General features: G+C 66.4%; 55 protein-coding genes, 1 pseudogene and 1 CRISPR repeat array (1 of these 57 cut by a window edge). Of the genes and pseudogenes, 22 read left to right on the top strand and 34 right to left on the bottom strand.

The features are described from left to right. Positions 1–1,379, top strand: the 3' portion of a protein-coding gene (locus NHN26_RS11720; RefSeq protein ID WP_253089621.1) for a type IV secretory system conjugative DNA transfer family protein. 604 nt of this gene lie to the left of the window's left edge; 1,379 of the gene's 1,983 nt are visible here — the last part of the coding sequence; its start codon lies off the left edge, out of view; the stop codon is at positions 1,377–1,379. Positions 1,380–1,699: 320 nt separating this feature from the next. Here NHN26_RS11720 and NHN26_RS11715 read toward each other — a convergent pair whose 3' ends face one another. Beyond that, complete coding sequence (locus tag NHN26_RS11715; protein ID WP_243641989.1) at positions 1,700–2,143, bottom strand: thermonuclease family protein; 444 nt, start codon at positions 2,141–2,143, stop codon at positions 1,700–1,702. Between the two features lie 362 nt (positions 2,144–2,505). Between NHN26_RS11715 and NHN26_RS11710 the strand changes: the two genes are divergently transcribed. The 8 genes from NHN26_RS11710 (at position 2,506) to NHN26_RS11675 (ending at position 12,205) form a co-directional block, all read left to right on the top strand. Beyond that, positions 2,506–3,138, top strand: a complete 633-nt coding sequence (locus NHN26_RS11710) for a hypothetical protein (RefSeq protein ID WP_243641990.1) — start codon at positions 2,506–2,508, stop codon at positions 3,136–3,138. Then, entirely contained in the window at positions 3,023–4,474 is a 1,452-nt protein-coding gene (locus tag NHN26_RS11705; protein ID WP_253089625.1) for a Y-family DNA polymerase, read from the top strand. Before NHN26_RS11710 ends, NHN26_RS11705 begins: the two co-directional genes overlap by 116 nt. After that, positions 4,471–7,773 (top strand): error-prone DNA polymerase, encoded by a 3,303-nt coding sequence (locus NHN26_RS11700; RefSeq protein ID WP_253089620.1) that lies wholly within the window; start codon positions 4,471–4,473, stop codon positions 7,771–7,773. Before NHN26_RS11705 ends, NHN26_RS11700 begins: the two co-directional genes overlap by 4 nt. A gap of 180 nt (positions 7,774–7,953) precedes the next feature. Continuing rightward, entirely contained in the window at positions 7,954–8,382 is a 429-nt protein-coding gene (gene tnpA / locus NHN26_RS11695) for an IS66-like element accessory protein TnpA (protein WP_207893976.1), read from the top strand. After that, positions 8,379–8,726 (top strand): IS66 family insertion sequence element accessory protein TnpB, encoded by a 348-nt coding sequence (gene tnpB / locus NHN26_RS11690; RefSeq protein WP_132694173.1) that lies wholly within the window; start codon positions 8,379–8,381, stop codon positions 8,724–8,726. Before tnpA (NHN26_RS11695) ends, tnpB (NHN26_RS11690) begins: the two co-directional genes overlap by 4 nt. 62 nt (positions 8,727–8,788) lie before the next feature. Next, positions 8,789–10,417, top strand: a complete 1,629-nt coding sequence (gene tnpC / locus NHN26_RS11685) for an IS66 family transposase (protein WP_132694174.1) — start codon at positions 8,789–8,791, stop codon at positions 10,415–10,417. After that, positions 10,417–10,713 carry a hypothetical protein gene (locus NHN26_RS11680; RefSeq protein ID WP_132694175.1) on the top strand — a complete coding sequence of 99 codons (297 nt, stop codon included), beginning with the start codon at positions 10,417–10,419 and terminating at the stop codon, positions 10,711–10,713. The genes tnpC (NHN26_RS11685) and NHN26_RS11680 overlap by 1 nt, the downstream gene beginning before the upstream one ends. A gap of 229 nt (positions 10,714–10,942) precedes the next feature. Beyond that, positions 10,943–12,205, top strand: coding sequence for an aminotransferase-like domain-containing protein (locus tag NHN26_RS11675; protein WP_253089619.1), 1,263 nt, complete (start codon positions 10,943–10,945; stop codon positions 12,203–12,205). Between the two features lie 97 nt (positions 12,206–12,302). Here the strand turns inward: NHN26_RS11675 and NHN26_RS11670 are convergent, their stop codons facing one another. Together NHN26_RS11670 and NHN26_RS11665 are read right to left on the bottom strand one after the other, a co-directional pair. Beyond that, on the bottom strand, positions 12,303–13,121 hold the full coding sequence (locus tag NHN26_RS11670) for a COG3904 family protein (protein ID WP_132694177.1): 819 nt from the start codon (positions 13,119–13,121) through the stop codon (positions 12,303–12,305). After that, a complete protein-coding gene (locus NHN26_RS11665) occupies positions 13,111–14,418 on the bottom strand; it encodes a hypothetical protein (RefSeq protein WP_132694178.1) in 1,308 nt (435 codons plus the stop codon). Before NHN26_RS11665 ends, NHN26_RS11670 begins: the two co-directional genes overlap by 11 nt. Before the next feature lie 399 nt (positions 14,419–14,817). Here NHN26_RS11665 and NHN26_RS11660 point away from each other — a divergent pair, with 399 nt between their 5' ends. Continuing rightward, the gene (locus NHN26_RS11660; protein WP_243641991.1) at positions 14,818–15,000 is read left to right on the top strand and encodes an AbrB/MazE/SpoVT family DNA-binding domain-containing protein; all 183 of its coding nucleotides are present in this window, start codon (positions 14,818–14,820) and stop codon (positions 14,998–15,000) included. After that, positions 14,997–15,383, top strand: coding sequence for a type II toxin-antitoxin system death-on-curing family toxin (locus NHN26_RS11655; protein WP_132694180.1), 387 nt, complete (start codon positions 14,997–14,999; stop codon positions 15,381–15,383). Before NHN26_RS11660 ends, NHN26_RS11655 begins: the two co-directional genes overlap by 4 nt. Positions 15,384–15,828: 445 nt before the next feature. On the opposite strand, the gene NHN26_RS11650 is transcribed toward NHN26_RS11655, so the two are convergent. Next, positions 15,829–16,533, bottom strand: a complete 705-nt coding sequence (locus NHN26_RS11650) for an RES family NAD+ phosphorylase (protein ID WP_165899175.1) — start codon at positions 16,531–16,533, stop codon at positions 15,829–15,831. Positions 16,534–16,535: 2 nt separating this feature from the next. Then, positions 16,536–16,946 (bottom strand): MbcA/ParS/Xre antitoxin family protein, encoded by a 411-nt coding sequence (locus tag NHN26_RS11645; protein WP_243641992.1) that lies wholly within the window; start codon positions 16,944–16,946, stop codon positions 16,536–16,538. A gap of 176 nt (positions 16,947–17,122) precedes the next feature. Next, positions 17,123–17,882: direct repeats of the CRISPR family, unit length 36 nt; unit sequence GGTGTAGTCGCCCTTCATATGGGCGTGGTCTTCGAC. A 296-nt stretch (positions 17,883–18,178) separates the two neighbouring features. Here NHN26_RS11645 and cas13a point away from each other — a divergent pair. Beyond that, positions 18,179–22,009, top strand: a complete 3,831-nt coding sequence (gene cas13a / locus NHN26_RS11640; protein WP_132694182.1) for a type VI-A CRISPR-associated RNA-guided ribonuclease Cas13a — start codon at positions 18,179–18,181, stop codon at positions 22,007–22,009. Between the two features lie 295 nt (positions 22,010–22,304). Here cas13a and NHN26_RS11635 read toward each other — a convergent pair whose 3' ends face one another. The 14 genes from NHN26_RS11635 to NHN26_RS11570 form a co-directional block, all read right to left on the bottom strand. Beyond that, on the bottom strand, positions 22,305–23,330 hold the full coding sequence (locus NHN26_RS11635) for a TrbL/VirB6 family protein (protein ID WP_132694183.1): 1,026 nt from the start codon (positions 23,328–23,330) through the stop codon (positions 22,305–22,307). Beyond that, positions 23,330–23,749: a hypothetical protein gene (locus tag NHN26_RS11630; protein ID WP_132694184.1), complete on the bottom strand. Its 420-nt coding sequence runs from the start codon at positions 23,747–23,749 to the stop codon at positions 23,330–23,332. The genes NHN26_RS11635 and NHN26_RS11630 overlap by 1 nt, the downstream gene beginning before the upstream one ends. 17 nt (positions 23,750–23,766) lie before the next feature. Next, the gene (locus NHN26_RS11625) at positions 23,767–24,801 is read right to left on the bottom strand and encodes an ATPase, T2SS/T4P/T4SS family (protein WP_132694185.1); all 1,035 of its coding nucleotides are present in this window, start codon (positions 24,799–24,801) and stop codon (positions 23,767–23,769) included. Between the two features lies 1 nt (position 24,802). After that, on the bottom strand, positions 24,803–26,125 hold the full coding sequence (locus NHN26_RS11620) for a TraB/TrbI/VirB10 family type IV secretion system protein (protein ID WP_132694186.1): 1,323 nt from the start codon (positions 26,123–26,125) through the stop codon (positions 24,803–24,805). Beyond that, on the bottom strand, positions 26,122–26,838 hold the full coding sequence (locus tag NHN26_RS11615; protein WP_435594202.1) for a TrbG/VirB9 family P-type conjugative transfer protein: 717 nt from the start codon (positions 26,836–26,838) through the stop codon (positions 26,122–26,124). The genes NHN26_RS11620 and NHN26_RS11615 overlap by 4 nt, the downstream gene beginning before the upstream one ends. Then, positions 26,835–27,482 carry a VirB8 family type IV secretion system protein gene (locus tag NHN26_RS11610; RefSeq protein ID WP_253089618.1) on the bottom strand — a complete coding sequence of 216 codons (648 nt, stop codon included), beginning with the start codon at positions 27,480–27,482 and terminating at the stop codon, positions 26,835–26,837. The genes NHN26_RS11615 and NHN26_RS11610 overlap by 4 nt, the downstream gene beginning before the upstream one ends. Positions 27,483–27,496: 14 nt before the next feature. Continuing rightward, positions 27,497–28,294, bottom strand: coding sequence for a type IV secretion system protein (locus tag NHN26_RS11605; RefSeq protein WP_253089617.1), 798 nt, complete (start codon positions 28,292–28,294; stop codon positions 27,497–27,499). Next, on the bottom strand, positions 28,291–29,364 hold the full coding sequence (locus NHN26_RS11600) for a lytic transglycosylase domain-containing protein (protein WP_207893981.1): 1,074 nt from the start codon (positions 29,362–29,364) through the stop codon (positions 28,291–28,293). Before NHN26_RS11600 ends, NHN26_RS11605 begins: the two co-directional genes overlap by 4 nt. 124 nt (positions 29,365–29,488) lie before the next feature. Continuing rightward, complete coding sequence (locus NHN26_RS11595) at positions 29,489–29,701, bottom strand: hypothetical protein (protein ID WP_132694189.1); 213 nt, start codon at positions 29,699–29,701, stop codon at positions 29,489–29,491. Then, positions 29,698–32,094, bottom strand: coding sequence for a VirB4 family type IV secretion/conjugal transfer ATPase (locus tag NHN26_RS11590; RefSeq protein WP_253089616.1), 2,397 nt, complete (start codon positions 32,092–32,094; stop codon positions 29,698–29,700). The genes NHN26_RS11595 and NHN26_RS11590 overlap by 4 nt, the downstream gene beginning before the upstream one ends. Further along, the gene (locus NHN26_RS11585) at positions 32,084–32,362 is read right to left on the bottom strand and encodes a VirB3 family type IV secretion system protein (RefSeq protein WP_132694191.1); all 279 of its coding nucleotides are present in this window, start codon (positions 32,360–32,362) and stop codon (positions 32,084–32,086) included. Before NHN26_RS11585 ends, NHN26_RS11590 begins: the two co-directional genes overlap by 11 nt. 22 nt (positions 32,363–32,384) lie before the next feature. Next, positions 32,385–32,675: a TrbC/VirB2 family protein gene (locus NHN26_RS11580; protein ID WP_132694272.1), complete on the bottom strand. Its 291-nt coding sequence runs from the start codon at positions 32,673–32,675 to the stop codon at positions 32,385–32,387. Between the two features lie 20 nt (positions 32,676–32,695). Next, a complete protein-coding gene (locus NHN26_RS11575; protein WP_435594201.1) occupies positions 32,696–33,319 on the bottom strand; it encodes a lytic transglycosylase domain-containing protein in 624 nt (207 codons plus the stop codon). Positions 33,320–33,386: 67 nt separating this feature from the next. Then, a complete protein-coding gene (locus NHN26_RS11570; protein WP_243641994.1) occupies positions 33,387–33,707 on the bottom strand; it encodes a hypothetical protein in 321 nt (106 codons plus the stop codon). An 826-nt stretch (positions 33,708–34,533) separates the two neighbouring features. Between NHN26_RS11570 and NHN26_RS11560 the strand changes: the two genes are divergently transcribed. The 5 genes from NHN26_RS11560 to NHN26_RS11540 all read left to right on the top strand — a co-directional run bounded on the left by NHN26_RS11560 (position 34,534) and on the right by NHN26_RS11540 (position 37,305). Then, positions 34,534–35,187 (top strand): hypothetical protein, encoded by a 654-nt coding sequence (locus NHN26_RS11560; RefSeq protein ID WP_253089614.1) that lies wholly within the window; start codon positions 34,534–34,536, stop codon positions 35,185–35,187. A 238-nt stretch (positions 35,188–35,425) separates the two neighbouring features. Beyond that, entirely contained in the window at positions 35,426–36,268 is an 843-nt protein-coding gene (locus tag NHN26_RS11555; RefSeq protein WP_253089613.1) for a hypothetical protein, read from the top strand. 97 nt (positions 36,269–36,365) lie between these two features. After that, positions 36,366–36,674, top strand: coding sequence for a HipA domain-containing protein (locus tag NHN26_RS11550; protein WP_290442943.1), 309 nt, complete (start codon positions 36,366–36,368; stop codon positions 36,672–36,674). 118 nt (positions 36,675–36,792) lie between these two features. Next, positions 36,793–37,032: a hypothetical protein gene (locus NHN26_RS11545; RefSeq protein WP_253089611.1), complete on the top strand. Its 240-nt coding sequence runs from the start codon at positions 36,793–36,795 to the stop codon at positions 37,030–37,032. 12 nt (positions 37,033–37,044) lie between these two features. Then, positions 37,045–37,305 (top strand): hypothetical protein, encoded by a 261-nt coding sequence (locus tag NHN26_RS11540; RefSeq protein WP_253089610.1) that lies wholly within the window; start codon positions 37,045–37,047, stop codon positions 37,303–37,305. A 16-nt stretch (positions 37,306–37,321) separates the two neighbouring features. On the opposite strand, the gene NHN26_RS11535 is transcribed toward NHN26_RS11540, so the two are convergent. From NHN26_RS11535 to NHN26_RS11525, 3 genes are all read right to left on the bottom strand, one after another. Beyond that, positions 37,322–37,654, bottom strand: a complete 333-nt coding sequence (locus NHN26_RS11535; protein ID WP_253089609.1) for a type II toxin-antitoxin system HicB family antitoxin — start codon at positions 37,652–37,654, stop codon at positions 37,322–37,324. Continuing rightward, on the bottom strand, positions 37,651–37,905 hold the full coding sequence (locus NHN26_RS11530) for a type II toxin-antitoxin system HicA family toxin (RefSeq protein ID WP_253089608.1): 255 nt from the start codon (positions 37,903–37,905) through the stop codon (positions 37,651–37,653). The genes NHN26_RS11535 and NHN26_RS11530 overlap by 4 nt, the downstream gene beginning before the upstream one ends. A 261-nt stretch (positions 37,906–38,166) precedes the next feature. Beyond that, the gene (locus NHN26_RS11525) at positions 38,167–38,583 is read right to left on the bottom strand and encodes a hypothetical protein (protein WP_253089607.1); all 417 of its coding nucleotides are present in this window, start codon (positions 38,581–38,583) and stop codon (positions 38,167–38,169) included. Between the two features lie 31 nt (positions 38,584–38,614). On the opposite strand from NHN26_RS11525, the gene tnpA (NHN26_RS11520) reads away from it, so the two are divergent. The 3 genes from tnpA (NHN26_RS11520) to tnpC (NHN26_RS11510) are packed head-to-tail and all read left to right on the top strand — an operon-like array spanning position 38,615 to position 41,041. Beyond that, positions 38,615–39,019 (top strand): IS66-like element accessory protein TnpA, encoded by a 405-nt coding sequence (tnpA, locus tag NHN26_RS11520; protein ID WP_153749478.1) that lies wholly within the window; start codon positions 38,615–38,617, stop codon positions 39,017–39,019. Beyond that, positions 39,016–39,369, top strand: a complete 354-nt coding sequence (gene tnpB, locus NHN26_RS11515; RefSeq protein WP_153749477.1) for an IS66 family insertion sequence element accessory protein TnpB — start codon at positions 39,016–39,018, stop codon at positions 39,367–39,369. Before tnpA (NHN26_RS11520) ends, tnpB (NHN26_RS11515) begins: the two co-directional genes overlap by 4 nt. Before the next feature lie 55 nt (positions 39,370–39,424). Continuing rightward, on the top strand, positions 39,425–41,041 hold the full coding sequence (tnpC, locus tag NHN26_RS11510; RefSeq protein WP_153749476.1) for an IS66 family transposase: 1,617 nt from the start codon (positions 39,425–39,427) through the stop codon (positions 41,039–41,041). A gap of 75 nt (positions 41,042–41,116) precedes the next feature. On the opposite strand, the gene NHN26_RS11505 is transcribed toward tnpC (NHN26_RS11510), so the two are convergent. Continuing rightward, the gene (locus tag NHN26_RS11505) at positions 41,117–41,455 is read right to left on the bottom strand and encodes a hypothetical protein (RefSeq protein WP_253089606.1); all 339 of its coding nucleotides are present in this window, start codon (positions 41,453–41,455) and stop codon (positions 41,117–41,119) included. A 31-nt stretch (positions 41,456–41,486) separates the two neighbouring features. Beyond that, the gene (locus NHN26_RS11500) at positions 41,487–44,810 is read right to left on the bottom strand and encodes a sensor domain-containing protein (protein WP_253089605.1); all 3,324 of its coding nucleotides are present in this window, start codon (positions 44,808–44,810) and stop codon (positions 41,487–41,489) included. Positions 44,811–45,046: 236 nt separating this feature from the next. On the opposite strand from NHN26_RS11500, the gene NHN26_RS11495 reads away from it, so the two are divergent. Together NHN26_RS11495 and gltA are read left to right on the top strand one after the other, a co-directional pair. Next, entirely contained in the window at positions 45,047–45,262 is a 216-nt protein-coding gene (locus NHN26_RS11495; RefSeq protein ID WP_253089604.1) for a hypothetical protein, read from the top strand. Between the two features lie 113 nt (positions 45,263–45,375). Continuing rightward, positions 45,376–45,516: pseudogene (gltA, locus tag NHN26_RS11490) on the top strand (citrate (Si)-synthase); the annotation flags it as partial. A 13-nt stretch (positions 45,517–45,529) separates the two neighbouring features. Here the strand turns inward: gltA and NHN26_RS11485 are convergent. The 10 genes from NHN26_RS11485 to NHN26_RS17735 form a co-directional block, all read right to left on the bottom strand. After that, entirely contained in the window at positions 45,530–47,191 is a 1,662-nt protein-coding gene (locus tag NHN26_RS11485; protein ID WP_253089603.1) for a methyl-accepting chemotaxis protein, read from the bottom strand. Then, positions 47,188–48,315 carry a protein-glutamate methylesterase/protein-glutamine glutaminase gene (locus tag NHN26_RS11480; protein ID WP_132694197.1) on the bottom strand — a complete coding sequence of 376 codons (1,128 nt, stop codon included), beginning with the start codon at positions 48,313–48,315 and terminating at the stop codon, positions 47,188–47,190. The genes NHN26_RS11485 and NHN26_RS11480 overlap by 4 nt, the downstream gene beginning before the upstream one ends. A 1-nt stretch (position 48,316) precedes the next feature. Next, a complete protein-coding gene (locus tag NHN26_RS11475; RefSeq protein ID WP_243641995.1) occupies positions 48,317–49,207 on the bottom strand; it encodes a CheR family methyltransferase in 891 nt (296 codons plus the stop codon). 17 nt (positions 49,208–49,224) lie between these two features. Continuing rightward, entirely contained in the window at positions 49,225–49,701 is a 477-nt protein-coding gene (locus NHN26_RS11470) for a chemotaxis protein CheW (RefSeq protein ID WP_132694198.1), read from the bottom strand. Next, positions 49,698–51,338, bottom strand: coding sequence for a methyl-accepting chemotaxis protein (locus NHN26_RS11465; protein ID WP_132694199.1), 1,641 nt, complete (start codon positions 51,336–51,338; stop codon positions 49,698–49,700). The genes NHN26_RS11470 and NHN26_RS11465 overlap by 4 nt, the downstream gene beginning before the upstream one ends. Before the next feature lie 2 nt (positions 51,339–51,340). Beyond that, entirely contained in the window at positions 51,341–51,811 is a 471-nt protein-coding gene (locus tag NHN26_RS11460) for a chemotaxis protein CheW (protein WP_132694200.1), read from the bottom strand. Then, positions 51,811–53,745: a chemotaxis protein CheA gene (locus tag NHN26_RS11455; RefSeq protein WP_132694201.1), complete on the bottom strand. Its 1,935-nt coding sequence runs from the start codon at positions 53,743–53,745 to the stop codon at positions 51,811–51,813. Before NHN26_RS11455 ends, NHN26_RS11460 begins: the two co-directional genes overlap by 1 nt. Continuing rightward, positions 53,742–54,110, bottom strand: coding sequence for a response regulator (locus NHN26_RS11450; protein WP_132694202.1), 369 nt, complete (start codon positions 54,108–54,110; stop codon positions 53,742–53,744). Before NHN26_RS11450 ends, NHN26_RS11455 begins: the two co-directional genes overlap by 4 nt. After that, on the bottom strand, positions 54,107–54,442 hold the full coding sequence (locus tag NHN26_RS11445; protein WP_132694203.1) for an STAS domain-containing protein: 336 nt from the start codon (positions 54,440–54,442) through the stop codon (positions 54,107–54,109). The genes NHN26_RS11450 and NHN26_RS11445 overlap by 4 nt, the downstream gene beginning before the upstream one ends. Positions 54,443–54,719: 277 nt before the next feature. Further along, positions 54,720–55,292 (bottom strand): enoyl-CoA hydratase-related protein, encoded by a 573-nt coding sequence (locus NHN26_RS17735; RefSeq protein WP_132694204.1) that lies wholly within the window; start codon positions 55,290–55,292, stop codon positions 54,720–54,722. Between the last annotated feature and the right edge of the window lie 590 nt (positions 55,293–55,882).

Genomic DNA, 55,882 nt, shown 5'->3' with positions numbered 1-55,882 from the left:
ACCCGCTGGCGCGCATCGCGGCCATGACCAATCCCGACCGGCAGCAGATGGAGCTGAAGCTCACCGCCAAGCTCTTCCTGCAAACCGACAACGAGAAGCTGAGCGGGCTCCTGGCAGGCGGTATCGATCTCTTCGTCGCGGCAGGCCTTCTGGCCTTCGAGCGCGGGGTGCCCACCATCGGCGAGATCTACCGCATCACCGCCTCCGGCGGCGACAAGCAGAAGGAATACCTCAAGCGCTCCCAGGAGGTGAGGAACAAGTCCGCCAAGCTGATCTTCGAGCGCATGGCGTCGACCAACAACGACACCCTGACCTCTTACCTGTCGCTCCTGATGACCTCGGGTCTCGACACCTGGGACAACCGCGCGATCGACGCTGCGACCGCGACCTCCGACTTCTCCTTCCGGGACATCCGGCGCCGCCCGCATGCGATCTATCTCGTGGTCGAGTCCGAGATGATCCGGCCCCTGGCCCCGCTGATCCGGCTGTTCTTCTCCGACCTGATCGCTTCGCTGCAGGCGCAGGAGCCCGGCGAGGATGAGCCCTGGCCCGTGATGATCATGCTCGACGAGTTCGACCGGCTCGGGAAAATGCCGATCGTGGCCGAGAGCATCAAGACGCTGCGGTCATTCGGCGGCAACCTCGCCATTGTCACCCAGACCATCCCGGCGCTCGACGAGATCTATGGCGAGAATACCCGCCGCTCGCTTCAGGGCGGTGCTGGCGTGAAGCTCTACCTCACCCCGTCCGAGCAGAAGACCATCGAGGAGCTGAGCCAGGCTGTCGGCAAGACCACCAAGCGCGTGGTGACCCGATCCCGGGCCGTCGGGCGCAACCCGTTCGAAGGGCGCAGCGTTTCCGAGCGGACCGAGGACACACCGCTGCTGACCGAGGACCAGGCTCGCCGCATGGATCTGGACGAGGTGATCCTCGTGATCGACGCGCAGATGCCGATCCGGGCACGGCGGATCAAGTATTTCGAGGACCCGGCGCTGAAGATACTGCATGCCGGTCAAGCCGGGACTTTCCCGTATCCGGATGAAGACGGGCTGCGGCGAGATCGGCAGATTGCGGAAACCCGTGGGACCGTGGAGCGGCTGATGCGGGAGCTGATGGCCGTGAAAGCGTCGGGTTCAGTGATGCCGAAGGCGGGGGCCACCGCGGGATCGGACATGGCGACGGCTGGTGACGCACGACTCGAACCGACGAGGTCCTCGCGTGCCCGTGGGCGGGCGGCCCGCGCGCTGGCGGGCGCGGTGAATTCGGAGCCGGCGCCACTGACGATCGATCTGGACCGGTTGGGCATAGCTGGCGCGGACCAGGCAGGGCTCGTCGCCGCCGTTCAAACCACGCGCTCGATCATTGCGGAATATGCTTGAACTGGTCAGCACGCATCCGGGACGTCGGCACGCTTGCGCCGAAGGTGCCCTGATCGGTCATGCCGGTTGGGAACCGCACGGCCGTCAGAACGCGTCCCGGGGTGGCGCGGGAGCTCAGGCTTGCATCGTGAGCGCAAACGCGGCCCGGAGCACGTGATTGTGCCGATGGTCCCGGCGAATTCTTCCACGCCAGGCGATTGCCGTGGGCCGCCCAATCGCTGTGTCCCGCCTGTCCGGTCCGGTTGTCGTTCGTCGCCTGACATGCCTGCCATACCGAGTCCGCGGTTCGATACTGGCGCGTATCCGGTCTGGTCGAGTTTTCAACGCGCGCGACAATAGGGCTTCAGGGGAATGTCGCGTGACTTCTTCGTCTCGAACTTGCGGTAGCGTCCGCCCGAGTAGCGCGGGCAATCCCGCCCATGACCCGCTGCGATTATCGCCGCGCCAATGTCATTTCCATTCGGATCATGGCAGATCCCCACCCAGCGATCATAGCTGCGCTGCCCGTTGAGAACACAGCTCATCATCTTGCCCCGATAGGTGCGCTCCACCCATTCCTTTCCAGCGCGACCGCCAAGCTCTTTGAGTTCGGGGCTGTCCACACCGTTCAAGCGCACCGCGATGCGTCCACGTGACGAGGCAATCTCGATGGTGTCCGCGTCTCGCACATGAACCAGCCGCCCCTCGATTCTCTGCGCTTCGGCAGTTGTCACGAGGAGGACCAATGCAAGCATTGCCGAGGTGGCACGAATAACCAGGTACACTGAGCACTCCTCAACATGTCTGCAAGGATCAGGAACCGACCGGCGGCTCTCATAGGATATCGGGGGCCAGCGCTCAAGATCGATGATCTATCTGCCATGACAGAGCAATCCGATCATGCGGCAGAGTCGGCATCTGTTCGCGAGCACAAAGCTCTACCCTGCCTTCATCACGATGCACCGGTGGCGAATCCCTTGTCCGTGCGCCAGTGTTCTTCTATTGTTCTTCCTTGCCCCCACCCCGGTCCGCCGCCGCGTCATGCCCGGCCGCTTGTCGGCCATCGGCGTCGAAGGGGCCGGGCAGCAAAGGGGGAAACCGCTGCCGGAGGGCGAGCGGTCATCACGGGCCAGGAATGCGAACACCGATGCCGGATCCGCTTGCCCTTCGTCCCGCCCGCATGCACGAGGCCGAGGGGTCGGGCCGCCGGGCCTTTGCGGTGTTCCAGGCCGCGCGCCATCCCGGGCCGCTGGTCTGGATCCTGCCCGCCCATGCCCCCGAGATGCCGATGCCGCCCGGCCTGCCGCCGGGGATCGCCTCGCGCCTTCATCTGCTGCAGCCGCAGGGCGAGACCGACCTGCTGTGGGCGACCGAGGAATCGCTGCGCGCGGCCCCTGTCGGCCTGGTGATCGCCGAGCCGGAAAAGCCCCTGTCGCTGACCGCGGGCCGCCGGTTTCAACTGGCGGCCGAAGCCGGGCAGACCACGGGCCTGATCCTGATCCGCGAGGGCGCGGGCAGCAATGCCGCCGAGACGCGCTGGCACTGTGTGCCCCGTGCGGGCGATGCGGCGGACTCGACTCTGCAGTGCTGGTCGCGTATCAAGAACAAAAGAGGAACAGTAGGACGCTGGATTGTGAACTGGGATGGCACGTCGGCTGCTTTCGATCTGGTTTCCGCGACTGGCGAGCGACACGAGCCTGCGCCGCCGCCCCGTCCCGGGGCCGTTCGCGCTGACCCTGCGCTCGGGCAATGCCGACCATCTGCACTGCCTGACGCCTGAGGCCGAGGCGCGCGGGCTTGCCCGCGGCATGGCGCTGGCCGATGCCCGCGCGATCTGCCCCGACCTGGCCACCCGCCCCGCCGATCTGGCGCGCGAGGCGGCGGCGCTTGCCAGCCTGCGCCGCTGGGCGGGGCGCTATGCGCCGATGGTGGCCAGCGACGGGCCGGACGGGCTGATCGCCGACATCACCGGCGTTGCGCATCTTTTCGGCAGCGAGGAGGAGTTGCGCGCCGACCTGCATGCCCGGCTGGACCGTGCGGGGCTGACGGCGGCCAGCGCCATCGCCGGCAGCCGTGGGGCGGCCCATGCGCTGGCGCGGCATGGCGGCGGGATCGTGACCGAGGGCGCGCTGGCCGAGGGGGTCGGGCGGCTGCCGGTCTCGGCGCTGCGCATCGACCATGCGACGGCCGAGGCGCTGGCGCGCGTGGGGCTGACCCGCATCGCCGATCTGACCGCGCTGCCGCGGGCGCCGCTCGCCCGGCGCTTCGGGCCGGGGCTGGTGCTGCGGCTGGACCAGGTCCTGGGCCATCAGCCCGAACCAGTGGCCGCGGACCCCGATCCGCCGCATTTCGGGGTGCGGATGACCCTGCCCGAGCCGATCGGGTTGCAGGCCGATGTGATGGCGGGGCTGGCCCGCCTGCTCGACCGGCTTTGCCGGATGCTGTCCCTGCATCACCGCGGTGCGCGGCGGCTGCGGCTGGAGTTGCGCCGGGTGGATCGCGGCACCGCCCATATCGAGATCGGCCTTGCCCGCCCGCTGCGCGACCCCGACCGGATCGCGGCGCTGTTCGTCAAGGGGGTGCAGGAGATCGACGCCGGTTTCGGCATCGACGCGCTGCGGCTGAGCGCGACGGTCACCGAACCGCTGGCGCCCGAACAGATCGGCGGTGGCGTTGCGGTGCGGGGCGAGGATGCGCTGGCCGATCTGGTCTCGCGGCTGGGCAACCGGATCGGCTTTGACCGGGTGCTGCGCCTGCTGCCCGCCGACAGCCGCATCCCCGAGCGCAGTTTCCTGATCGCCCCCGCCGCCTACAGCGCCCCCGCTCCGGAACCGCCGCACCGCGGCCCCGCGCGGCCGATCACGCTCTTTCCGCCCGAGCCGGTCAGTGCCGTTTCCGGCCACCCGCCCGCGCGGTTTCGCTGGCGGCGGATGGACTTCGCCACGCTACGTGCCATCGGCCCGGAACGCATCGCGCCGGAATGGTGGCTGGACGATCCGGCCTGGCGCACGGGGCTGCGCGATTACTGGCGGATCGAGACGAAACAGGGCCCGCGGCTGTGGCTTTTTCACACGCCGCAGGCGCCCGGCTGGCAGGTGCAGGGGGAATTCGCATGACCCGCTATGCCGAGCTGTGCGTGACCACCAATTTCACCTTCCTCACCGGCGCCTCGCATCCCGAGGAACTGGTGGTGCGCGCCGCCGAACTGGGGCTGGACGCCATCGCGATCACCGACCGCAATTCGGTCGCGGGGGTGGTGCGGGCGTTCTCGGCGCTGAAGGAACTGGCGCGGCTGGCGGATGAAGGCCCCGCGATCCGTTCGCAGCGGATGATGGACCATTCCAGCCGGCAGAGCGTCACGGCGGACACCGTACCCCTTGCCCGGCCCGCGATGCTGCCGAAGCTTGTCGTGGGGGCCCGGCTCGTGCTGGCCGACAGCCCGGTCGAGTGGCTGGCGCTGCCCGCCGATGCCGCCGCCTGGTCGCGGCTGACGCGGATGCTGTCACTCGGCAAGCGGCGGGCGGCAAAGGGGCAATGCCACCTTACCCGCGCCGATCTTGAGGCGTGGGGCGAGGGCCTGATCCTGATCGCGCTGCCCCCCGACCCGATGGAACATGACACCCCCCCGGACCTGCGCCGCCTTGCCCGCCGCTTTCCGGGGCGCTGCTTTCTGGGGGCGGCGCCGCAATATGACGGGCGCGACAAGGTCCGGCTCGACCGGCTGGCCGGGATGGCGCAGGCGACCGGCCTGCCGATGGTCGCGGTGGGCGAGGTGCTGATGCACCGCGCCCACCGCCGCCCGCTGGCCGATGTGCTGACCTGCCTGCGCCAGGGCTGCACCATCGATACGATCGGCACCCGGCGCCTTGCCAATGGCGAACGACGGCTGAAATCGGGGGCCGAGATGGCGCGACTGTTCCACCGCTACCCCGCCGCGATCCGCCGCACGATCGAGATCGCCGATGCCTGCGCCTTCCGGCTGGATGACCTGCGCTATCAGTACCCGGACGAGGCCCGAGACGGCGAACCCGCGCAGGACCGGCTGGAGCGGCTGACGCGCGAGGGGCTGGCCTGGCGCTATCCCGAAGGTCCGCCGCCCAGGATCGTGGCCCGCGTCGACAAGGAACTGACCCTGATCCGCGAGGTGGGCTACGCGCCCTATTTCCTGACCGTCCACGACATCGTGCAGTTCGCGCGATCCCGCGGCATCCTCTGCCAGGGGCGTGGCTCGGCGGCCAATTCGGTGGTCTGCTACCTGCTGGGCATCACCGAGGTGCCGCCCGAATCCATCACCCTGATCTTCGAGCGGTTCATCTCGAAGGAACGCGGCGAGCCGCCCGATATCGACGTCGATTTCGAACACGAACGGCGCGAGGAGGTGATCCAGTGGATCTATGACCGCTACAGCCGCGAACGCGCCGGGCTGACGGCCACCGTGATCCATTTCCGAAGCCGCGCCGCGATCCGCGAGGTGGGCAAGGTCATGGGGCTGAGCCAGGACGTGATCGCGCGGCTGTCGGGCCAGATCTGGGGCTGGTCCGCGACCGCGCCGGGCGAGGACCGGCTGCGCGAGGCCGGGCTCGATCCCGCCGACCATCGCGTGATGCTGGCCACCCGCCTGATCGCCGAGATCATCGGCTTTCCCCGCCACCTTTCCCAGCATGTCGGCGGCTTCGTCATCACCCAGGGTCGGCTGGACGAGTTGTGCCCGATCGAGAACGCCGCGATGGAGGATCGCACCATCATCGAATGGGACAAGGACGATATCGACGCGCTGGGGCTGATGAAGGTGGACATCCTTGCGCTGGGGATGCTGACCGCGATCCGCAAGGCGTTCGGGCTTCTGGAAATCCACCGCAAGCGCCGCCTGACGCTGGCCAATGTCCCGCCCGAGGACCGGGCGGTCTATGACATGCTCTGCCGGGCCGATGCCGTGGGTGTGTTCCAGGTCGAAAGCCGGGCGCAGTTGAACTTCCTGCCCCGGATGCGGCCGCGCAAGTTCTACGACCTGGTCTGCGAGGTCGCCATCGTCCGCCCCGGCCCGATCCAGGGCGGCATGGTGCATCCCTTCCTCAACCGCCGCATGGGCCGCGAGCCGGTCGAGGATCTGGGCCCCGCGATGATGGAGGTGCTGGGCCGCACCTATGGCGTGCCGCTGTTCCAGGAACAGGCGATGCAGATCGCCGTGGTCGCCGCGGGCTTCACACCGGCCGAGGCCGACCGGCTGCGCCGCAGCCTTGCCACCTTCAAGCGGATGGGCACCATCGGCGGTTTCCGCGACCGGTTCGTGTCGGGGATGCTGGAGCGCGGCTATGACGCGGGCTTCGCCGAACGCTGCTTTGCCCAGATCGAGGGCTTCGGCTCCTACGGGTTCCCCGAAAGCCACGCGGCCAGCTTTGCGCGCCTTGTCTATGTCTCGGCCTGGCTGAAATGCCACCACCCGGCGATCTTCACCTGCGCCCTGCTGAACAGCCAGCCGATGGGTTTCTACGCCCCCGCCCAGCTTGTCCGCGACGCGCGCGAGCACGGGGTCGAGGTACGGCCCGTCTCTGTCAACCATTCCGACTGGGACTGCACGCTGGAACCGCGGGCCGATGGCGGGCTGGCATTGCGGCTGGGGTTCCGCCAGATCAAGGGCCTGCGTGCCGAGGATGCCGCCTGGATCGCCGCCGCCCGCGGCAATGGCTACCCGGATGTCGAAAGCCTGTGGCGCCGGGCGGGGGTCGGGCCGGAGGCGCTGGAACGGCTGGCCGAGGGCGACGCCTTCGCCGCCCTGGGCCTTGCCCGCCGCGATGCGCTCTGGGCCGCGCGCGCGTTGCGGGCGCCTGCGCCGCTGCCGCTGTTCGGCGCGGATGGCGAGGGCGGCGCGGAGCCCGCGCTCGTGCTGCCGGCGATGACGCTGGGGCAGGAGGTGATCGAGGATTACCTGTCGCTGCGGCTCTCGTTGCGCGCCCATCCGCTGGAACTGCTGCGCCCGCGGCTTGTCGGCAGCCTGCCCCATGACCGGCTGGCCGGGGCGAGCGGCCGCGTCACCGTCACCGGCCTTGTCATCACCCGCCAGCGGCCCGGCACCGCCTCGGGCGTGATCTTCCTCACGCTCGAGGACGAAACCGGCGTGGCGAATGTGGTGGTCTGGACGCGGGTCTACGAACGCTTCCGCCAGGCCGTGATCGCCGGGCGGCTCTTGCGCGTCACCGGCCGGATCGAACGCGACGGCCCGGTGGTGCATGTCATCGCCGAACGGGTCGAGGATCTGTCGCCGCGGCTTGCCACCCTCGGCCACCCGGTGCCGATCCCCGCCAATGACGGCCGCGCGGATGAGACCCGCCGCCCCGCAGGCGGCAGCCTGCGCCCCTCGGCCCGCCACCCGCGCGACCAGGCCAGGCGCCTCTTTCCCAGCCGGGATTTTCACTAGGGCCTGTCGGGCCCCCGGCCTTCGGTCGACCGATGCGCCGGGAATCGGCCGCTGGCTTCTCAGAGCGAGGCCCTCAGACAGGGACAGCCGCGGTCACGAAAGCTCTGGTCCGATCAAGAGTCGAGTGTAACGGCCCGGTTGGCGCTGCCTGCCAGAGCTTGGCCTGATCGATTAAGGCACGTGCATAACGACGTCGTTAACAACGTATCTTATGTGGGGCTGGTGATGCGGGGCGATATTCTTGGGCTGGAGCGGCGGCGACGGTTGAGCGACGATGAGAAGCTCGAGATCGTTTTATCGGTAGGCATGGGCGACGCGACGGTGACGCAGGTTGCGCAGCGGCACGATGTGTCGCGGCATCAGATCTATGCCTGGCGGCATGAGTTGAAGAAGCAGGGTCTGCTTTCGGCATGTCCGGAGGCGCTGTTCCTGCCGGTGGAGTTGGAAAGGCCCCTGGAACGGGCGGTTCCGACGACGGTCACCACATCAGAAGCACCGCGGCCTCCGCAGATCGAGCTGAAGCTGGGGAATGGCCGCTGCCTACGCTTCGCCCCGTCCCTGGACGCGGCCATGCTGACGCAAGTTACCCGGGCGGTGGAAGCGGCATGATCGGACCGGGAACCGGCGTCCGCGTCTATCTGGCTTGTGGTGTGACGGACATGAGGAAAGGCATCGAGGGGTTGGCCGCGCTCGCGCAGGATCATCTGCGCCAGAAGCCCACCGGTGGCGCCGTCTTCGCGTTCCGTGGTCGCCGCGGCGACAGGTTGAAGCTTTTGCACTGGGATGGGCAAGGCTTCTGCCTTTACTACAAGGTTCTGGAGAAGGGGCGCTTCCCTTGGCCTGCGCGCGGTGACGGGGCGGCGCGTCTGACCTCGGCGCAGCTCGCCATGCTCTGGGAAGAGATTGACTGGCGCAGGCCGGACTGGGGTGCGCCGCCCGCTCGCGTAGGCTAAGGAATGGCGATGGAGCGCCTTGTTTCTATGGCGTTTCTTGCGGATTTGCGGTATCCGGGCGCATGTCGAATGTGGCCCAAGCTCTTCCTGATGACCCGGCGCTTCTGAAGGCGCTGATCGCCGCCTTGCAGGCTGAGAACGCGAATATCTCGGCCACGTTGCGCGCGCATGACCAGTTGATCCAGACCCTGCGGCTGCGCATCGCCAAGCTGAAGAAGCAGGTGTTCGGCCAGTCCTCGGAAAAGATCGAACGTGAGATCGAGCAGCTGGAACTGGCGCTGGAGGATCTGCTGATCGCCTCGGCCGAGTGCGAGACTGCGGTCGTGGATGACGGTCAGGGCGATGATGCCCTGGAAACGACTGTCGCCGGCGAGGTCGCCGATCGCCCATCCCGCCGTCGTCTCCGGGTTTCGGACAGCACGCCGCGCGAGCGGCAGGAACCCGACCCCGGCAGCTGCTGCCCCGATTGCGGCGGCGATCTGCGCGTGGTGGGCGAGGACGTCAGCGATATGCTGGATCTGATCGCGGCGCAGCTGAAGGTCGTCCAGATCACCCGGCCCAAGAAATCCTGCCGCCGCTGCGAGCGCATGGTGCAGGCGCCCGCCCCCAGTCGGCCGATCCCGGGCAGCATGGCCGGGGCGGGCCTTCTGGCCCAAATCCTCGTCGCCAAATTCGACGATCACCTTCCTCTCTATCGCCAGCACGAGATCTTCGCCCGCATGGGGGCGGACATCCCCGACAGCACCTTGGTCGACTGGTGCGGCCGCGCCATGAAGGTGCTGCAGCCGCTGATCGAGAGGATCGAGGCCGATGTCATGGCCAGCGATCTGCTTCATGCCGATGACACGCCGATCCGGGTGCTGGACCGGTCTCAGCGTGACAAGGGGCTGGGCAAGGGCGTGAAGAAGGGCCGGATCTGGACCTATGTCCGCGATCAGCGCCCCTGGGCAGGCGCGTCGCCACCCGGGGCGGTCTATGCCTTCGCGCCGGACTGGCGGGAAGAACACGTCCATCGCCATCTGGCCCAGACCCGCGGCATTCTCCAAGCCGACGGCTACAAGGGCTATGCGAAGCTTTATGGTCCTGACCCAGACGGGAGGCCCCGCCTTCGTGAGGCTGCCTGCTGGGCTCACCTGCGACGTGACTTCCATGATGAATGGGACAAGACGAAATCCGCGATCGCCCGCGAGGCGCTCGACCGCATCGGCGCGCTCTATGACATCGAGCGGGAGCTCACCGGGCGTTCCGCAGACATCCGCCTTGCCGCGCGCCAGAAGCACAGCGCCCCGAAGGTTGCGGCTTTCTTCGCATGGGCCGACCAGCAGCTCGCGCTGATCCCCGGCAAGGGCGATCTGGCCAATGCCTTCCGCTATGGCCTCAGCCGAGGAGGCGCCTTCAGCCTGTTCCTCGAAGACGGCCGGGTGGCCATCGATAACAATCCCGCCGAGCGCGCCCTGCGCCCGATCGGCATCGGACGCCGCAACTGGCTCTTCGCCGGGGCCGACACCGGCGCCGAAACGCTGGCCCGCGCGATGACCGTCATCGAGACCGCCAAGATGAACGGCCTCGATCCGCAGGCCTACCTCGCCGACATCCTGACCCGCATCCATGATCACAAGATCAATCGGCTCGACGAGTTGTTGCCCTGGAACTGGTCGCCGCTGACCAATGCGTTGCCCGAGGCCGCCTGATGGCAACCGTCAGCCATGTCTGCACCCTCGACTACGTCGCCAGGATGCTGGGCGAAGACCCCGAGCTTCTCGAAGCCATCGTCTACAACGACGACAATCTGACCTACGGCGCAATCATCAGCGTCTATACCGGCGCGGAAGAGACCATCACCGCCCTGACCGATGATGGCATTGACGACCTGAAAGACATGCTCAGGGACGCCCGCATCACCACCGAAACCTGGCATGCGTTCCTCGACGACTTTGTCGACGACGAAGACCTCGTCGCCCGCATCAAGGCCCAGTCACCGCAGTAACAACCGGCTGGTTACGGTGTAGGTGTCAATCGCCTTGTTGCCTGCCACTCGGATCAGAGCATCAGCGGCAAGGCGGCTTGGCTTCTCGTTGATGGAATCGAGGCGGAGATACTCGTCTAGGCAGGATGCAAGGTCCCAAGTGTGGGGCTTCACGCGCTCTAGGAGCTTGTTCACATCGACAGGCCGCACAGAGGGTGAGGACCATATGCCGTCAAGGGCGGATGAATCGGTGCTACACTTCCTGGTCGGCGGAGCCGAGGACGTGGTGGGCGTGGCGGAGGGGAGTACCGTCATGACCATAGAAACCTTGCCCGCTCTTTGCCCGGCCCGCGCGCCTTGGAACAAGGGTCGCATCATGGGCCAAAAGCTTCCGCTGCAGCCAAAGCATGTCTGGTCCACGCCCCCAGCGCCGGGCAAGCTGGGTGGCGGCACGGCCGACGACAAGACACTGCGCGATCTGCGCGGCCTCTTCCGCGAGGCGCTGATGCGCCCCCCGCCGGAGTTCCTACACTACGGCGATCCCTTCGGTGACGTGTCCTTGCGCCGTGAAATCGTGGATTACCTGCGAGCCACGCGCGGCATCCGGGCCGGAGTCGATCAGGTGATGATCACGTCGGGCACGCAATCGGCCCTGTCGCTGATCGGTCGGGCGCTTATGCAGCCCAAAAGTCGGATCTGGGTCGAAGACCCATGCTATCCGCAGGCGCTGAACCTGTTTCGAAGCCTTGGGCTGACAATCATCCCGGTGCCGGTGGACCAAGATGGCCTTGACCCCGCCGCAGGTATGCTCGCCGCGCCCGAGGCCGAGGCGGTCTATCTGACACCGTCCCACCAGTTCCCGCTTGGCGCGACGCTCTCGATGCCGCGCCGTCTGGCGCTGCTGGACTGGGCACAGGGAGCTGGCGCGTGGATCATCGAGGATGATTACGACAGCGAATACCGCTTCACCGGCCCACCTCTTGCTGCACTTCACGGTATCGACCGGGCGGGCCGCGTCATCTATCTCGGCACCTTCTCCAAGGCGCTGGCACCCGGGTTGCGGCTGGGCTACGCGGTGCTACCGGTCGAGGTTGTCGAAACAGTCCGCAGGCTGCGCGACCTGACTGACCGTTATCCCAACCCGCTGATCGAGACGGTGCTGGCCAGGTTCATGTCCGAGGGGCAATACGCCGCGCACCTGCGTCGCGCACGCAAGCGCTGCCGGATGGCGCGGGACGCGCTGGTCGAGGGGCTATCCGCGGCACCGCTGGATGTGATGATCCCCGATCAGGGGCTGCATCTGATTGCCTATGCCCGCGGCGACGAAGCGGATGCCGAACTGCAGCGCCTAGGGCAGGCGGGCGGTCTTAGCAGCCGCCGCTTGTCGCAGATGTTCCTCAAGGCCCCTGCACAACAGGGGCTTGTCATCGGCTACTCTGGCTTCGAGACCGCCGAAATCCGGGCTGCCGCTTATGGAGCGACGCGGGCCATCACTTCGGGAGGAAGAGAATAATTCGCGCAGGCTTCTGCATGCATCAGGTCACTCGTTCATGATACGGTCAAGCGGTGGAACCCTGAAAGACTGCTCTCCGCCCCTCGCGCCGTGACCGCTAGGGCAAGGTCGTTGTGGCCATGCGGCTGTCGATCAGTTCCGCCTCGACCAGAACGTAGATGTCCTCGGGCGCGGTCGAAAGTCCGAAGCGCATGACACCAGGGTCAATCCCCATCTCAATCAGATATTCCATCGTTCTGCCCTGACTGCGCTGGATATCCTCCACGGCCAGAAAGGCAGGCATGTAGCCCGGCGTCTCATAGTAATGCTGATGCAGCCCCACGGACCCCCGCAGCGACACGGCCCGCTCCACGCCCGCGGCAAGGATATAGGGGCAAGCCGACAGGCAGATTGTGCCCGGCAGGATCGTGGTGGACAGCTCGCGCGCGCGAAGCCTGCGCCCGATGTCAAGCGCTTCGTCGACATTCCCGCCGGGGCTGTGCAGGGCGACTTGGCCGGGCACCTCGGCAAGACTGGCAAGAAAGGCGTCGAAGCGGTCCGCATCGCCCGGCTCGATGGGGCCCGCCGCGACGATCAGGGGGCCCTGCGCCTCCTCCGTCTGGAGGCTGAAGTTTAGTCGCGGCGGAAGATTCTCAGGAAGGGTGATTGTGGGCGCCTCGGACGGGCCGGTAAAAGTCGGAAGCGCACGGTTGGGATCGTGCCGCCGCACCTGATCGCCCGGCAAGACCGGGGATGTCAGCGGATTGGTCGTGCCGCCGCCAAGGCCAGTGGGCAAGCGGTCGCCAAGATCCACGAGCAGCACCAAGGCCGCCACCGCAACCTGCGCGATGAGGGCGTAGCGCAGGCCCCGCCGGATCGTGAAGGGACTGCGGGCCGGTTCGGCCTTGCCGGTCCGGGCCGCGGTTTCAGTCGGCATCGGGCGCCCGATCCACTGGCGCGGCGCGCTCGGAACGCAGGCGGCGCAGCATTTCGGATTCCGCGTCGCCCATCGAGGCTTCGACATCCCGCATCGCGTTGATCGCGGCCTTCAGATCGGCCAGCGTCAGCGTCTCCTCGATGCTGAGCCCGTCCCGCCCGCTCCGGATCGCGGCCTGAGTGACGGCCAGCACGAAGACCAGAACCCCCGGCAAGAGGTCGATGGCGATCGCGCCCGCCCATGAGGGAACGAAGCTTCCGGCATAGCGTATCACGGCATCGGCGCTGGAAATCGGGTTGTAGGCCGTTTCCTGTGGCGGCTCGATGGCCAGCACCTCGCTTGCCGCCTCCCCCAGACTGGCGCTGAGCCGTTCCACCGAGGCGAAAACCGCCGCCATGGTCTCGGATTGCGTGCTTCTGAGCGCTGCGGTGCCGCCGTCTAGCTCGGGCAGGATGATGCTGGCGGGCAGATCCGCTGCCGCCCGCGCCACGAGAGGCGCCACAGAATACTGGTTGAGGCTGGCGATCACGCCCGCCAGTCGGACACTTTCCTCGGAAAAGGCGACCGAGCGTTGTTCGACCGGGCCGGGGGCGACAGTCAGGGCCCGCATCTGGCCGAGCAGGCGGTTGCCCTCCTCGAAGGCGGCCTCGATGCGGGCGTCCTGCGCCGCGATGATCTCCTCGAGCGAGCGCAAACGGTCGGTGGTCTGCGCCAGAAGCCGCGCGACCGCCCCGTCGCCCGCCACGCCCGTGGTGCCTCCCTCGCGTGCTTCGCGATCGGCAAGTTCCTCAAAGGTCAGGCGCGTGCGCTCCACCTCGCGACCCAGCGCCTGTCCCCGCAGGGCGATATCATGCGCCTGTTCCAGCGCGGCCTGATATTCCTGAACGGTTTTGGCGAGATGCTGTTCCACCGCCGCCGACCCGGCCAGCGCCGCCGCGTTCAGCCAGCTCGACATCGCGATGATCGCGAGCGAGCCGACGATCGTGGAGAGCGTCAGGCCGATGAAACCGCTGGCCGTCCTCATCGATGGCAAGAGGCGCAGGATGTAGCTCCAGAACACGAAGATGCCGACCGAGACGGCGATGGAATAGGCGACGGCGGCAAAGAAGCTCATCGCGCCCGTATCCTCGAGCAACGAGGACACGCCGAGATAGGTGTAGATGCCCGATGCGATGGCCAGGATGCCGAGTGCTGCCGGCGTTATCGTGTCGAGCCAAGCCAGATGCCCCTCCAACTCGCGGGCTGTGCGCAACCCTTTGCTTTCGGCTGCAGTCAGGCGCCGTTCATTGGATGTCATCAAATCTGATCCTCAGGATTGGGTAGGGCTGAGCCGTCACAACGGACTGAGATCGTATTGCGTCTTTCGGTCCGCGCAAGCCAAGTCTGCAGCGCGAGTCTGTCGTGCGACCGATCCTTGATGCTTGATCGAGCCGCGGATGTCTGAAGGTGTCGAAAGCGCCGTTCGGCCCGGAGCCGACCTTCGTCGACCGGATGGACGCCGCGGCGCGGCGTCAACGAACCAGTCCTTCGCCGCGCAAGCGAGATCAGAACCTGACGGAGGCCCGCCGGGCCCAGCCCCTGACGACAAGCGTCGAGGGCTTGTGCACCACGGACCAAAGATGTATATACTTTCATATATCCAAGGAGTCGCGCCATGATCGAAACCAGGATCCGGAGAGTTGGCAATTCTGCCGTCATGACCCTGACCACCGAAATGCTCACCATCCTCGACGCGAAGGAGGGTGACACGCTCTTCGTCATGCGCGGAGACGACGGCAGCCTGAAGATCACGCCGCACGATCCCGCGGTCGCCGCCGCGCTGGCCGCCGCGGAGATCGTGATGGACGAAAACCGCGACCTGCTTCAGGCACTTGCGTGAGCGAGCCGGTCTGGGTTCCGCTCGCCGCGGTCCTTGCGATCCATGACAGACAGATAGCCCGGCATGGCGGCGCGTCCGGCATGCGCGACCGGGCGCTCCTGGAGATGGGCTGCGCTCGCGCGATGAACCTCGCGGCCTACACCGACTCCGGGCTTGCGGAGATGGCCGCGGCTTATGCCTTCGGCATCTGCAGGGCTCATGCCTTCGTGGATGGCAACAAGCGCACGGCCTTCGTGACGGCGCTCACATTCCTGCGACTGAACGGCTACTCTTTCCGCCCCGACACGATCAAGGGCGTCAGGATGATGGAGACCCTGGCGGCGGGAGAGATCAGCGAGGCGGACTTCGCCAGGTGGCTGGCGACTGGCATGAGCGAGATCTGACTCACCGAAGTTTTCTTCGAGGGCCGAGGACACCAACAAGCACGTCGCGATTGGCGCTCCAGTCGGCTCTTCAACATTCTTCGCAAGGGGCTGGCCCACGGAGGGGGGGCTCTGGTGCCATTCAACCTCAGCCCTGATCGGCCGCAGGCAGCCCATTCTTGACGTTCGCCTCGTCCGGGCCCAGCATGACAGCAACGGTCAAGGAGGGCGGAAAGTGTGAATTCGCTGCAATAGCTCGGTTGCTGGCCGACGTCCTCATACCGGACTTCCAGAAGTCGGAAACTGGCTCGGCCCTATTCGGCTGGGCTCGGAGCGAAAGGATCGGTTTGTTCCAGATGGCCCCCGTTTCTGCACTCTTTACGGCCGCAGTCGTGTCCTTTCGGTATCGTCCCGAACGGACTGGCATGCGATGGACTGGTTCCGACAGCGTTTTCACAAGCTTTCCTCAACGTAGCGACAGGTCGAAGATCGCCCGGTCCCCGCTGATGCGGCGGACGTAGTCCACCTTTTCGCCGTCCCAGTGATAGCGGTAGTGGTCGGCCTGCCGGGGCAGGCTCACCACATCGGGCCAGAAGACCCCGATACACTGACCGCCCGGATTCCGGACGCTCGGATAGACGACTCCGTCCGCGCCCGCCGCCCGCCGCGACTTCGCCAATTCCTGTGGCGCCGCATAGCGCGCCGGATCGGGGTCAAGGTAGGCGGCGCCGTCGGGCCCGCGCAGGTCGACCAGGTCTGCGTCGATCGCCCCGACCAGTTCGCGCACCTCGGAGATCCAGCCGGGATCCTCGCCCGTGCTCGCGTAGAACCGCGCCATGTGGAAGGTGTGCTCGCGCAGCGCCGTCTCCAGCGTGTCGCCGGCATAGTAGACCCCGAAACTGCCGTCGCTGAACCGCGACCGCCGGTCGGGCGAGACGTGGACGAACGCCGCCATCACCCAGGATGCTCCCTCGCCCGAGACACGGCGTTCGACCGGCACCAGGGACGGGTCGCCATAGGTGGCGGCCAGCCGGGGGTTGGTGCGCTGGACGGCGGCGGTGATCAACTCCCAGTCGCGCGGGTCGGCGATGTCGTCGTAAAGGTCGATGGGCGGGAAGTGCGACATCACCAGGCGATGGGTCCGGCCCCAGGCGACCCGCGCTGTGGGCAGGCTCACCACCCGCCGCGCACGCTGTCGAGATAGCGGCGCACGCGCTGAAGGTCGTCCATGCCGCCACCCCGCACCATCACGTCGAGCGCAGAGGCCCCGCCGAAGGAAGCGTTGGGTTTCGCGATCCAGGCATGGGCGCGCGCCGGGTCCTGAAACAGGATGCGCAGGGCCTTGTGGATGCCCAGAAGGTTTGACATCCGGTCGGCAAGGTCGCGGGCGACGCGGCCGTAATCGCCCGCACGCCAGCGACGATAGGTCTTGACCGAGATGCCGCCCAGAAGCCGCGCGGCGTCCTCGTCGCGCACGCCCCAGCGGTCCATCAGCGCAAGGATCGCCCGCTGCATGGCGGCGATCTCGTCCGGGCTGTAGCCGTCTTGCGGCGCGGTATCGGGTGTTTCGACGGGTCGGAGCATGGGCATTCCCTTCTGACCACAATCTAACGATTTGCGGCCAAAAGTCCATAACCCCTCCGCGCGCATCGTTCAGATGTCATTCAAGCCTGGTGCGCGGGCAGCATAGACCATCGTCCTTCATATGGGCGTGGTCTTCGACCGGCCATGGCCTGCCAGTGGGGCAACGCCTGCACCGGGGTGTAGTCGCCCTTCATATGGGCGTGGTCTTCGACAATCCCGGTGACGAGCCTGTTCACGACGCGGGTGTAGTCGCCCTTCATATGGGCGTGGTCTTCGACAGCGGCAAACGACGGCGCGGCGTTCGCTCGGGTGTAGTCGCCCTTCATATGGGCGTGGTCTTCGACCAACTCCCGCACTGCTTGACGTGTTCTATCGGTGTAGTCGCCCTTCATATGGGCGTGGTCTTCGACATCGGGCGGCTGGCAGGCGTGGCGTGAGTGGTGTAGTCGCCCTTCATATGGGCGTGGTCTTCGACCGCTGAGGGAAGCGGCAACTCGTTTCAGGAGGTGTAGTCGCCCTTCATATGGGCGTGGTCTTCGACCGCTCGCCACAACGACCGTGACTGTGCTGGGGTGTAGTCGCCCTTCATATGGGCGTGGTCTTCGACAAACTGGCCCCCTTCGTCATGCCGCTTGCGGTGTAGTCGCCCTTCATATGGGCGTGGTCTTCGACACGTTACGAGGTGAGAAGCGGTTCTGGTGAGGTGTAGTCGCCCTTCATATGGGCGTGGTCTTCGACGCATTTAACGTCATAGGAGGGGAAACAACCGGTGTAGTCGCCCTTCATATGGGCGTGGTCTTCGACGACTGTGCATCCATCCGAATGGAGGAACTGGGTGTAGTCGCCCTTCATATGGGCGTGGTCTTCGACGACGGCATCCGCAACTTCGCGCTGGGCGTTGGTGTAGTCGCCCTTCATATGGGCGTGGTCTTCGACTGACTCTTCGCAAAGCATTGGTGCAAGTCGGAAAAAACAGGCTTTTCTCCAAGAGAAAACGGCGCACGCGCATCGAACCAGCCCGCTTTCTAATCCGTTTTTGCCGAGAACGTCGAATTCTCCCTTTCCTCCAGACGTTTCATCATCTTCCAAGGGCGACTGGCCGATTTCCAGTGCTGCTTCGAGGCTACGCCAGCCGTTCCGTTTCGGCAAGCCTGACTTGATACGAGACCCGAAACCCGATTTCCTTTCCCTGCCGATTTCGGCCGGGTGGTGATTGAAGGGGGTGGTGGGATATGCGGATCGTTCGTCCCTACGGGGAAAGCCGGACAGATCTGGGCGGAGAGCGCGGACAGACCCGGGTTCTGGTCGACAATACCGCGGCCCGGGCGCGCCACGAGATACCGGACTTCGCGCAGAGCCATGACGCCCTGGTGATCGCGCAGTGGATCTCGGTGCTCGACCGGATCGCGACCAAGCCGCAGGGCACCCAGGGCGCAACCAGGGCGCAGCACGCCTTCCGCGACCGTCTGGGCCGGGCGGCCTGGGCGCAGATGTGTGCCGCGGACCGGATCAGCGCCGCGGCCCAGGCCGACCCCTATGTCGCCGCGCTCTGGCGGTTCAAGACGCATCCCTATGGCGATGCCAAGTATCGGCCCCGCAAGGGCAAGGATGGAAAGCCGCTGGGCGAGCCGAAACCGCAGGGCCGCTGGTATGGCCGATTTGCCGCCAATGCCGAGCCAGAACAGGCAGACGTGGCCGCCATCGCCGCGCTGATGGATCACCATCTGCATGTGGCCGAATTGCGGATCGACCCCAAGCGGCCCGAGAAGCGAAAGGGCCTGATCGAGGCGCGCGCCAAGAGCATCGAGGGCAACGTGCTGGTGGCCGAGCCGCGGAAGCGCCCAGTCGGCAGCTGGTCGAGGGAGGCCATCACCCGCTATTTCATGCGGCAGGACGTGGCCGCAGAGATCTTCGCCGCAGCCCGGGATCGGGAGCAGGGCCTGAACGACGTGCCGAGAGGCCCGGTGCGCCTCGCCCTCGCCGCGAAGATCCTGCACGGGCACTGGACGCGCCTGTTCCACGCCCCCGGCACGCGCACGGCCTATTCCATCCGCGAGGCCGAGGAGAAGGAGCCGGAGCTCTTCGCGCTGCATATGGCCGTGAAGGATGCCTATGCGAAGCTCCTGAAACGCCGGACACAACCGAAGACCCTGAAAAAGGGCGTGAAGCCGCCGCAGCAGGCGCCAGTGACGACGGTTCTGCCGAAGAACGCGGGCGAGTTGCTGCGGCTGGTGCAGCACCGCAGCCGGAACCGTGATCTGTCTGCGCTGATCCGGCGCGGCAAGCTGATCCACTATACGGCGTTCGACATTGCAGCCGCGGCAGCGGAGGCGGAAAGCAAGACACCGGACGTGCCGGACGCTGATCGCCTGGCTTATGTGCTGACACATTGGCCCGACGACCTGTCCGCCAGCCGTTATCTCACCAGCGACGGCCAGTCGGCGATCAAGCGATCAGAGGCGTTCGTCCGGGTGTGGCGCCACACCATTGCCATGGCATCGCTGACCCTGCGGGATTGGGCCTCAATGAATAATGACCTCGGGGATGTTTTGGGCAGCGCGAACAAGGTGGATCAAGCAATCGGAAGGGCGAATTTCGATCCCGCCTGGCACGACAAAAAGGTCCGACTGCTGTTCGGAGCGCGCGCCGCCCTCTTCCCATCGGACGATGACGGCCGGAAAGCCCTGCTCGCCTCGGTGATCCGCGCGGGGCTCGCATTGCGGAACAGCAGCTTCCACTTCACCGGCCGCGGCGGATTCCTGGCAGCGCTGAAGAAACTGGGGTCGGAAGAGGTGATGGTCCCGTCCATTCTGGCCGCGGCGCATGCGCTCTGGCGCGAGGACGCGACAGCCCGCGCCGGGCGGCTTCGTGCAGCCCTGACCGGGGCCCATGCCGCACACTACTTCGAAGAGGACCAGAACGCCTCGATTCTGACGCTGCTCGACGAGGCACCGCCAAAGGAGTCCTTGCCGATCCCACGCTTCCGCCGGGTGCTGGGCCGTGCCGAGAACACATGGAAGGGCAAGGAGGCTCTGGTCCTTCCACCCACGGCAAACCGCAGACAGTTGGAAGACCCGGCGCGGCGGTGCCGCTATACAATCCTGAAGGCGCTTTACGAACGGCCGTTCCGGTCTTGGCTGATCGCCCGCGCGCCTGAAGAGGTCAACGCTTGGATCGACCGGGCGATCGAAAGAACCACGCGCGCCGCGAAAGACATGAACGCGAAAAGGGGAGAGGACGATAAGAGGTCGGTCATCGCGGCCAAGGCCGAAAGCCTTCCGAGGCTCTCCGGGGAACGAGGGATCGGGGACTTCTTTTTCGATCTCTCCTCCGCAACCGCCAGCGAGATGCGGGTCCAGCGCGGCTACGGCCATGACGGCGAGGCCGCGAAGGAACAGGCCGGCTATATCGATGACCTGCTGTGCGACGTGGTCGCCCTCGCCTTCGATGCCTGGCTGAGAAACCCACAGGCCAACGGGCGGCCGCTGACCTTCATATGCGACCTCAAGCCGGAAACGCCCTTGCCTGCCGCACCCAAATGCACATTGCAGGAGATCGGGAGCGCGGCGGAACCGGTGAGGCCGGAGGACTGGCAGGCCGCGCTCTACCTGTTGCTGCATCTCGTGCCCGTGGGCGAGGCCGGCCGGCTGCTGCACCAGCTGGCGAAATGGACCGTCACCTCGCGGCTCGCCGACGACCTATTGAACGCCAATGTCACCGATGATCCATCAAAAGCTGAAAGGACCGCCGACGAAGAAGATCTGAAGCGTCTGGTCCACACGCTCATCCAGCATCTCGACATGCACGATGCGAAGTTCGAGGGCGGCGATGCGCTGACCGGCTGCGAACCCTTCGCCGCACTTTTCGCCAGTCGGCCCGGATTCGCGCGCATCTTCCCGGCCGAGGCCGACGAGCGTCTCGACCGCCGGGTTCCAAAGCGCGGCCTTCGCGAGATCATGCGGTTCGGCCATCACGGCCTGGTTGCGTCCTTCGCCGAGGATACCAGGATCACGGACAAGGAAGTGGGTGACTACCTGCGTCTGGAGATCGAAGAGCGACCGGACAACGTTGCAGCGCTGCAAGCCAGGAAAGAAGAAGCGCACGAGCGCTGGGTGAAGGCGAAGGAGAAGCGGAAAACGGTCGACCCAAAACACCTGGAGGACTACGTGACCGCGCTCTGTGGCATCGCCCGTCACCGGCGTCTCGCCTCACGCGTCACCCTCACTGACCAGGTGCAAGTCCACCGGCTGCTGATGACCGTCCTCGGCCGACTGGTCGATTTTTCCGGCATGTTCGAGCGCGATCTCTATTTCGCGATGCTGGGCCTGCTGGATGAGAAAGGCGCGCGACCCGACGAAGTCTTCAGCGGGCCCATCGACGAGCCGAAAAGTCGGCTCGCACTCCTCGCCAACGGCCGAGTTCTTGCCGCGCTTCGCGAGCAGATCCCGCATTCCAAAGACCTTGCCGAAGAGCTGCGCAAGGATCTGGAGCGGCTGTTTGGAATGGACTGTTCTGGTATCAGGCTGCTGGAAGCCGACGAGAGGGGCGACACCTGCCTGCGCGACATCCGCAACGACCTGTCCCATTTCAACCTCCTGCATGACGACAGCTTCGCCCTGGATCTAACCACGTTGGTCAATCGAACCCGCGGGCTGATGTCCTACGATCGCAAGCTGAAGAACGCCGTCTCGAAATCGATCAAGGAGTTGCTCGCACGTGAGGGCCTGACGCTATCTTGGGACATGACCGACCGGCACGACCTCGAGAACGCCCGGATCGGCGCCAAGCCTGCTGTGCACCTCGGCGGTCGAAAACTCGCGTTTCGCGGCGGAGACCGTCGCCCGGAGCCGGTCCGGGAGAACCTGCACAGCCCAACCCACCTGGAAGCTGTCGCACGGTTGTTCGGCGGGAAAGTCGTCGAAGAGGACGATGTAACAAACTTGGATCTTTCGTCCATCGACTGGGCGGCCGAACCCCACAACAGCAAGGAGACTCACCGACACAGGCCGGCAGGACCTCGCAAATCCCCACCAAAGCGCCGCGCCTATCATGCTCCGCGATGAAGAGCATCAACGGTGAGTGCGGACCAAGGCGTCGCCGCGCCGCCCACGAATGGCGGCAATCGCTGCCGCACCGCAGCGGTTATAGGATCCGCAGGATGTCCGCTCCGGGCCGGACCTCGCCCTTCAACCTGCGCGGCGGCACCCCCAGTTTGCGCCGGTTGGCCTGCACCTCATGTGATCGACCACATTCGTCGAACTCTGCGGGTGTGTTGCTTCAGCGGCGTTAGGCAGCTTCCGCGCATGGTCCATTGGCTCCCTGGGCGGCGGACTTTTAAGTCTGCCTGCGAGAGTGCCGTCATCGCCCCAACCGCTTCGCCCGTTCGGCCATCCGGACCACCTGCGCGCTGGCCGTCGCTGCAGCGGTCCGCACCGCCGCCGGCGCCTGCAATGCCCCGCGCCCGATCGCCTCGCCCGTCGTCAAGGCTCCGATCCGGGCTCGGTTCTGAACACCCGATGTGTTCAACAGGCCACCCATCACACCTGCCGACCCGTTGGCGATGGCCGGTGCCGCCACGACCATCAGGTTCCCTGAAATCCCCCGCACGATCAGGGGCGTTGCAGCGACGAAGCCCTTGGCCAGGAACACCACTACGAAGAACGGGACCAGCGAGCCGATGTTGGTCGCGGAGTTGGGGTCGCCGAGTTGCGCGAGAAGCGAATTCGCCATGCCGATGACGGTCGAGAACATGGCGGCGATGACGATGGGGTAGAAGGCGTAGCTGATCGTCGTCGAGACCCACCTGTGGAAGAAATCCCTGGTCGCATCGAAGAGCGACAGCGCGATCATGATTGGGGCGAGGCCCAGCATCAGGGTCAGCATCATCTTGGCGAAGATGAGGACGATGCCGGTCATGAAGCCGAGCAGGCTCAGGAGGATCAGACCAATGCCGCCGAGGATCGCGCCGGTCATCCAGTTCAGGTTGCTGCCAATGGCGTTCAGGTACTGGCTGAACTTCTCGATCAGGATGTCGAATTCGCCCGCGAAGTGTGTTGCCCCTGCTCCGCCCGCTCCCACAGAGGAGATCAGCGCGCCTGCGACATAGTCGAGGCCACCAATGATGGCATTCGCGACGGCGTTGAAATTGGTCCAGTTAAAGGCGAAGAGCCCTATCAGGGTCAGCTTGACGAGGTACCAGAAGAAGCTGGCCCCATCCATGCTGCGGAACTGGAAGGCCATGTTGATGCAGACGCCGATCAACGAGAGCGTGACCATCAGCAGGATGATCGTGCCGGTATTGCTTGCCACGGCCCCGAACTGGGACTCCGCAGCATCGACGAGAAAGCCGTCGGCGGTTGCGACCATCCAGCCGACCACCCCCATTACCAAATCCCCTGAGCTTCACAGATTTCGCGAACTTTCGGCTCAAGTTGTTTGCGCAGATCAATCCACTCGCGGCGCATTGCTGAGTGTTCAGCTTGGGTGAGACTGGCATAGTCGTCGCGGTATTCGCCTTCGACGCTATCCCAAGCGGGGAACCGGACGGCGCACCCACAGTCGCCGGTGCCTGCGATCACCTCCCAAGCCCGGATTTCGTATAGCTCCATCAGCGCAATGACCCTGTAAGTCTCGCGCGGATGGACCTCGTCCATCCAGGACGGCCGTGCAGGCCGGTCGTTGCAGATCCGGTACTGCTGCGGCGACAGGGTGACGGTGAGATCGCTCGTCACCTGAGGCGGGGTCTGGGCTGCGAGGGGTGCGGCCATCATGACGACGGCTGCGGCGAAGGCGATCTTGCGCATGGGGCTCTCCTTTCGGTTCATTCCGCCGCGACCTCGGGGCGTTTGGCCTCCCCGGATCCGGCAGTGGTCTGGTCTGGCTCTCCTGCCTGCCCCGGCAGGAAGAACTCGGTGATGCCGCGCGCGCCGTCATGGCGACCGGCCTGGATGATCACGTCGATGGAGCCCTCGATGTAGTCGACCACGTCGGCATAGGTCATCGGCACTTGCGCTTTCAGGGCGGCGATGGCGAGGCGGCGGACGGCGAGTTGCGGGGTCTCGGCATGCAGCGTGGTCAGCGAGCCGCCATGGCCGGTGTTGATCGCCTCGAGGAAGGTCATCGCCTCGCGCCCGCGGACCTCGCCCAGCACGATCCGGTCGGGGCGCATGCGCAGCGTCGAGGCCAGCAGCATGTCGGCGCTGCGGATTTCCGAGTCCCGGTCGGCGATCAGCGTCACGGCGTTCGGCTGCTCAGGGCGCAGCTCGGCCGCCTCTTCGATGGTGATGATCCGTTCCTCGGGTGGGATCAGCGAGAGGATCTTGCGGGCTGCGACCGTCTTGCCGGTCGAAGTTCCACCAGAGACGATCATGTTGAGCTTGTTCTCGACGCAAAACCGCAAGGCGGCATCAATGTCTCCCGAGGCCACCACGTCGCGCAGTGCGGCGTTCCGTTCCCGGCGCAGGCCTTCGAGGCTGCGTTCGCTGCCGTAAAGGAAGCCGAGCCGGATCGCCTCCAGCGGCAACGAGGAGAAGAACCGCAACGAGATCGAGAACCCGCCCTCGACAGCCGGGGGCTGGATCACCTGTGCCCGGATCGGGCGGTCGCGATAGAGGATGGAGACCGAGACGATGGGCTTCCGGGCGCCGAGCGTGGTCGAGGCGGCCGAGGCGATCTGGTTGCCGAGGTCCCTGATCTCGGTCTGGCTGAGCGGGGTGCCGAGCCCCCGCATGAAATGGTCGCCCTGGAACTCGCCCCAAGCCCGTCCGTCGGGATTGATGCAGATCTCGATCGTGTCGTCCCGCCGGACCGCGGCGCCCAGCCGGTCGAGCGAGGCCTCGAGATAGCTTGCCGCCATGTCAGAGTATCTCCAGGTCGCGATCGACCATGACGGTGATCCGGCTGCCCTGATCGACATGAATCACCGGACGGATCGCGAGATAGTCCCGCAGGGTACCCTGGGCGGCATCGCGCAGATCGCCCGAGACCTCGCGCGCGGCCCCGGCAATCGCGCCATCCTCGATCTTACCCGCGGCCAGGGTCGGCACCGCGCCGATCAGCGAGATCAGCGCGGCCGAGCCGAACCGCTGGGAAAAGCGCGTGTCGACAAAACCGGTGGTGCCGGTCCGGCCGAGCGCGTCGCCGCCAAAGGCGCTGATCTCGACCGTCTGGTTGTCGGGCAGGATGATGCGATCCCAGGCCACCATGACCCGCGCCTGCGCCAGCGCGACATCCGAGCGGTAGCGCCCGATCAGGCGCGCGCCGCGCGGGATCAGGACGCGGCTGCCATCGAAGGAGTGGACGTCCTCCGAGACGATGGCCCGGATTGCGCCGGGCAGCGTGCTGTCGAGCGCGGTTTCGGTCACCGCCTGGATCATCGTGCCCTGCACGACGGTATGCGACGGGTTCACGATCACCTCGGCCCGCGTGGTCGGGGCCGGCCTTGCGCCTGTGCGCACGAAGGCCTCGTCGGCACTCAGGCGCGCCTGCTCCTGCGCATCGGCGCGCCCGCCGGCGGCCCCGGACCAGGCAATCAGCGGCGAGGCCACGCGCGCCGCCCGGGCCTCGGCTTCGGCCAGGCGGCGCCGCTCGAGTTCCGCTAGGCGCAGTTCCTCCTCGGTCGGTCCCATGCGAACGGGCTCCGGCGGATTGAGGCGCGCGAGTTCGAGATCCATCCGCATCTGGTCAAGCTGGCGGTCGCGCTCGGTCAATTGCCGTTCCAGCGAGCGCTGCGCCTCGTGCGAGGCCGCCTGCAGGGCCGCGATCTGGGCGGTCAGTTCGGCAATTGCCGATTCGGCCCGGCTATCGGGCACCTCCGCCGGGCGCGCGCGCAGTTCCTCGAGTTCCGCCCTGAGCGTGGCAAGGCTCTCCATCAGGGCCAGTTCGGCGGCCGAGGGCCCGGCGTCTTCCGGCGCGGACAACGGTTCGGGCTCCGGCAACCGCAGGGGTGCGATATCGCCGAAGCCTGTGCCGAGCGTCTGGAACTCGTCCGGGGCGGCCGTTGCCAGAAGCCCCTCGGGCTTGGGCTGCAGCGCAAGCCAGAGCACGCCGCCGAGGGCCGCAATCCCGGCCACGCCGAGAAAGGCCGTGATCGGGGAGGCCCGCCGACGGTCCATGCGCTTGCCATTTGTCCCCTCCAGGGCCGCGAGCCGCGCGGCGAGGTCTTCGGTTGCCTCCTTCATGACGCGGCTTGCCCGATGTCCTGGACGCACACCACGTCCTCGCCGAGGCGCAGCACCCATTGTCGGTTCACGCCCGACACGCGGATGACCCCGTCGCCTTGTGCAGTGCTGTTCACCGCGCGCTCGGCCCCGTTCGTGTAGCGGAAGATCGCGGGCACCGGCGTGTTCCGCGCGAAGCGAAAATAGGTGAAGGTGCCGTCATCCCAGATCGCCGTAGGCGTGAACTCCAGGCGGCTGCTCACGGCATAGGTCGCGTTCGGCGCTCGCGCCGCGACCGCGCGCGCGGGCTGGACCCTGGCCTCGGGATAGCGGAACTGCACGACGTAATGCGGGGTCTCGCGCGCCTCGATCACGTGGAAGTAATAGGAGCGGCGGTTCGTATAGACCGTGATGTTGGTCGCCACGCCGGCGGCCATCGGCTTGATTGCGAAGGCGCGCCCACCGGGGACGCCATCGAACTGGAAGCCCACGGTGTCGCCCGCGATGATCGAGCGGATGGTCTCGCCCTCGCCGAACTCGACCGATGTCACGCGGGTGAGGGTGGTGACGATGCGGTAGACCTGCCCGTCGGTCCAGCTTGCGATGCGCACGCGATTGTCATGCGGGCCGGGGCGTGGGGTCATTTCGGCGAGGGCCGGGGGCGCGAGAAGCGCCAGCGCGCCGGCAAGGGTGGCGGCAGGAACAAGGGCAGGCTTTCCGGGGGTGCGGGTCATTCGGAACGGTCCGATCGGATGGCATATTGGGTAACGGTGAAGCCGAAGGGGTTCTGCCAGACATCGTCGATCGAGCGGGTCCGTTCGGGACGAAAGGCAAACATGAGCGTGGCGGTGAACATCCCCGCCTGCGCCCCCTGGGGACCGGAGAGCCGCTTCCTCAGCCTTACCTGGGCGCGGTTCTCGCCGATCAGCGTGATCGAGGCGATCTCGACGGCCATCTCGGAGGATGGTCCATAGCGCGTTGGCGGATAGCTCTCCTGCCCCGAGGTCCACATCGCGCGCATGCTGGCCTCGGCTGCCCCGGTCGATTGGGCCAGGACCCGGCGCACGCGCAGGTCGTTATCGAGCTGGTTGTAGCTCTCGCGGTCGAGGATATAGCGGTATATCTGCGCCTCGATGATCGCGGGCCGCTCGGCGAGCGAGACCGCGGCGACGCTGGCATTCGGCAGCGCCATGCCGGTTTCCGGGTCATAGGGCACGACCACGGGCGGCGGCGATTCGATCATCAGCGCGACCGCGGCCGCAGCCAGACAGCCGATCACGCCGAATCCCGCGCCGCTGATCCCGATCACCTGCCAGAGCCGTTCGCGGCGCAGCGCGCCATGGACGAGTTCTTCCTCGACGTGTTCGCGTGCGCTCATCGCCGACGCTCCGCTCATGGCCGCAGGCTCGGCAGGGTGAAATCCATGTAGCGCCGCTCCTCGGCGATGGTGGCGGCATCCACGACCCCGGCATTGCCCGCGCCGACGGTCTGGATTGCCTCGAGCTCCCACATCCGCGTCATGGCGATGGCCAGTTCGGCGGTGACCCGGGTGTTGTGGTCCATCGCGGCCTTCAGATCCTCCATCTCGGGAATCTTCGCGACCAGCCGCTCGACCCGTTCGAGCGACTGGGCGGCCTCGGCATGGCTGTTCTGGGCCGCGGCCGACATGACCGCGCCGGTGGTGGCGCGCGTGGCCACGCCCTCGGCCCCGGGTTTGCCGCTGGTCGCGATCTCGCGCAGCGAGTTCTCGTCAAAGCCGGCGCGCGCCAGCGCCTGTTCCATCTGGGTGCGCATGGGGCCTGCCGTGACGCCGAGAAGGTTGCTCCAGTCGCCCGCCTGGATGCCTCGGATGAGGCCTGGCAGATCGCGGAACTTGGCCTCGAGGAGCCCGTCGAGACCGTCGCCCATGACCATGCCGAGGATGCTGCGCGGTCCGGTGAGCGAGGCATGCATCTGTTGCAGCTGATCGAGTTGGTTCTGGACCACGTCGAGCTGTTCGAGGGCATTGTCCAGAAGATCGGTCTGGATCCCGAAATCCTGCAGCATCTGCTGAAGCTGGCGGATTTCCTGGGCGATGTTCTGGGTGTCGACCGTGGGCACGCCCTGCGCGGTGACAGGGCCCGCGAGGGCGGTGCTCACCGCGAGGGCCACGGCGCCGGTGGCGAGGGAACGGGTCAGGCGCGGGATCATCGCAACGTCTCCAGGGTGAAATTCATGAACTGCCGCTCGGCGACCTGGACCGCGGCCATGGCGAGCTGTTCCTCGCTGAGCGGCTGGGTATGGACGGCCTTGATGCGGGTGCGGATCGCGACCAGCCGGGCGAGCTCGGCCCGGGCATAGGTGTTGAGCGCGATAGCCTCGTTCAGGTCCCTGGTCTCGCCGATGCGGGCAATGATGTCCTGGACGCGCAGCGCGGCCGCCTGGACCGAGACCAGCGAATAATCGCCATAGACGCCCGCGCCATGGGCCGAGAGGCTGAAGCTCGCGTTGGCCAGCAGGACCGGGTCGACGGTGCCGAGGGCATCGATCCCGCCCACGGCCGCAAGGTAGCGGTTGTATTGCTGGGGGGTCACCACGACATAGGCTTGGGTCTCCGCGAAGGGGGGGACGCCGCCATATTGCTGCACCCGGCCCGGGCCCGCGTTATAGGCCGCGAGCGCGTGGATGATGTTGCCATCGAACATGCCCAGCATCTGCGCGAGGTAGCGTGCGCCGCCCGTGACCTGCAGCCAGGGGTCGTCGTAATAGGCGGGGTAGATCCCGAGATCGCCCGCGGTGTCGGGCATGATCTGGGTCAGGCCGAAGGCGCCCGCGGGCGAGCGGGCGCCGATCTGGAATCGGCTTTCCTGCCAGATCAGGGCCTGCAACAGGCAGCGCCATTGCACGAGCGTGAGCCCGGCGCGGCCCACGCCGGGCAGGCCGTGGGTATGGCGCGCGGCGCGGATGATCAGCTCCTCCACCCCTTCCCGTGCATCGCCGAAAATTCGCGCGGAGGCCGGGTTGGGATCCTCGGGCGCATAGAGGCTGGCGGCGGCGGTGCTGATACCTGCCGCTTCCCCCTGCCCGGACTCGAGCCCGGCCACGCTGCCCGCGACGTCACCGGCGCGCAGCGTCATGGCATCCATGATCGCGTTCAGCGCCGCGAGCTGCTGGCGCTCGATCTCGGCCAGTTCCTGCACACGGGCGAGGCGGTCCTGCTGAAGTGCGAGATCCTGTTCGCGCTGCTCGACGATCGCCTGCCGCCCCGCGAAGAGGCGCATGTCGAAGGTCGGCACCCCCTGGGCGGAGGCCGGGGCGCCGCACCATCCCCCGAACGAGCTGGCGAGTGCGCTCGCAAGGAGCGCGGACCGCGCCGCGCCATGGAAGCAGGTGGCGGTCATCGGATCAGCCGCCCGTCCCCGGCATCACGAAGTCGCAGGCCGACGCGCGCCGCGTGACCTCGCCGCCCGTGCCGGCGATCGAGGGCTTGGACGCCACGCCTGCCGGCGCCTCGCGGAAGGTGAAGCAGTTCGCTTTGGCAGGGTGATGCTGGGCGCAGGCCGAGAGGCTCGAGATCAGGCCGATCAGCGCAAGGCTGCGGGCAATGGGACGGGTCATGTCACTCTCCAGAAATCGGGGCGGTCGCGATAATCGGCGCCGACAAGGGCCTCGCCCTTCTCCATGCCGCCAAGGATGGTCACGAGGGGGCCGAGGGCGCCGAGATCGGCATCGATCACCACGGCGCCGCGATCGTCGCGCACGAGCGCCAGCCGCGAGGCGGAGCCGACGCCCAGAAGCACATCGAGTTCCTTGTCGCCGAGGCCGAGCATCGCGTAATCGGCGGCCGAGGCGCGGATGTTGGGCAGCAGCACCTGGGTCGGCACGGCTTCCACGATGGTCTTGCCGGTGCGGGTGCGCTCGAGCTGACTGGCATATTGCGTCATCATCACGACGACGGCGTTCTGCTTGCGGGCGGTCACCAGCCAGTTGCTGAGCCGCTCCGCGAAATACGCGTTGTCGAGCGCCTTCCAGGCCTCGTCGATCACGATGGTCGTGGGCCTGCGATCCTCGATCACCCGCTCGATGCGCCGGAAGAGGTAGGAAAGCACCGCCATGCGTTCCCGTTCGCTTTCGGAATCTAGGATGCCGGTCAGGTCGAACCCGGCAATGTCGCCGTCGAGGCTGCCCCCGAGCTTGAACGTGTCCTCGGCATTGGCGCCGAAGATCCAGCCGTAGCGGCCGCCTGCGGTCCATTCCTGCATGCGTTCGAACAGATCGCCCCCGTCATCGGTCGAGACCAGGAGCGAGGCGAAGTCCGACCAGTTCCGGAGGCCCGCGTTCCCCGCGCTTGCGTTCTGGCGCACGACCTCCTGCAACCGGTTGGTCTGCACCGGCGTGAGCGGCCGGTCGCGGCGCTCGAGCAGGCTTGCGAGCCAGTCCGCAAGCCAGGCCTGGCCACGTGCGTCGATCTCGGTCTGCAGGGGATTGAGCCCCGTGGGCCGACCGGCCCGCACGGTCGAATAGCTGCCGCCGAGCGCGCGGACGGCCATTTCCATGCCCGCGCGATAGTCGAAGACGAAGGTCCGCGTGCCCGCACGCCTTGCCATGGTCATCAGAAAACCCGCCAGAACGGATTTGCCCGAGCCGGGGCGGCCGAGGATCAGGGTATGCCCGCCCGTGGGCTCGCGGTCGGGTGCGCCCTGTTCATGGAAGTTGAAGCGAAAGCCGCTGCGGTCCGGGGTCGGAAAGAGCGCGATCGGCACGCCCCACGGGACTTCCCGTCCGGTCTTGCCGAGCGGCGTGCGGTGGAAGGTGGCGAGATCGGCGAAATTGTGGTTCGTGATCGCGGCCTTGCGGCTGCGCGCGCCCGTGTTCCCGGGATGCTGCGCCATGAAATGCGCCCGCGCCCCGAAGGCTTCCGAGATCAGGTTGATGCCGGAGGTGGCCGAGATGTTGCGGATCTCGGCCGCGATGTCGTCGAGAGCGGCCTGGGTGCGCGCGTAGACGGCAACCGTCATGTGGTGCTCGCCGAAGATCAGGCGTTTTGATTCCAGGTCGTCCTGGGCCAGTTCCAGTTCCTGCGCGAGGCTGACCGCCCCGTCATCGGCCGCCTGCATCAGGCGCAGCTGCCGCTTGATCCGGCCCGCCATGATGTTGGCGTTGATCGGCACGAAGGAGTGGGTGACCACCATATCGACGGGCAGGTTCAGCTCGTCGAGCATCAGGCTGTCGGTCCTGGCGGGGTAGGTCTTGACCGCGAAGATCGTGCCGAACTTGTCGCCCACGGCGCCATCGGAAAGCGCGATCGTCGTGCCGCGGAAGGTGACGCGGGTATTGGCCACATCCTCGGCGATCACGCCCAAGCGTGACCTAGGGAAGAGCGGGTGCTCCTCGCCGGTGTTCAGCGCGCCCAGAAAGCCCAGGAGCTCGCCGGTGCTGGCCGCGAGAAGGCGCGGGTTCAACGCGTCGAAGGAGGAGAGCAGAAAGCCCACGACCTCGTCGAGCTGGCGCAGGCGCCGGGTGGTGTCTGCCGCAAGCCGCGCCCGCGGGGCCGCGAGGCCGAAGGGCAGACGGCTGACGCTGTCGGGACGCTTCAGGACCGAAAGCGTGAGCGTCTTGTCCCGCAGACCCGACCGGCCGAGATGGGCCTGCCAGCGCTGATCGACGGCAGCGGCAAAGCCGTCGCCCGGGATCGGCGGCAGGGTGACATCGACGGCTTTCGAGACCTTGTGCAGGTAGAAGGAGAACGGGGTTCCAACCTGCGCGAGGATGCCTGCAAGCAGCCCGCCGATCCGGTCGAGATGGGCGTCCTCGCTCGTCGTGCTGTTCACCCCCTCGAGCCGGATGCATTGCATCAGCTCGTTGCCGCGCGTCCGGATCGTGCAGTCGGTGACGAGACTGACATAAGGCAGCATGGCCGAGAGCCGCTTCTCGCCCTTGACCCAGGCGGGCAGCGCGGTCAGCGGATCGAAGGCGTCTGCGTCCGGATAGGCCACTCCATCACGGGGCATAGCTGTCACCCCCGTGGATCCTTCGGTTCGACGTCGGCGGCGTTTCCTGCAAGGTGATCACCAGCACATCGAGGAAGTTCGGGTCCCAATCCGCCGCCTTCCACAGCGCAGGCCAGGCCAGCCCCGCGACCACGGCCACCACCCAGCTCTGCACCCAGAGGAACAGAAGCGCGGAGCCGAAGAGCCAGACCATGGCATACATGATCGGAAGGCCCATCAGCTTGGGTGGCCTCAGAAGGCCGATGAACACGCGGGACTGCTCAGCCATGGCGGGACTCGGGGTCGGAAGCTCAGGTCGACCAGATGGCAGCGACGATGGTGGGCGCTGCGGCGATGCCCGCAATCGCGACCACCACCCAGAGCGCCTGCCGGAAATCGAGGATGCCGAAGAGCCAGGACAGGAACACCCCGATCAGCGCCAGCGTGCCGATCACGATGCCCAGGGGCCCGGTGATCGCATCGACGATGCCCTGCAGCAGGGTCTGGACCGGCGAGAGGTCGATACTCTGTGCAAGCGCGGGGCCCGCCAGCGCGATGAGGGCCGTCGCGCCAAGCGCGGTGAAGGCCCGTGTGCGGAGCAGGCTGTGAATGGTCCGTGACGTCACGACAGTTCTCCTCTGAGCCGCTGGAACACGGCTGTCACGCGGGCGACATGCCCTTGGGTTTCTCGAAAGGGGGGAATGGCGCCATGGCGGGCGACCGCATCGGGCCCGGCATTGTAGGCGGCAAGCGCGAGCGCCGGATCGCCGAACCGCTCGAGCATCATCAGCAGGTAGCGCGCAGAACCATCGAGGTTCTGTGCGACGTCATGCGGATCGACGCCCAGATCGCGCGCGGTACCGGGCATCAGCTGGCCGAGCCCGATGGCCCCCGCATGGCTGAGTGCGCGCGGGTCATAGGCGCTCTCGACCTCGATATTGGCGCGGTAGAACAGTGCCCAATCGGTGACCGACAGACCGGCACGGCGAAGCCCCTCATGGCCACCATAGCGCAGCGCCGTGGTCTCGATCGCGTGCAGGATCTCGGGGGCGGCGCGGACGGTGCGCGGGGCGACAGCCGCAGCAACCCGGCCTGGCGGGCGGTCATCGGCATGCGCGTTTGGTCCTGCAAAGAGAAAGAGGCGATCCGCTTGCGCCTCGGCCGCACCGTCAAACGCGCGCGGGAGGCTCCTGTCCTCGCTGACGGAAATCAGCCGACCATCCGGGCCAACCGAGAAAACGAACACGTCAGCCAGGGCCGGCGGCGCGGAACAGACGCCTGTACCCAGGGCAATGACGAGCGCGATCGCGCGGTCAGCTGTCCTTGACCAGAACCGGGCCGGTGCGCGGCGGGGCAACGCGGCCGGGGGCGGCGTGACGCTCGCGTCCGCCCTCGAGGAGCGGGATGCTGGCGCTTGTGCAGCCCATCTCGGCAAGGAAGCTGACAAGACCGACGATGGTCTTGAACTCCCGCACCTTGAGAATGCTGCGGCTGGTGACGAGCATCTTGTCCGCGCGTCCGTCTTCCGCGACGGCCCGCGCAACCCAGGTGCCGTACCAGCTGTTGTGGCGCTTCTCGGCCCCTTCCTTGCAGACGACCTCGAGGAGGTATCCGTCGGCCAGGAGGCTGCGCAATCCGTCTTCTGTAACCACATTCGGTGCTTCTTCTATCATGGCTCCCGCTTCGGGTCCTTTCCTGGCTGGGGTGCAGCATCGGTCCCGCGGGGTCGCAACACCACGGGCGATACAAAACAACATGAACATTGGCAAGACAATAAAACCGTATTGACGAAGATCGCCTTGCCCTGATAACGTCCCTACCGCACGACATAACAACATTAAAGGCGCAAAAGGAGGTTTGCCCTGCACATGTCATGCGTGTGCAGCGCCGTCGTCGCGCTGCTGCTCGGCCCGACCTGCACGCAAGGTGCGATGGCCTCCCCCTGCCCGGCCCCCGACCCTCCGTATCTCCCCCAATCGCCTGGGGACATGCGCGCCTATGCCGACCTGCTCAGGGCGGATTTCGAGGGCTATTTCGCCGACGTTCAGGCCTATTTTCCGTTGCCTCGATGACGAACGCGCGCGGGCCATCACCGAGGCGCGCGAGGTCAGCGAGGCCTATGGGCGGTCCCAGCGCGCGCAGCAGTGAGCGCGCCTGAGGCGGGAAGGCGGGAATGTGTCCCGGCGGATGACAGAGTGGAGTGCCTCCCGAAACCGGCCGGGACGCAAACCCCCGAACTGGTCCACCATGACAACGCGTTCCCGGTCTGGTGACCAGATCGCCCCCTTGCGCCCGGCGGGGAAATCGGCCGGGGCCTGGGGACTCGAGCGGCGCCGTGCGGGCGCCCGGTCTGCTCTGGTCGAGGCACCCGATCCGTTGGTGATCCGGTTGCGATGAAATCCGATTGAAGTCGGTAATGGTGTATTGTATCGGCCATGCTATTTTGTAGGGAGTCGATACATGACGCCATTGATCAGGCCACTCGCAGCCATCGCGGTTGCGCTCGTGGTCAACATGCCAGCAGCCGCACCCGCCCAGAGCTATCAGGTCGATTGTGCGATCCTGCTCTGTCTGGCCGGAGGGTGGCCGACATCGGCTCCTTGTGCCCATGCGCGCGCTGTCTTCATCCGGCGGATCACGCCGTGGCCGGTGGAGCCTCCCCTGCAGATCTGGCGCTGCCCCATGGGCGCTTCGTTTGCAGTCCCGGCCCGGGCGCTCCCGCTGGAGCGGCTCCACGACATCACCTTCCGGACCGGATCCTCGATCGCCATGCCGACCGCTTCCTTGCCCGTCCTGCCGGTCCAGGCCTCCGAACAGGCCGATATCGACATTTCCGGCGATGCCTTCGACTTCGTGCGCAGCATCCGCGTCTTCCATATCCAGTTCCATCAGAGAGAAGACGGTGACGGTCGTTGCATCCGCTCGGACTCGACCCGGCTCGGCTCCTACGGGGAACAGGGTGATTATCGCTGGGCCAGGTCGAGCGTGACGGCCGTTCCGTCGGCGTCCGCCCTGCCCCGCCCGAAGCATTGCGACAGGATGGTCTACCGCTCGGTCTTCGTCGACTGGCGCGATCATGCGGGCAGCTACGGTTTCGAAGAGGTCCGCTACTGAACCCTCGCGGACCCGCGTTCATCGGGTTCGCCGCCTTGCAACCCTGCACGGGAGGCTGTGCATACAAAGAGAAAAGGGACACGACGCCAGACCGTGAAGCCTGACGCCGCGCCAGAGAAACCCATTAACAAGCTTCCTCTAGCGCATAGTCCGAACCGCCGCAACCAGCAAAGTTGTTTTGCTGGCATGAATGGTGTTTGCTCACGGCATTGCGTTGGTGCCCCCCGGAGGCCCAAGCATGGAACCGACCACCGGCCTGATCCTGCGACGGATCACGCAAACCGATCTTTCCGTCTCTGCCCACAAGCTCGCCACGCTGATCCTTGATGCCATCGCGTGGAAGGACGGCTACAACGGATTGCCCCGCGGCACGGCCGCCTTCACCCTCTCAGCCCTGGCGGAGAAGATGGGTGTCTCGCGGCAATATCTGAGCGTCCTGCTGAGCGAGCTCGAAGTGTCCGACCTGAAGCTTGAGCGCCGCAAGCCCAACGGCAAGTTTTCCCCCTGGCTTTTTCGCTTCGCGGCCTTCGATGACGACGAACCAGCCCCCGATGCAGTGTCAGACAGAGGCGACACATCACTATCTAGAGAAGATACCAACAAAACTATCTTCTCGGGACGAATCACCATCGACGAAAGTCCGAACGTTTTCCAGACCTGCTGGGCCGACCTGATCAAGGCTGCAAAGAGAACGCTGCCCTGCTGGAACGTCGACACCCAGGTGATCTGGGATCGGTTCCTTGCCTTCAATCGCGCAAGGGGCAATGTCGCGGTTCCGGCAGGTTTCCTGCTTGGCTTCATGCGCCGATGGCGCACATCGCCAGGCACGGCTCCCCGGCCAGAGGAAGCTCCCGTGCCTCAGCGCGCCCTCGAGCGGCAGGAACGGGAACTGCTCGCGCAGATCAACGCCGCACCGATCGCCAATCGGGAGTTTCACGCCTCGGATCTCTGCCGCGTGATCGGACAGGCGGCATATGATGCGCGCGTTCGCGACGTCATCCGGCAGTTCGGCTGCCCGAGGTTCACGGCAACCCTCGCGGTCCATGGTCTGGCGGTCATGGCGGGGGAGATCGCGAGGTGATCGTCGGCATCGTGACGCGGGGTTGAATTACCTGAACTGCGCTGCGCCACTACCCTACACCAGACAAGGGTACAGCACCTGATGCAGATGCTGCTTCCTGGACCAAAGATACAGCGCGCGACGCACCCTACTCGCCCGCGCCGAGGTCATGACGCTTAAACTGGCGCGCGACGTGGGCATAGACGCCTGCGTCGCGGATATCCTGAACACCTCGCTACGGTTCCCGGCAGCCCTCATCCGCCGCTTCGACAGGGTCGGGGCGGATCACATGGACAGGGTACCGTTCATCTCGGCCCAGACCTTTCTGGGATTGGGCGGAACGGCCGCAAGCAGCTACGAAGACCTCGCCATGGCGATGCGCCGCCATTGCGTGGAAACCGTCGCAGTCGCAGCCCCTGAACGGTAGGAGCTCGGCAACATTCCGGATGAGGCGACAGCCACCGCTTCGGGAACATTCCTTCATGAGGCAATACGCCGGACAAGGAGGTTGACGCTCTACACCCGAGCATCGTGCGGGCGGCCGGATGCAGACCGCGATTTCCGAGATCCATGGCAACCTGCCTTCGATCGACGCGGCGCTCGATGCCTCCGCCTTCTTCGACATCGAAAGGCGGACTGCGGAGCAGATGACCGGCGACATGGCGCGCCATATCGCAGGGGCCTGGCGCCGCATCGGTGGCCAGCTTGGCATGGATGCCCGCGATTTCAGCGCTGTCGGCGCGGCAATCGAGACCGAGGATCTGGCGAGAGCCTGCCGCCTCTAACAAGGATCAGACATGGCCACAAATCTCAACCATTGCAGCTTGTTAAGTGGTGCCCGGGGGCGGAATCGAACCACCGATACGAGGATTTTCAAGACCCCGTTCGGACGCCGCCTGAATGGGATGGGGATCGTGGAGGATGAAGGGCTGTCCAAGCGCATCGTTTTTCGCCGGGGCTCTTGCCTGAATGAGGTAGGGAAAACCTGTTTCAAAGGGCCGGAGGGGCGTGCTGAACTCGAAGACCTCGACTGCAAGGACCGCCTTCGCGTCGTGTGATCTGACGCGGACTGGTTCAACCGGCGGCGCGGTCGAGGACTTCCTCGGCCCATTGGTTGAGGCTTTTCCCGGCCAGTTCCGCCGCGATCACGGCCTTGCGGTGAACTTCGGGGCTGACCCGAAACATCACCTGGCCGGAGAAGGCTTTCTGCGGGTCCTTGCCGATGCTGGCGCAGGTCTCGATGTAGTCTTCGACCGCCCCGTGAAACGCCTCGCGCAAATCTTCCACGGTATCGGCGTGGAACCCCACCCGATCGCGGATACCGGCAATCTGGCCGGTGAAAAGACCGTCGTCATCATCATACTCGATACGGGCGGCATAGCCTTTGTAAGTCATCGTGTTGGTCATGGTGTCACTCCGATCCTTTCGAGGAAGTCGCGTGCAGCGCGCACCTGATATCGTTTGGCTTCCTTGGCGGGGTGGGCGCGATGAAACGTGACCACCTCGCCATCCTTCTCGAACCGCACCCGCGAGCCCCGGCCCTCGATAAGCCGCGCGCCTGTGGCCAGCAGCCGCCGCTCGATCGCCGCCCATTCGAGTGTGCCGGAGACCGGGTCGGCATAGACGGCGGCAAGAGTCTTGCGGTGTGTGTTGTTCATGTGCCGAATATGCACATGCTTGCACTTTGTGCAAGCATCTCCTATGCAGCCCGCGATTCCGTGCCCTACCGCCATCAGCGCTGTCGTTGCCGCTCTGCGGCGGCCTTGGGCGCCTCTTCCTGCCAGAAGCGTTCCCAGGTGCGCGCTTCACGCGCTCGCGTCTGCTTGGCGTCACTCTCCGCATCATCAGCGTCGGCGTGGTTCCCTTCAACGGGGATCGGTATCTGGTGATGATGCTGTGCCGGTTGAGCCCCCGGCGGGTTAGCTTGGCTTCGTTGACGCGAATCTGCCCACGACCGGCGGTTTGAGCAATGTAGTGCCTTCGGCCCTGGTCGCTGCCGCGCTCGTCTCTGTGGTCATCTGCGCGGCGGTCGCGCCGATCGCGGAAACGGCTTGGCCGGTCGCCTCCCAGAAGGATCGGCTGGCTGTATTCGCTGCCTGTCGGGCCCCGGCGAAGGCGAAGAAGGCCGCAAGGCGCGCTGGGGCTTGTGGAACAGATTCTCCCGCCGCCATGGCGCTGCGCGCATCGGCCTGGTGCTTGCGCAGCATCGCATTGACCTGAGGACCGCGATGAACGCCGGGCAGATAATCGGGACCATCTCCCCGGTCTGTTCGGCCGTAAGCGAGGGTTTCTCCCCATTGGCCTCTCGGCTTCGGTCTTGATTTGAGGTCGGGCATTCTGCTCGCGTTTGCAGGCACGGAGGGCGGAATGAAGGATGGGTTTGTCGGGCAGTTCGATGTCCTGGAGGAGCCGACGGGCCGGCGGAGTTGGCCGGATGAGGTCAAGGCGCGGATTGTCATGGAGAGCTTTGCGCCCGGGGCGCGTGTGGGCGCTGTCGCCCGGCGGCATCGGGTGCTGCCGTCGCAACTGACGACGTGGCGGCGGCAGGCTCGGGAGGGACGGATTGCCCTTCCGGTGGATGCGCCGGGCTTGCCGACGCCGGCGGAGTTCGTGCCGCTGGTCGTTGACGCGCCGGACCCCACGCCGAGTTCCGACAGGGGCCGGGATCGGATCGAGATCGAGACGGGTGGCATGGTGATCCGGCTGCCTGGCACGATCCCGGCGCGCCGCCTTGCGGAGATCGTCGGGGCCCTGAGGTCCACCCGGGCATGATCGTTCCCGGGCAGCGCATGCCGATCGTGGTTGCCACGCGCCCGGTGGATTTCCGGCGGGGTCATGACGGGCTGGCGGCGACGGTACAGAACGAACTGGGGCTCGATCCGCATTCCGGGCTGACGGTGGTGTTCCGGTCGAAGCGCGGCGACAGGCTGAAGATCCTCGTCTGGGACGGCAGCGGCCTGGTGCTGATCTACAAACGCCTCGAGAGCGGGTCCTTCACCTGGCCGAAGGTGCAGGACGGGGTCATGCGGCTGTCCCGTGCCCAGTTCGAGGCGCTGTTCGAGGGCCTGGACTGGCGGCGGGTGATGGCGCAACGGGTGCTGCCACCGGCTGCGGCGAGTTGAATCGGCCCCCCTTGTTTTGTTGGGTTCTCGCGACGGCATCGGGTGAATCATACCCATGTCGTCCGCGCTCGATCCCGACCTCCTGGCCCGGTTGCCACCCGACCTGCGGGCCGCGGTCGAAGCGCAGATGCGGAAGGCCCTGACGGCCGAGGCGGAACTGCGCCAGCACCTCGAGGCTGAGAATGCCGATCTGCGCGCTCTCAACGAGCGGCTCGAGCACCTTGTCCGGGAACTTCAGCGGGCCCGTTTCGGGCCGCGCTCCGAGAAGCTTCATCCCGACCAGATGGAACTGGCCTTCGAGGACATCGAGGTGGCGATCGCGGCCGCCACCGAAGAGCATGACACCGCCGCGGAAGCACGCACCGGGACCCGGCCGCCCCGCAAGGCGCGGGGTCCGCGCAGTCTGCCGAAGGATTTGCCGCGCGAGGAGCGCATCATCGCGCCCGAAGACCTGAACTGCCCCTGCGGCTGCGGGCAGATGGTGCAAATCGGCGAGGACCGGTCGGAACGGCTGGACCTCACCCCCGCGCAGTTCCGGGTGCTCGTGACGATCCGGCCCCGGTATGCCTGCCCCAGGGGGCGCAGCGGCGTCGTTCAGGCCAAGGCGCCGCCGGCGCTGATCGAGGGTGGCTTGCCGACCGAGGCGCTACTGGCCCATGTCGCCGTGTCCAAGTTCTCCGAGCATCTTCCGCTCTACCGCCAGTCCCAGGTGATGGCGCGGCACGGGATCGAGATCGACCGGTCCACGCTCGCCGACTGGATGGGCAAGGTGGCGTTCCATCTCCGCCCGATCGTCGATCGGATCGCCGAGCACATGAAGGGCTCGGGCAAGCTCTTCGCCGACGAGACCCCGCTGCCGGTCCTGAACCCCGGGGCCGGGAAGACGAAGACGGGCTTTCTCTGGGTCATGGCGCGCGACGATCGCCCATGGGGTGGCACGGCGCCCCCGGCGGTCGTGTTCACCTACGCGCCCGGCCGCGGCGGCGCCCATGCCGAGGACATGCTGAAAGGCTTCGAGGGGATCCTGCAGGTCGACGGCTACAAGGGCTACGACCGCCTCGCCGATGGCCGGCGCGCCGAAGGGGCACCCCTGACGCTGGCCTTCTGCTGGGCACATGTCCGGCGCAAGCTGATCGACGCGCGTCCCAAGGCCGGCTCGCCCCTGGTGGACGAGGCGCTCAAGCGCATCGCGGCGCTCTATGCCATCGAGAAGGACATCCGCGGCCAGCCCCCCGAGGAGCGCCGGGCCGTCCGTCAGGCACGCGCGGTGCCGCTGCTCGAGAACCTGCACGAATGGTTGAAACAGCAGGCGGCCCGCATCTCGACGAAGTCCGACCTCGGCAGGGCCCTGGCCTACGCGCTGGAGCACTGGGATGGCCTCGTCCTCTTCACCCGGGACGGCCGCGTCGAGATGGACTCCAACCCTGTCGAGAACCGAATTCGCCCGGTGACTCTCGGAAGAAAGAATGCCCTCTTCGCGGGGCATGACGAGGGCGGTCGATCCTGGGCCCGCTTCGCCTCGGTCATCGAGACCTGCAAGCTGAACGGCGTCGAGCCTTATGCCTGGCTCAAGGCCACCCTGGAAGCCATCGCCGCCGGCCATCCCAACTCGGACATCGACGCGCTTCTGCCATGGCACTTCGGCAAGGCTGCAATCAAAGCCGCAGCTTAAACTGCAATCGATCCCTCCACAGCCCTGCCGGCGCGCACCTCCGCAAGCACTGTTCCGATGGGGAAAAACCCTCGCTTACGTTCGGCCAAGGGTCACACGAGTCTTGGCCCCCGCGCGATGGAGTTCAGCTTTCACGCGCCTCTCCCAACCCGCGCGTCGTCGTTCCAGTTCGGTCTTGCCCTGTTTGCCGTTGGTCAGTTCACGCACCTTCGCCCCGAAGACCGGGCGGTCCGCGCTGTCGATCGACATCCTGCGGTCGGTCTCGACGATGTGGATGTGCCAGTTCTTCGTGCTCGCCCCGAAGGCTTCGGGATTGGGCGCGTGGAGTGCCACGTCCTCGGCCTTCAGTCGACCGATGCGCCGGGCATCGACCGGAGGCTTCACAGTCGATGCCCGCCGACAGAGACCGCGCATTCTCCGCGCCCGAACGCCACTTTCTTCAACTCTAGCTTCCGCTGATGACCTTTTCCAGCAGGTCCGGGACGGCGCAGGCTGGAAGAGGCCTCGAAAAAAGGAACCCCTGCAGGCCGTTGCATCCGACCTCCTGAAGGATCCGCGCATGGTGGATCGTCTCCACGCCTTCCGCTATCGTTTCCATACCGAGGCTTCGGGCGAGGTCGACAATGGTTCGCACAACATCGCGCGACCTCGGATCCTCCACGATGGGGGCCACGATTCGCCGGTCGATCTTCAGGACCGAGGGCGCAATTGTCAGAAGTCCGACGATCGATGTGTGACTCGAACCGAAATCGTCGATCTCGATCGACACGCCCGCATCCCGGAGAAGCTGCAGGTGCCGCGAAAAGACATCACTCTCCTCTTCCACCAGGATCGACTCCAGGAGTTCGAAGGCCACACTCGTTCCAGAGGCGACGATTTCTCGAGCGCAGCTGACTACCTCGGGATCGTGCATTCGCGCGGAACACACGTTGAACCCAACCTTCGGAATGTCTACCCCAGCCCTCTTCCACGCCCCCAGGATGGGCGCGGTCTTGCGCATCATGATCCGGTCGATTTCCGAGACAACGCCACGCTTCTCCGCGAGGGGGAGGAAGACATCCGGTGTGAGGGTGCCTCGTACCGGATGATCCCAACGGGCCAGAACTTCCAGCCCGACGATCCGCCTTCTATCTGCCGAAAGCTGCGGTTGGAACCAAGGTTCAAAAGATTCCAAACGAAGCGCTTCTTCGAACTCCAGTTCGAGGCGATGCGATTCCCGAAGGGTATGCATGGTTGCGCCGGAGAAAACCTCTATCCGATTCCGTCCCTCGGATTTTGCCCGGTAAAGCGCGGCATCGGCATACCTCAAAACGTCCTCTCGATCGAGATCGGTCGCCTCGATCGAGGCGATGCCGAGGCTCGCGCTGACATTGATCTGCCGCCCTTCGAACATGATCGGGGTTGCCAACCGTGATTGGATCCTTTCTGCAATCCTAAGTGCATCTTCTGCGCTTGTTCCAGGCGCCAAGATCAGTGAGAACTCGTCGCCACCGATGCGAGCCGCAAAATCGGACTCGCGCACCGAGGAGTTAAGGATGCCCGCGATGGCTTGAAGCACCAGGTCTCCACCGCGGTGCCCAAAGGCGTCGTTGAGTGGCTTGAAGCGGTCTATGTCAATCTCGATCACGGTCAGTGTTTCCGAGGTACCAAGAGCCCGGATCGCCGCAGCAAGGTGCTCGTCATGGCCGCGGCGGTTCGGCAGGCCGGTGAGCGGATCGAGGAAGGCAAGTCTGCGATTCTCCGCCTCCATCTTTTCGGCGGTTTCGCGTGCCGCGGTCATCTCGACTTCGCGGCGAACCGTATCGCTGACATCCATGCAGACACCAACCCAGACAACCTTTCGCTCGGCTTCCGCCCGCGCCACGGCAGCCACCTCGAACCAGACATGGCCCGTCCCCGGTCGATCGTAACGGACCCTGTGCCTCCAGGCACCCTCGCTCCCGGCCCGACCATCAATGGAGGCTGCGAGCGCGGCTCTATCCTCGCGGCGCAAACGCCCTGGAATGCAATCCGGGTCCCGCGCGAGCTCTCCTGCCTCAATGCCAGTCATCTCCAGGAACCGCTCCGAAAGATAAGGGAATCTCACTCGGCCTGAATCGTCCCGGGACACCTCGAACAGGCCGACAGGCGCGACATTGGCAATCACCCGCAAATGGTCATGGGTCCGCCTGGTCTCCTCGGCGGATCTGCGGGCTATTTCCTCCGCCTCGATCTGGTCGGTAATATCGGTAATCTTGCCAAACCAGGATATCGATCCATCCGCCTTGCGCACCGGGTTTGCCCAGGAATCAATCCAGCGTCGGCCATACTCCGGATGGTGCACACGGTAGCGGAACCGCCGAGGTGAAGCACTCCGCTCCGCCTCTTCGATTGCACGACGAACCCGGCTTCTGTCTGCTGGAGCGATGTTTCGGAGGACCGCCCAGCCATCGCGACGGATCTCGTCCTCGTCGACGCCCAGGATATCCCCGAACTTGCCGCTGAAGAAAGCATACTCCAGTTTGCCCCCCGCCGAGCCGCGATGCTCAAAGATTGCACCCGGAACGTTCTCCACCACCGTGCGAAGGCGCTCGAGTGTCACGCAAAGCTCTTCCGATGCATGCTGTGCCTTCAGCCCCACCTCGGTGGCTTCCGTGACGTCGAAGACGTTCCCCGACCATGTCACCGAACAATCTTCGTTCCGGAACGGGATCGAGTAGAGCGCCATCCAACGCACTCCCTTCTCAGGGTGCTGCAGGCGATATGTGACCTGGAGCGGCGATCCGTCCCGGCGGGACCTTTCCATGGCCTTGGCCAGGGTGCCCATGTCTTCTGGCACGATGTTGCGCGCGGCTGCGGCCCCATCCTCATGTATATCGCGACCGGCAACGCCAAGGAGATCAGGCAGCTTGGCACTGAAATAGGGAAGGGTGACCGTTCCATCGAGGTTTTCATGGTGTTCGAAGAGCGCCCCGGGGGCGGAGTCGGCAAGAGTGTTAAGACGATCTCGGGCCGCACGGGCCTCCGCAGCGGTCTCCTCAAGCCGTCGTTCGGTCTCCTTTCGTTCCGTGATATCCTGAAACGCACCGAGGATCCGCACTGTGCGCCCGGCTTCGCGGACGGGCTCTCCGATCGCCCGGACGTAGATGCGCGCCCCGTCAGCGCGATCGAGTGGCAGTTCGAGATCCCATGGGGTTCCTGTCTGGAGACCGGCGGAGACTGCCTGGGCAATAGTGTCCCGCACGTGAGGCGCATAGAACTTAATCCCATCCTCAAGGGTCGGGCGGTAGTCCGGAGGCACACCGTGAATTCGACAGGTTTCATCGGACCAGTACATTTCGCCCGTCTCGGGAACCAACTCCCAGCATCCAAGACCGGCCAGCATTCCGGCATGGCGCAACAGGGCCTCGGCACGTCTCGAGAACGCACGGCCTTCCGGTTCGGACCGGATGGGCAGCGCGATTCCCGTAAGTCGGATCGGCACGCACTCTTCGTTTCGGGCAGCAATTCCTCCAACCATACGGATGTGCCGGGTTCCGCCGGAAGCCGTTTTCAGCCGAAGATCGATATCGAGCGTCTCCGCGCGACCCGTCTGGATGCGGCTGATCGCAATATCACTCAGCGTCAGGTCTTCCGCTTTGCAGATTTCCGGCAGAAAGAACTCCTTTCCCACGGACGAATCCCGCCCCAATAGCGCCCGGAAACCGGGATCCAGCCACAGGTCGCAATGCTGCAGGTCCCATATCCATGAGCCGACTCCCGCAGCGTGCAGAGCGAGGAGCTCATCCACCGACCGGTCGCCTCGCAGGTGACGTCCGCTCCGACGAGATCCAATCGCCGCCGACATTTGACCATCCCGCTTCCGCGATCTGCCCTGGAGAAGGGCATCGTTATCCTGCTTCGAACGCATCATGAGAAACTGTTTCCATGACAGGTTGTGGATGTTCGATGCATTTGCGCCCGAGGTGCATGTACGGCATCAGCAGGCATCTGACCGGAAAGCCGTATGCACGGGACCGAGGCCTCATGCCAAAACGCATCATTAATACCGCAATCGTGGTTAATGATGGGTTAACCCCACGTTATTCATGGGCGCCCTGGTTTTGTCGCCTGGGCCTGGCGTCGGCGCGGTTCTGCAGCATCCTGGCGGTTGGCATCCGGCTGATCGTGGCGGCCTTCGCCTCCAGCGGGTGCGCGGGCGGCGATGTGGTGCCTTGGTGGATATCTGGAGCGACGATCTGACATGCGAGGTCGGCCCGCGGACAGGGTGTGGGCGATCGGATCAGGCTGGCGGCGGTTTGGTTCAGGGACCGGACCAGTGCAGGGCGGTGATCCTGGGCCAGAGGACTGCCCAGATCTTCGCGGTCAGCCGCACGGTGGGCTGGATCTCGCAGTGGAAGGAGATGATCGCCGACCCGAACACGCGGATCGGCCGTCCCCGCCAGCTTTATACCGGCCCGACCCGGCGCGATTACGTCCACGTCGAGGACCGCTGAACCGGCCGCGCCGTCAGAAGAAGATATCAAGCTCCTCGGGCGGACCGACGCCGACCTCGCCGGGCTCGGCAAGCCCGAGCCCGCGGCAGAAATCGCGGTGGATCTCGCGCTCGGACTCCATGGAATAGAGCAGCCAGAACGGGACAAGCTCCGCGTCGGGATCCGCACCCGCAGAGGGTAGCGCGGCCGCACCGGGCGATGCGGCAAGATCGGCAAGGCACGCCACCTGCGCCTGCATCGCCTCGCAGGTTTCGGGCACCGTGGCATGCAGCGACGAGGCAAGGGCCGCGATTCCATCGGTCACGATGCGTCCGGCCTGACAGACCCGGTCCAGGTCGCTGGCCACCGCCGCGCCCGCGCCTTCGATCCCGGCAATGGTCCGGGCGGTCCTGCCCTGAAGCTCCCCGATCAGGTCCGAGATCCGCGCGTCGCTGTCGCTCAGCGCATCCCGCATCTCGCGCAACTGCGCCGCAGAATCCGAGGCCAGCAGACGCAACTGGCCAGCGATCTCCCGCAGAGCCGCACCTTCGCCGCCAAGTTCGGCGCAGGCCAGGACCGCATTCGTGCCCACAAGCCGCAAATCCTCTGCCAGCGAGGAGACATCCGCCAGCACCCGCCTCAGATCGGCTATGTTGCCCGTCACTGATTCGGCGGATGCAAGAACCCCCTCGCGGCGGCTGCGAATGGCCTCGACGGCAAGGCGCGCGCGCTCCACTGCGGAGCGCAAATCCGCGAAGGCGCGCAGCCGTCCCTCCACAGATCCGGTGCCGCCGTTACCCGCGATCTCGTCGAACCGTCCGACACTGGCCGCCAGCGTCGCGGTGATCGTCGCGGTCTCGTCGCGCAGATCGCCAAAGGCGCCGGCAAGCTGCGCATCGGCAAGACCGACCAACCAGCCCGCATCGGGATCGGACGCAGCCCGTTCGTGGATCTGCCCGGCATGGTCGATCCGCTGGCTGGCCCGATCCCCGGTCTGAAGGCTGACGATCACCCCGTCGAACGCGGCCTGAAGCCGGTCCAGAAGCGCGGCCAGCGGCCGTCCGAATGCGCTCTCGTTCCGGCGGTCCTCGCGAAAGCCTGCCACCGCCCCGCAAAGCGCCTCGAATCCCGGCCGCAACGCCGCCACCTCGGCACGCAGGCCCGGCAACCGGCGCCGCGCCAGATTGCGCAGATGGGACGACAGTTCGACGGTGATCGCCTGCACATCGGCCAGGGTCGCCAGCGAATGGTCGAGCAGCGCGCGCGCATTGTCGGCAAAGCTTTCCAGCTTTGCGTGGCGCGGGCGCAGCGCAAAGACCTGGATCCGGGCATTGGTCGTCACGAACTGCATCATTCGGACGCTGCGCGCAACCGTGGCCACCGTTGCGCTCAACGCATCGACCTGTCGGCGCAGCGTGTCCAGATCGCCGTTGCATCGGCCCAGATCGTCGTCAAGGGTGCCCACCGACCGGGCAAGCTGGCGCGCATAGCCATCCGCCGCCTCGATCACGCAAGGCGCGCGGTCGACCAGTTCGGCAAGCGGGCCGCGCAGCTCGGCGAAGCGGGCCTCCATCGCGATCAGCGTCTCGCCCGCGTCAAGGAATACGCGCTCAAGCCCGGCCCGCAGGCTGTCCAGCGCCGCGGCCTCGGGCGGACGGGCCGTGGGACGCATCGGGTGGGGCAGCGCGGCGGTCACGACGCCGCCTTGCGATCGTCGCGACCGCTGCGGGCAATAATCTCGCGGGCGATCCGGTCCAGCGGCAGGGTCTGGCAGACGGCACCCAGTTCCTCGGCGGCCCGCGGCATGCCATAAACCACGCAGGACGCCTCGTCCTGGGCGATGGTCCAAGCGCCCGCCGCGCGCATCTCGCCCATCCCCGCCGCGCCATCATCGCCCATGCCCGTCAGCAACACGCCCAGCCCGCCCTGCCCCGCCGCCTGCGCGACCGAGCGGAACAGCACATCGACCGACGGGCGGTGGCGCGACACGCAGGGTCCGGCGCGCAGCTCGGTCCGGTAGGTCCTGCCGTCCCGGCGCAACACCAGGTGACGGTCGCCGGGCGCGATCACCGCCTGGCCCGGCACCAGCACATCGCCATCCTCGGCTTCCTTGACCGCAATGGCGCACAGCGCGTTCAACCGCTCCGCGAAGGCGCGGGTGAAATGCTCGGGCATGTGCTGGACCACCGCGATCGGCGGCAATCCGACCGGCAGGCTTTCGAGGATCTCGCGCACCGCTTCGGTGCCGCCCGTCGAGGCACCGATGGCGATCATCGGCGGGCCTGCACCCGGACGCGCGGCCATGGGCGGCAGGATCACATCGGCGCTGAACCGCTCTCCGGGGGCGAGCGCACGCAGTCGCGCCACGTTCCGCCTGGTCCCGCGTCCGGAAGCGCCCCTGCCCGACTGATAGGCGGCATGGATCGCGTCGCATAGACGGATCGCGGCCTCACGCCGGTCCTCGGCCGTGGCGATGCGCGGCTTGGCCAGAACCTCGGCCGCGCCCAGTTCCAGCGCCCTGAGCGAGGCGCGCGAGCCCGCCTCGGTGAAGGAGGAGATCACGACGACCGGCATCGGACGCTGGGACATGATCTTCTTCAGGAAGGTCAGCCCGTCCATCCGCGGCATCTGCAAATCCAGCAGCAGCACGTCCGGCAGCCGCTCGCGCATCATCTCGGCGGCCTGGAACGGATCGGCCGCGGCCCCGATCATCTCCAGCCCCGGATCCTCGGCGATCAGCTTCTTGAAGGCGATCCGGATCGAGGCACTGTCGTCGATGACGAGCACGCGAACGGGGTCTTTCGGGGCCGTGCCGGTCATGTCAGTCCACCCTTTTGAAAGTTGCCGGTGCGATCTGGGCCAGCGCCGCGCCTTGACCGATCATCGACTCGGAATGGCCAAGATACAGGATGCCACCGGGTGCCAGATGGCCCGCCACACGCCCGACGATGCGGGCCTGTTCCTCGGAGGAGAAATAGATCAGCACGTTGCGCAGGAAGACGATGTCGATGTCGCGCTCGAGCGGATAGCCCGCATCGAGCAGGTTGAGTTGCGCGAAACGGACGCGCCGACGCAGTTCGGGCACGATGCGCGACTGCCCGCTCTGCCCCTCGCGGCCGCGCATCACCCACCGCTCCCGCAGATCGGGGGGCACCGGGGCCAGCATCGGATCGGGATAGACCGCGCGGCGGGCGTCGCGGAGCACCCGTGTATTGATGTCGGTGGCCAGGATCGCCCAGTCGAACGGGCCGGTTGCGCGCGCATGTTCGGCCGCACAGATCGCCATCGTCCAGGCCTCGGCCCCGGTCGAGGCCGCCGCCGACCACAGCTTGACCGGCTGGCGCGTGCCGCGGCGCCGCGTGATGGCCTCGGGCAGCGCGCTGTCCGAAAGATGCCGGAAATGCGTGGGTTCGCGGAAGAAATCGGTCTTGTTCGTGGTCACCGCGTCGAAGATCTCGGTGCGCTCGGCGTCAAGCGCGCCATCGCGGAACAGGTGCCGGATATAGTCGTCAAGCGTGGCAAAGCCCAACTCGGCCATCCGCCGGCGCAACCGCCCGGCCACCATCATCCGCTTGCTCGGCGGCAGGCGGACGCCGATCTCGGCCTCGACATAGGCCGCGAACCGTCCGAACGCATCGCCTCCGGCCGCAGCCTGCGGGCGCAGGGCGGCAGCTTGCGGGGCCGGGCTTTCGGCGTTCATCGTCGCGGCCATGGCGGACCTCCTTCGGCTCAGGCCGCGGCCGGACTGCCGGGCGCCGCGGCCGGGTAGGCCAGAAACAGCCGCTCAAGATCCAGCAGCGTGACGAATTCGCCGTCGCGCCGACCGATGCCCCGGACCAGACGGTGATCCCAGTGCAGAAGGTCCGCCTCGGGCACCGGCTCAACGCGGTCATTGTCGAAGGCCGCGACCTCGAACACCCGGTCGGTGCGCAGCGCGACCTGCGCGCGCCGCTCGCCGGTCTCGATCCAGAGCACGACGATGCGCGTCGCGTCGTCATCTTCCGCGCGCGGCAGGCCCAGGACCGCGCGCAGATCCACGACCGAAACGCCCGCGCCGCGCACGTCGATCACGCCCATGACATGCGCGGGCGCGTTGGGGATGCGCGTGATCCGCCGCCGGTCGAGGATTTCCTGCACCCGGCCGACGGGGACGGCGAAGCGTTCCTCCCCGACGCCCAGGGTCACGACCTGGCCGATCCCGGTCATGCGGCGCTCTCTTTCTTCCAGTCGCGCATGAACTGCGCGTCCAGCTCGTCGCCATCCTTGCCCAGATCGAAATCGAAACCCATCGGCTGCGCCTTCTTCGCGGGCGCCTTGCGGGCGGGTGCGGCGACGCGGGCCGGTGCCTTGGCATCGGTCACCCGGAAATAGCCGATCGCGGATTGCAGCTGTTCGGCCTGGCTGGCCAATTCCTCGGCCGTGGCCGAAAGCTCCTCGGAGGCCGAGGTGTTCTCCTGCGCGACCTTGTCGAGTTGCTGGATTGCCATGTTCACTTGGCTCGCGCCGGTTGCCTGTTCCTGGTTCGAGCGCGAGATCTCTGTGACTAGCTGCGAGGTCCGCTCGATATCGGGCACGAGGCTGGACAGCATCTCGCCCGCCATCTCGGCCGACTTGACCGTGCTGGCCGAGAGCGACGAGATCTCGCCCGCGGCACTCTGGCTGCGTTCGGCCAGCTTGCGAACCTCGGAGGCCACGACCGCGAAGCCGCGGCCATGTTCGCCCGCCCGCGCGGCCTCGACCGCGGCGTTCAGCGCCAGCAGGTCGGTCTGGCGGGCGATCTCCTGCACCACCATGATCTTTTCGGCGATGGTCTGCATCGCCTCGACCGCCTGGCGGACCGCCGCGCCGCTCTCGCGGGCATCGCCGGCTGCCTTGCGCGCGGTCTTCTCGGTCTCGTTGGCGTTCTCGGCGTTCTTCTCGATATTGGCGGCCATCTGCTCCATCGAGGCCGAGGCCTCTTCGGTCGAGGATGCCTGTTCGGTCGCGCCCTGGCTCAGTTCTTCCGAGGTCGAGGCCATCTGTTCGGCCCCCGACGAGACATTGCGCGCGGCGCCGTTCACCTCGGTCACGACCGAGCGCAGTTTTTCCGCCATCCGGTTCAGCGCGCTCAGCAGATCGGTGATCTCGTCATTGCCGCGCGCCTCGGCGGTCTGGGTCAGGTCGCCATCGGCCACCGCGCGGGCCAGCACATTGGCACGGTTCAGCCCGCGGCTGATCGAGATCAGGATCCAGGTCGCGATGCCGGTGCCTAGAATCGTCGCCACGGCCAGAAGTGTCAGCGCCAGCATGCGGGCGTTCTCGTATTCGCCCCGCGCCGCCGCGACGGCCTCGTCCATCATCGAGAGGTTGCGCTGCAACATGCCGTCCAGGATCGACTCCATCTGCCGCCAGGTCTGCTGCCCCTCTCCGGCCAGAAGCCGGTAGGCCTCCTGCGTCTGGCCAGCGGCATCCAGCTCCAGCGCGCGTCCCGAAATGCTGCTCATCGTGCCGTAAAGGCCCAGATAGGCGTCAACATCGGCGCGCCCCTCGGCGGTTGCCAGCGTGCGAATCTCGTCGACATATCGGCCATGGGAATCGCGGCCATTGGTCAGAGCCGTCAGGATCTCCTGCTCCACCGCGGCATCCTCCGACAGCAGGTATTCCCGCACGTTGCGCTGCACGCGCAATTGTTCGGCGGTGATCGTCTGGGTCAGTTCGACACGCTTGGCCTCGTTGTCGACCAGTCCGCTCAGGCGGCCGTTCAGGTTCGACAGGTCCACCAGCAGCAGGCCGACCCCCACCGCCGACATCGCGACGAGCACCGCGAAGGCGGCGGCGAGTTTGATTTTGATCGTGAGGCGCATTTTCAGAGGTCCTTCTCGAACTGGGGGGTGCCGGTGGAATTGGCGAGCGAAGCGGCATAGATCCGCTCGAGATCCGGCAGGATGACGAAACCGGCATCGGTGCGGGCGATGCCGGACAGGAATTCGGGCGGCCATTTCATGCCCACCTCGGGGATGTCGCCCATGGCGGCATCGTCGATCTCGGTCACGTCGAGCACCCGGTCGGCGATCACCGCGACCGTGGTCGCCTCGCCCGCCACGGGCACGTCCAGCACCAAGATCCGGGTATGCTCATCCTGCGCCGCCTGAGCCATGCCAAGCGCGACACGCAGATCGGTCAGCGGGATCACCGCGCCGCGCACATTGATCAGCCCCGAGGCGAAACGCCCGGCACGCGGCACCCGGGTCACCGGAACGGGTTCGAGGATCTCGTGCAGCATGCGGGTCGGAACGGCCAGCGTTTCGCCCGACAGGGTCAGGGTCACGACCTGCATCAGGCGGCTCCTTCCAGAATGCGCACCCGATCCTCGAGCCTCCGGCCCAACGAGATCAGGTGCCCGATATCGAGGATCAGCGCGACCTTGCCGTCGCCCAGGATCGTCGCGCCTGAAAACGCCTTGAGCCCGGCATGGACGCGCGAAAGCTGCTTGATGACGGTCTGGGCGTTCGACACGATCCGGTCCACCACCAGACCCACCCGGCCATTGGTGCCGGAAACGATCACCACCTTCTGGAACTGCGACCGTGGCCCGGGCGCCTGGAACACATCGGCCAGCCGCAGGAAGGGCACCAGTTCGCCGCGAATATCGAGGAAGTTCGAACGGCCTTCGCTGGCAAGCAAGTCGGGCGGCAGTTCCACGCATTCCTCGACCGCCGAAACCGGGATCGAATAGCGCTCTCCCCCCACCTCGACCAGCAGCCCGTCGGCAATGGCCAGCGTCAGCGGCAGGCGCAGCGTGACGGTGGTGCCATGGCCGGGCTCGCTGTCCACGTCGATCTGCCCGCGCAGCCCCTGGATCGCGCTGCGCACCACGTCCATGCCCACGCCCCGGCCCGAAAGCTCGGTCACGGTGGCCGCGGTCGAGAAGCCCGGCTCGAAGATCAGCCGGTAAAGATCGGGGCCAGCGACGGTCGAGCCCGGCGGCAGCAACTCGCGCTCGATGGCGCGGGCGCGCAGCCGCTCGTCGTTCAGCCCGCGCCCGTCGTCATGGATGCGGATATGCACCTCGGCCCCGGCATGGGTCGCGGTCAGCGAGACCGTGCCCATGCGCGGCTTGCCTGCCGCGACGCGGTCCTCGGCCGTTTCCAGCCCGTGATCGGCGGCGTTGCGCAGGATATGCACCAGCGGATCGGTCAGCACCTCGATCACGGTCTTGTCCAGCTCGGTCTCGCCGCCGGTCGAGACGAACTCGATGGGCTTGCCCAGTTGCTGGGACAGGTCATGCACCAGCCGACGAAAACGGCCGAACAGGTTCCCGATCGGCACCATGCGGATCGACATCGTGGTTTCGCGCATGCCCGAGGCAAGGCGGCGGATATCCTCGGCAACCGCCATCAGCGTGGGATCGCGCAGCGATTGCGACAGGTCGTGCAGCCGCGATTCCGCGATCACCAGTTCGCCCACGCGGTCCATGATCTCGTCCAGCCGCTGGGTCGCCACGCGCATCGTGGCGTGATCGCCCGGCCCGGCGGCCCGCTTTTCGGGGGTGGCGCGGGCGGTGTCGGGTGCCTCCTCGGCCACTGGCGCCGGTGCGTCCCCAAGCGGTTCGATGCTCAGGCGCAACTGGTCCTGAAGGAATAGGAACACCTCGTCGACCGCCTCGCGCGCAACCGGCGCCCCGATCAGCACGGTCCAGCGGATCGGCGGCGCCTGAGGGTTCAGCGCATCAAGCGGCGGCAATTCGGACAGATCGCAGTCCACCTGCACCCGGCCCGGCGCAAGTGCCTGCAATTCCTCAAGAAGCGCGGGCAGGTTCAGCCCCAGCCCCAGCGCATCGGGACCCAGGCCGAAGACGATGCGCCACCCCTCGCCCGAGGGCGATCCGGCGGCGTCCTGCCCGCCCAGCGCGGCGGCCAGCGCCTCCAGGATCGGCCCGTTGCCGGGGCTTGCCGCGACCGGATCGGCCAGCAGCGCGCCGATCTGGTCGCAGGCGGTCAGCGCGACGCGGATCAGCGCCGCGCCCGCCCGGCCGCCCGGCGCGCGCAATGCCTCGAAGGCGGTTTCGAATCCGTGCAGGAAATGCGCCAGCTCGGCATGGCCGAACATCGCGCCCGACCCCTTGAGCGTGTGCAGGTCGCGAAACAGCGCGTCGATCAGGCCACGGTCATCCGGTGCATCGTCAAGGTTCAGCAGGTTGCGTTCGATGGCGGCCTGCAGATCCGCCGCCTCGGCCAGAAAGACCGCATCGGCATCCTCGTCCCCGGTCATGCCCCCACCATCCGTTTCACCACGGTCAGGAGTTGCGCCTGATCGAAGGGCTTGGTCATCCAGCCCAACGCACCCGCGGCCTTGGCCTCCTGGCGCAGGTCGTCGCGGGTTTCGGTCGACAGGAAAACGATGGGCACCCCGCGCGACGCCGGGCGGGTGCGGTAGCTGCGGATGAAGCTCAGCCCATCCATCCGCGGCATGTTCTGGTCGGTCAGGATCGCGTCGGGCCGCGCCCGGTCAAGCTCGGCCAAAGCCTGTTCGCCATCGTCGGCCTCGATCACCTGATAGCCCGCGCCCGCGAGCGTCTTGCGCACCATCTGCCGGACAGAGGGCGAGTCGTCGACGATAAGGACGGTCTTGGTCATGCATCAGCTTCCTTGGTTCGTTTGGGGGCAAGGCCGTTGGCGCGGCCCCCTTCCATCTGCAGATGCCGGTCCGGGTCGATCCCGCAGGCCTGCATCCGTTGCGCGACAAGCCCGCCCGAGGGCATCGTGACGGCCAGCGCCGCACCGCGCTGCGTGGCGGTCGCCAGCGCCGAAAGCAGCGTGGCGATCCCCGTCAGATCGCAATGGGTCCAGTCCGAGGTGTCGATGTGATAATCGCCGCCCGCAACGATCCCGGCGGACAGGCGCGGGGCAATCTCGTCCGCGCGGGCCAGGTCCACGCCGGAAAGATCGCCGATCAGTTCTGAGGACATGCAACCCCCTTTCGAATGCAAAGGTGTGTATGGAATGCGAATTAACGAAGCCCTAAGATAGGATTTTCTCCGCGGGGAAAACGCAGCCGATTTGATCGAACGGCCCGGCCGCACCACCTTGCGGCACGCGACGCGGACCCGCGCCCCGACGGGACGCAAGTCGTGGGATCGGCTAAAATTTCAGGGATTGCATAGCACGCGCAGGGTCATTTCGTGATCCCCAAGGCGCGAACCGGGCGCTGAGGGGGCGCATCTGTCCCGATTGCCTGCGCCTGTCTCAGCGTCCCTCGAACCGGGGCGGCCGCTTTTCCAGGAAGGCCAGAACGCCCTCCTTGAAATCCCGCGTCGCCCCGCAAGCGCCCTGAAGCTGCGCCTCCAGGTCGTTGGCATAGGAGGCGCGGATCGCCGCCTTCAGCTTGGCATAGGCCACCGTCGGTCCCCTGGCCAATTGCGCCGCGCGGGTCCGCCAATGGGCCTCGAACCCCGCTTCGGGCACCGCCTCCCAGATCATGCCCCAATCGGCGGCCTGGCGCGCGGGCACGGGCTCGGCGAACAGCGCCGCCCCCATCGCGCGCGAAAACCCCACCTGCCGCGGCAACCAGTAGGTGCCGCCCGCATCGGGGATCGAGAACAGGATCTGGATCAGGCTGGCGCGCAGCAGCCGCTCGGGCGCGATCGAGGGGCGGCCGTCGGCGGCGTAGAGCCGGGCGAACTCGGCGTCCATGCTGACCAAGTCCAAGGCATCATTGACGACCCGCCGGATCTTGCGCAGCGGGTGACGCGCGGGAATGCGCTCCTCAAGGTCGACATAGCTGAAGAGCGACCCGCTCGTCTCGTCCGTCCCGCGCATCCAGAGATCCCCTCGTCCTGCCCATGACGGTGAGTCACGTCCTGCATCCGACGTCGAAGGCAGGGTTTTTCAGCAACGTGTTAGTCAGCTTTGAGTTGTACGCGTCGTTTGACACGGTGATAAGGTCGATCCCGAGCAGCCCCTCCAGTCGGGACTGCCTGACGGGGGTGCCGATGACAGATCAGGCCCCGTCGCTGACCGAGATTCCGTACCCAGGATCGACCCCCTTGCCCCGAGGATGCTTCCTGCCCCGAGGGGTTTCACGGCGAGTGCATTTTTCCGTCTTGGGCGCCATGGGAACCCGCCCGATCAAAGCGCTCTTGGTCCGCGGCTCAGGCACCCCGAAGTGAGCCCGTAGTGATGGCGTGATGCGGCAGACGAAGCGGCTGTGGACGGATGAAGAGAAGCGGTTCAGTCGATCTGTTTCCAGACAACTGAACCGTGCGTTTCGGTGGCCCAGGAAGATAGTGTCCCACGTCGTGGTGTAGGAGCGCCGCCCCTCGGAGAGGTCAGGGCTTGATCAGGAAGCCACGGCTGGCAGCCTGACGGTGGGATTGTCGGTCACGCGGGCGAGCGTTTCAAGGCTCATG

Source organism: Rhodovulum tesquicola, assembly GCF_024128855.1.
In the GTDB taxonomy this organism is placed as follows: Bacteria; Pseudomonadota; Alphaproteobacteria; order Rhodobacterales; family Rhodobacteraceae; genus Rhodovulum; species Rhodovulum tesquicola.
The sequence above is the reverse complement of the archived record's forward strand: the minus strand, read 5'-3'. Positions and strand labels throughout refer to the sequence as shown.

Coding starts and splice junctions, on each gene's coding strand:
- tnpB (WP_132694173.1), top strand. CDS start 8,379: ATGATCGGACCGGGAACCGGCGTCCGCGTCTATCTGGCTTGTGGTGTG.
- NHN26_RS11700 (WP_253089620.1), top strand. CDS start 4,471: ATGACCCGCTATGCCGAGCTGTGCGTGACCACCAATTTCACCTTCCTC.
- NHN26_RS11590 (WP_253089616.1), bottom strand. CDS start 32,094: ATGCCCCGTGATGGAGTGGCCTATCCGGACGCAGACGCCTTCGATCCG.
- NHN26_RS11670 (WP_132694177.1), bottom strand. CDS start 13,121: ATGCCGACTGAAACCGCGGCCCGGACCGGCAAGGCCGAACCGGCCCGC.
- NHN26_RS11525 (WP_253089607.1), bottom strand. CDS start 38,583: ATGCCCGACCTCAAATCAAGACCGAAGCCGAGAGGCCAATGGGGAGAA.
- tnpA (WP_153749478.1), top strand. CDS start 38,615: ATGAAGGATGGGTTTGTCGGGCAGTTCGATGTCCTGGAGGAGCCGACG.
- tnpB (WP_153749477.1), top strand. CDS start 39,016: ATGATCGTTCCCGGGCAGCGCATGCCGATCGTGGTTGCCACGCGCCCG.
- NHN26_RS11595 (WP_132694189.1), bottom strand. CDS start 29,701: ATGACCCGTCCCATTGCCCGCAGCCTTGCGCTGATCGGCCTGATCTCG.
- NHN26_RS11530 (WP_253089608.1), bottom strand. CDS start 37,905: ATGAACAACACACACCGCAAGACTCTTGCCGCCGTCTATGCCGACCCG.
- cas13a (WP_132694182.1), top strand. CDS start 18,179: ATGCGGATCGTTCGTCCCTACGGGGAAAGCCGGACAGATCTGGGCGGA.
- NHN26_RS11560 (WP_253089614.1), top strand. CDS start 34,534: ATGACGCCATTGATCAGGCCACTCGCAGCCATCGCGGTTGCGCTCGTG.
- NHN26_RS11495 (WP_253089604.1), top strand. CDS start 45,047: ATGCCAAAACGCATCATTAATACCGCAATCGTGGTTAATGATGGGTTA.
- NHN26_RS11540 (WP_253089610.1), top strand. CDS start 37,045: ATGGCCACAAATCTCAACCATTGCAGCTTGTTAAGTGGTGCCCGGGGG.
- NHN26_RS11555 (WP_253089613.1), top strand. CDS start 35,426: ATGGAACCGACCACCGGCCTGATCCTGCGACGGATCACGCAAACCGAT.
- NHN26_RS11465 (WP_132694199.1), bottom strand. CDS start 51,338: ATGCGCCTCACGATCAAAATCAAACTCGCCGCCGCCTTCGCGGTGCTC.
- NHN26_RS11630 (WP_132694184.1), bottom strand. CDS start 23,749: ATGCGCAAGATCGCCTTCGCCGCAGCCGTCGTCATGATGGCCGCACCC.
- NHN26_RS17735 (WP_132694204.1), bottom strand. CDS start 55,292: ATGCGCGGGACGGACGAGACGAGCGGGTCGCTCTTCAGCTATGTCGAC.
- NHN26_RS11665 (WP_132694178.1), bottom strand. CDS start 14,418: ATGACATCCAATGAACGGCGCCTGACTGCAGCCGAAAGCAAAGGGTTG.
- NHN26_RS11625 (WP_132694185.1), bottom strand. CDS start 24,801: ATGGCGGCAAGCTATCTCGAGGCCTCGCTCGACCGGCTGGGCGCCGCG.
- NHN26_RS11680 (WP_132694175.1), top strand. CDS start 10,417: ATGGCAACCGTCAGCCATGTCTGCACCCTCGACTACGTCGCCAGGATG.
- NHN26_RS11620 (WP_132694186.1), bottom strand. CDS start 26,125: ATGAAGGAGGCAACCGAAGACCTCGCCGCGCGGCTCGCGGCCCTGGAG.
- NHN26_RS11475 (WP_243641995.1), bottom strand. CDS start 49,207: ATGGCCGCGACGATGAACGCCGAAAGCCCGGCCCCGCAAGCTGCCGCC.
- NHN26_RS11470 (WP_132694198.1), bottom strand. CDS start 49,701: ATGACCGGGATCGGCCAGGTCGTGACCCTGGGCGTCGGGGAGGAACGC.
- NHN26_RS11455 (WP_132694201.1), bottom strand. CDS start 53,745: ATGACCGGGGACGAGGATGCCGATGCGGTCTTTCTGGCCGAGGCGGCG.
- tnpC (WP_132694174.1), top strand. CDS start 8,789: ATGTCGAATGTGGCCCAAGCTCTTCCTGATGACCCGGCGCTTCTGAAG.
- NHN26_RS11585 (WP_132694191.1), bottom strand. CDS start 32,362: ATGGCTGAGCAGTCCCGCGTGTTCATCGGCCTTCTGAGGCCACCCAAG.
- NHN26_RS11710 (WP_243641990.1), top strand. CDS start 2,506: ATGCCGGATCCGCTTGCCCTTCGTCCCGCCCGCATGCACGAGGCCGAG.
- tnpC (WP_153749476.1), top strand. CDS start 39,425: ATGTCGTCCGCGCTCGATCCCGACCTCCTGGCCCGGTTGCCACCCGAC.
- NHN26_RS11460 (WP_132694200.1), bottom strand. CDS start 51,811: ATGCAGGTCGTGACCCTGACCCTGTCGGGCGAAACGCTGGCCGTTCCG.
- NHN26_RS11645 (WP_243641992.1), bottom strand. CDS start 16,946: ATGCTCCGACCCGTCGAAACACCCGATACCGCGCCGCAAGACGGCTAC.
- NHN26_RS11505 (WP_253089606.1), bottom strand. CDS start 41,455: ATGCGCGGTCTCTGTCGGCGGGCATCGACTGTGAAGCCTCCGGTCGAT.
- NHN26_RS11450 (WP_132694202.1), bottom strand. CDS start 54,110: ATGACCAAGACCGTCCTTATCGTCGACGACTCGCCCTCTGTCCGGCAG.
- NHN26_RS11545 (WP_253089611.1), top strand. CDS start 36,793: ATGCAGACCGCGATTTCCGAGATCCATGGCAACCTGCCTTCGATCGAC.
- NHN26_RS11610 (WP_253089618.1), bottom strand. CDS start 27,482: ATGAGCGCACGCGAACACGTCGAGGAAGAACTCGTCCATGGCGCGCTG.
- NHN26_RS11635 (WP_132694183.1), bottom strand. CDS start 23,330: ATGGGGGTGGTCGGCTGGATGGTCGCAACCGCCGACGGCTTTCTCGTC.
- NHN26_RS11445 (WP_132694203.1), bottom strand. CDS start 54,442: ATGTCCTCAGAACTGATCGGCGATCTTTCCGGCGTGGACCTGGCCCGC.
- NHN26_RS11480 (WP_132694197.1), bottom strand. CDS start 48,315: ATGACCGGCACGGCCCCGAAAGACCCCGTTCGCGTGCTCGTCATCGAC.
- NHN26_RS11615 (WP_435594202.1), bottom strand. CDS start 26,838: ATGACCCGCACCCCCGGAAAGCCTGCCCTTGTTCCTGCCGCCACCCTT.
- NHN26_RS11600 (WP_207893981.1), bottom strand. CDS start 29,364: ATGCGCCTCTTCGCGGGGCGGCAGGCGATCGTCGAGCAGCGCGAACAG.
- NHN26_RS11535 (WP_253089609.1), bottom strand. CDS start 37,654: ATGACCAACACGATGACTTACAAAGGCTATGCCGCCCGTATCGAGTAT.
- NHN26_RS11605 (WP_253089617.1), bottom strand. CDS start 28,294: ATGATCCCGCGCCTGACCCGTTCCCTCGCCACCGGCGCCGTGGCCCTC.
- NHN26_RS11660 (WP_243641991.1), top strand. CDS start 14,818: ATGACCCTGACCACCGAAATGCTCACCATCCTCGACGCGAAGGAGGGT.